General features: G+C 71.9%; 53 protein-coding genes, 1 tRNA gene and 1 other RNA gene (1 of these 55 only partly in view). 18 read left to right on the top strand and 37 right to left on the bottom strand.

The features are described 5' to 3' along the window. Positions 1-140 precede the first annotated feature (140 nt). Positions 141-446 carry a hypothetical protein gene (locus tag OG904_RS18810; protein WP_405492417.1) on the top strand — a complete coding sequence of 102 codons (306 nt, stop codon included), beginning with the start codon at positions 141-143 and terminating at the stop codon, positions 444-446. A gap of 113 nt (positions 447-559) precedes the next feature. On the opposite strand, the gene OG904_RS18805 is transcribed toward OG904_RS18810, so the two are convergent. After that, complete coding sequence (locus tag OG904_RS18805; RefSeq protein WP_405492415.1) at positions 560-1,330, bottom strand: RDD family protein; 771 nt, start codon at positions 1,328-1,330, stop codon at positions 560-562. Between the two features lie 91 nt (positions 1,331-1,421). Continuing rightward, positions 1,422-2,642 (bottom strand): RDD family protein, encoded by a 1,221-nt coding sequence (locus OG904_RS18800; protein ID WP_405492413.1) that lies wholly within the window; start codon positions 2,640-2,642, stop codon positions 1,422-1,424. 276 nt (positions 2,643-2,918) lie between these two features. Here OG904_RS18800 and OG904_RS18795 point away from each other — a divergent pair, with 276 nt between their 5' ends. Further along, positions 2,919-3,398, top strand: coding sequence for an SsgA family sporulation/cell division regulator (locus tag OG904_RS18795; RefSeq protein WP_405492411.1), 480 nt, complete (start codon positions 2,919-2,921; stop codon positions 3,396-3,398). A 1-nt stretch (position 3,399) separates the two neighbouring features. Here OG904_RS18795 and OG904_RS18790 read toward each other — a convergent pair whose 3' ends face one another. Continuing rightward, positions 3,400-4,794, bottom strand: coding sequence for an FAD-binding oxidoreductase (locus OG904_RS18790; RefSeq protein ID WP_405492409.1), 1,395 nt, complete (start codon positions 4,792-4,794; stop codon positions 3,400-3,402). Positions 4,795-4,890: 96 nt separating this feature from the next. On the opposite strand from OG904_RS18790, the gene OG904_RS18785 reads away from it, so the two are divergent. After that, positions 4,891-6,447, top strand: coding sequence for a tetratricopeptide repeat protein (locus tag OG904_RS18785; protein WP_405492407.1), 1,557 nt, complete (start codon positions 4,891-4,893; stop codon positions 6,445-6,447). Positions 6,448-6,543: 96 nt separating this feature from the next. Here OG904_RS18785 and hppD read toward each other — a convergent pair whose 3' ends face one another. Further along, complete coding sequence (gene hppD / locus OG904_RS18780; RefSeq protein ID WP_405492405.1) at positions 6,544-7,698, bottom strand: 4-hydroxyphenylpyruvate dioxygenase; 1,155 nt, start codon at positions 7,696-7,698, stop codon at positions 6,544-6,546. A 132-nt stretch (positions 7,699-7,830) separates the two neighbouring features. On the opposite strand from hppD, the gene OG904_RS18775 reads away from it, so the two are divergent. From OG904_RS18775 to OG904_RS18740, 8 genes are all read left to right on the top strand, one after another. Beyond that, entirely contained in the window at positions 7,831-8,301 is a 471-nt protein-coding gene (locus OG904_RS18775) for an Lrp/AsnC family transcriptional regulator (RefSeq protein ID WP_405492403.1), read from the top strand. Positions 8,302-8,321: 20 nt separating this feature from the next. Then, positions 8,322-8,969, top strand: coding sequence for an ABC transporter permease (locus tag OG904_RS18770; RefSeq protein WP_405492401.1), 648 nt, complete (start codon positions 8,322-8,324; stop codon positions 8,967-8,969). After that, complete coding sequence (locus tag OG904_RS18765) at positions 8,962-10,224, top strand: betaine/proline/choline family ABC transporter ATP-binding protein (protein ID WP_405492399.1); 1,263 nt, start codon at positions 8,962-8,964, stop codon at positions 10,222-10,224. Before OG904_RS18770 ends, OG904_RS18765 begins: the two co-directional genes overlap by 8 nt. Then, complete coding sequence (locus OG904_RS18760; protein WP_405492397.1) at positions 10,221-11,078, top strand: ABC transporter permease; 858 nt, start codon at positions 10,221-10,223, stop codon at positions 11,076-11,078. The genes OG904_RS18765 and OG904_RS18760 overlap by 4 nt, the downstream gene beginning before the upstream one ends. Beyond that, complete coding sequence (locus OG904_RS18755; protein ID WP_405492395.1) at positions 11,079-12,065, top strand: glycine betaine ABC transporter substrate-binding protein; 987 nt, start codon at positions 11,079-11,081, stop codon at positions 12,063-12,065. A gap of 78 nt (positions 12,066-12,143) precedes the next feature. Next, complete coding sequence (locus OG904_RS18750) at positions 12,144-12,830, top strand: helix-turn-helix domain-containing protein (protein ID WP_405492393.1); 687 nt, start codon at positions 12,144-12,146, stop codon at positions 12,828-12,830. Between the two features lie 114 nt (positions 12,831-12,944). After that, entirely contained in the window at positions 12,945-13,193 is a 249-nt protein-coding gene (locus tag OG904_RS18745; protein WP_405492391.1) for a hypothetical protein, read from the top strand. Next, entirely contained in the window at positions 13,190-14,500 is a 1,311-nt protein-coding gene (locus tag OG904_RS18740) for an MFS transporter (protein WP_405492389.1), read from the top strand. The genes OG904_RS18745 and OG904_RS18740 overlap by 4 nt, the downstream gene beginning before the upstream one ends. Here OG904_RS18740 and OG904_RS18735 read toward each other — a convergent pair. From OG904_RS18735 to OG904_RS18710, 6 genes are all read right to left on the bottom strand, one after another. Beyond that, complete coding sequence (locus tag OG904_RS18735; RefSeq protein WP_405492387.1) at positions 14,430-15,227, bottom strand: S16 family serine protease; 798 nt, start codon at positions 15,225-15,227, stop codon at positions 14,430-14,432. The genes OG904_RS18740 and OG904_RS18735 overlap by 71 nt on opposite strands. Before the next feature lie 102 nt (positions 15,228-15,329). Then, positions 15,330-15,971, bottom strand: a complete 642-nt coding sequence (locus OG904_RS18730) for an IclR family transcriptional regulator (protein ID WP_054222485.1) — start codon at positions 15,969-15,971, stop codon at positions 15,330-15,332. 393 nt (positions 15,972-16,364) lie between these two features. Next, entirely contained in the window at positions 16,365-18,149 is a 1,785-nt protein-coding gene (locus OG904_RS18725) for a DEAD/DEAH box helicase (RefSeq protein WP_405492385.1), read from the bottom strand. 173 nt (positions 18,150-18,322) lie between these two features. Further along, complete coding sequence (locus OG904_RS18720) at positions 18,323-18,694, bottom strand: type II toxin-antitoxin system death-on-curing family toxin (protein WP_405492383.1); 372 nt, start codon at positions 18,692-18,694, stop codon at positions 18,323-18,325. Continuing rightward, on the bottom strand, positions 18,691-18,888 hold the full coding sequence (locus tag OG904_RS18715) for a plasmid mobilization protein (RefSeq protein ID WP_030769667.1): 198 nt from the start codon (positions 18,886-18,888) through the stop codon (positions 18,691-18,693). Before OG904_RS18715 ends, OG904_RS18720 begins: the two co-directional genes overlap by 4 nt. Positions 18,889-18,920: 32 nt before the next feature. Then, complete coding sequence (locus OG904_RS18710; RefSeq protein ID WP_405492379.1) at positions 18,921-20,414, bottom strand: MFS transporter; 1,494 nt, start codon at positions 20,412-20,414, stop codon at positions 18,921-18,923. A 214-nt stretch (positions 20,415-20,628) separates the two neighbouring features. Here OG904_RS18710 and OG904_RS18705 point away from each other — a divergent pair. Beyond that, positions 20,629-20,700: transfer RNA gene (locus OG904_RS18705), tRNA-Cys, on the top strand. A gap of 84 nt (positions 20,701-20,784) precedes the next feature. Here OG904_RS18705 and OG904_RS18700 read toward each other — a convergent pair. The 13 genes from OG904_RS18700 to OG904_RS18640 all read right to left on the bottom strand — a co-directional run bounded on the left by OG904_RS18700 (position 20,785) and on the right by OG904_RS18640 (position 36,337). Beyond that, positions 20,785-20,976 (bottom strand): hypothetical protein, encoded by a 192-nt coding sequence (locus OG904_RS18700; RefSeq protein WP_405492377.1) that lies wholly within the window; start codon positions 20,974-20,976, stop codon positions 20,785-20,787. Positions 20,977-21,322: 346 nt separating this feature from the next. Then, positions 21,323-21,871 (bottom strand): hypothetical protein, encoded by a 549-nt coding sequence (locus OG904_RS18695; RefSeq protein WP_328298930.1) that lies wholly within the window; start codon positions 21,869-21,871, stop codon positions 21,323-21,325. Next, a complete protein-coding gene (locus OG904_RS18690) occupies positions 21,871-24,153 on the bottom strand; it encodes a hypothetical protein (RefSeq protein ID WP_405492375.1) in 2,283 nt (760 codons plus the stop codon). Before OG904_RS18690 ends, OG904_RS18695 begins: the two co-directional genes overlap by 1 nt. A gap of 12 nt (positions 24,154-24,165) precedes the next feature. Continuing rightward, positions 24,166-24,591, bottom strand: a complete 426-nt coding sequence (locus tag OG904_RS18685) for a hypothetical protein (RefSeq protein ID WP_328298932.1) — start codon at positions 24,589-24,591, stop codon at positions 24,166-24,168. A gap of 83 nt (positions 24,592-24,674) precedes the next feature. Beyond that, the gene (gene mycP / locus OG904_RS18680; RefSeq protein ID WP_405498110.1) at positions 24,675-25,757 is read right to left on the bottom strand and encodes a type VII secretion-associated serine protease mycosin; all 1,083 of its coding nucleotides are present in this window, start codon (positions 25,755-25,757) and stop codon (positions 24,675-24,677) included. Between the two features lie 132 nt (positions 25,758-25,889). Beyond that, positions 25,890-27,359, bottom strand: a complete 1,470-nt coding sequence (locus tag OG904_RS18675) for a hypothetical protein (RefSeq protein ID WP_405492373.1) — start codon at positions 27,357-27,359, stop codon at positions 25,890-25,892. Further along, complete coding sequence (locus OG904_RS18670; RefSeq protein ID WP_405492371.1) at positions 27,359-27,859, bottom strand: hypothetical protein; 501 nt, start codon at positions 27,857-27,859, stop codon at positions 27,359-27,361. The genes OG904_RS18675 and OG904_RS18670 overlap by 1 nt, the downstream gene beginning before the upstream one ends. Before the next feature lie 146 nt (positions 27,860-28,005). Further along, positions 28,006-30,279 carry a xanthine dehydrogenase family protein molybdopterin-binding subunit gene (locus OG904_RS18665; RefSeq protein ID WP_405498108.1) on the bottom strand — a complete coding sequence of 758 codons (2,274 nt, stop codon included), beginning with the start codon at positions 30,277-30,279 and terminating at the stop codon, positions 28,006-28,008. 56 nt (positions 30,280-30,335) lie between these two features. Next, a complete protein-coding gene (locus OG904_RS18660; protein ID WP_405492369.1) occupies positions 30,336-32,459 on the bottom strand; it encodes a (2Fe-2S)-binding protein in 2,124 nt (707 codons plus the stop codon). Then, complete coding sequence (locus OG904_RS18655) at positions 32,456-33,298, bottom strand: FAD binding domain-containing protein (protein WP_405492367.1); 843 nt, start codon at positions 33,296-33,298, stop codon at positions 32,456-32,458. Before OG904_RS18655 ends, OG904_RS18660 begins: the two co-directional genes overlap by 4 nt. 319 nt (positions 33,299-33,617) lie before the next feature. Continuing rightward, on the bottom strand, positions 33,618-35,267 hold the full coding sequence (locus OG904_RS18650; protein ID WP_405492365.1) for a beta-N-acetylhexosaminidase: 1,650 nt from the start codon (positions 35,265-35,267) through the stop codon (positions 33,618-33,620). A 150-nt stretch (positions 35,268-35,417) separates the two neighbouring features. Next, the gene (locus OG904_RS18645; protein WP_328298939.1) at positions 35,418-35,702 is read right to left on the bottom strand and encodes a DUF3039 domain-containing protein; all 285 of its coding nucleotides are present in this window, start codon (positions 35,700-35,702) and stop codon (positions 35,418-35,420) included. A 74-nt stretch (positions 35,703-35,776) separates the two neighbouring features. Continuing rightward, positions 35,777-36,337 (bottom strand): YqgE/AlgH family protein, encoded by a 561-nt coding sequence (locus OG904_RS18640; protein ID WP_405492363.1) that lies wholly within the window; start codon positions 36,335-36,337, stop codon positions 35,777-35,779. Positions 36,338-36,610: 273 nt separating this feature from the next. On the opposite strand from OG904_RS18640, the gene murA reads away from it, so the two are divergent. Then, complete coding sequence (murA, locus tag OG904_RS18635) at positions 36,611-37,954, top strand: UDP-N-acetylglucosamine 1-carboxyvinyltransferase (protein ID WP_405492361.1); 1,344 nt, start codon at positions 36,611-36,613, stop codon at positions 37,952-37,954. Between the two features lie 240 nt (positions 37,955-38,194). On the opposite strand, the gene OG904_RS18630 is transcribed toward murA, so the two are convergent. From OG904_RS18630 to OG904_RS18615, 4 genes are all read right to left on the bottom strand, one after another. Next, a complete protein-coding gene (locus OG904_RS18630; RefSeq protein WP_007264399.1) occupies positions 38,195-38,476 on the bottom strand; it encodes an HU family DNA-binding protein in 282 nt (93 codons plus the stop codon). Positions 38,477-38,795: 319 nt separating this feature from the next. Continuing rightward, positions 38,796-40,220, bottom strand: coding sequence for an NAD-dependent malic enzyme (locus OG904_RS18625; RefSeq protein WP_405492359.1), 1,425 nt, complete (start codon positions 40,218-40,220; stop codon positions 38,796-38,798). Positions 40,221-40,656: 436 nt separating this feature from the next. Next, positions 40,657-42,978, bottom strand: a complete 2,322-nt coding sequence (locus tag OG904_RS18620) for a HelD family protein (protein WP_405492357.1) — start codon at positions 42,976-42,978, stop codon at positions 40,657-40,659. A gap of 183 nt (positions 42,979-43,161) precedes the next feature. Further along, complete coding sequence (locus tag OG904_RS18615; protein WP_405498106.1) at positions 43,162-43,734, bottom strand: CGNR zinc finger domain-containing protein; 573 nt, start codon at positions 43,732-43,734, stop codon at positions 43,162-43,164. A 151-nt stretch (positions 43,735-43,885) separates the two neighbouring features. Here OG904_RS18615 and OG904_RS18610 point away from each other — a divergent pair, with 151 nt between their 5' ends. Continuing rightward, entirely contained in the window at positions 43,886-44,104 is a 219-nt protein-coding gene (locus tag OG904_RS18610; protein WP_405492355.1) for a type II toxin-antitoxin system VapB family antitoxin, read from the top strand. Between the two features lies 1 nt (position 44,105). Next, on the top strand, positions 44,106-44,522 hold the full coding sequence (locus OG904_RS18605; protein WP_405492353.1) for a PIN domain-containing protein: 417 nt from the start codon (positions 44,106-44,108) through the stop codon (positions 44,520-44,522). Between the two features lie 19 nt (positions 44,523-44,541). Here the strand turns inward: OG904_RS18605 and OG904_RS18600 are convergent, their stop codons facing one another. The 3 genes from OG904_RS18600 to OG904_RS18590 form a co-directional block, all read right to left on the bottom strand. Beyond that, the gene (locus tag OG904_RS18600; protein WP_405492351.1) at positions 44,542-45,684 is read right to left on the bottom strand and encodes a uroporphyrinogen-III synthase; all 1,143 of its coding nucleotides are present in this window, start codon (positions 45,682-45,684) and stop codon (positions 44,542-44,544) included. A gap of 189 nt (positions 45,685-45,873) precedes the next feature. Continuing rightward, the gene (locus OG904_RS18595; RefSeq protein WP_405492349.1) at positions 45,874-47,244 is read right to left on the bottom strand and encodes an MFS transporter; all 1,371 of its coding nucleotides are present in this window, start codon (positions 47,242-47,244) and stop codon (positions 45,874-45,876) included. 193 nt (positions 47,245-47,437) lie between these two features. Beyond that, entirely contained in the window at positions 47,438-48,406 is a 969-nt protein-coding gene (locus tag OG904_RS18590; RefSeq protein ID WP_405492347.1) for a LysR family transcriptional regulator, read from the bottom strand. Between the two features lie 87 nt (positions 48,407-48,493). Between OG904_RS18590 and OG904_RS18585 the strand changes: the two genes are divergently transcribed. Further along, the gene (locus OG904_RS18585) at positions 48,494-49,909 is read left to right on the top strand and encodes an MFS transporter (RefSeq protein WP_405492345.1); all 1,416 of its coding nucleotides are present in this window, start codon (positions 48,494-48,496) and stop codon (positions 49,907-49,909) included. 161 nt (positions 49,910-50,070) lie between these two features. Here the strand turns inward: OG904_RS18585 and OG904_RS18580 are convergent, their stop codons facing one another. The 6 genes from OG904_RS18580 to ftsE all read right to left on the bottom strand — a co-directional run bounded on the left by OG904_RS18580 (position 50,071) and on the right by ftsE (position 54,501). Beyond that, the gene (locus OG904_RS18580; RefSeq protein WP_405492343.1) at positions 50,071-50,415 is read right to left on the bottom strand and encodes a DUF6247 family protein; all 345 of its coding nucleotides are present in this window, start codon (positions 50,413-50,415) and stop codon (positions 50,071-50,073) included. 127 nt (positions 50,416-50,542) lie between these two features. Continuing rightward, positions 50,543-50,931, bottom strand: a transfer-messenger RNA (tmRNA) gene (ssrA, locus tag OG904_RS18575). A gap of 126 nt (positions 50,932-51,057) precedes the next feature. After that, complete coding sequence (gene smpB / locus OG904_RS18570; RefSeq protein ID WP_382757586.1) at positions 51,058-51,543, bottom strand: SsrA-binding protein SmpB; 486 nt, start codon at positions 51,541-51,543, stop codon at positions 51,058-51,060. A gap of 18 nt (positions 51,544-51,561) precedes the next feature. Continuing rightward, the gene (locus tag OG904_RS18565) at positions 51,562-52,803 is read right to left on the bottom strand and encodes a S41 family peptidase (protein ID WP_405492340.1); all 1,242 of its coding nucleotides are present in this window, start codon (positions 52,801-52,803) and stop codon (positions 51,562-51,564) included. A 67-nt stretch (positions 52,804-52,870) separates the two neighbouring features. Beyond that, entirely contained in the window at positions 52,871-53,794 is a 924-nt protein-coding gene (gene ftsX / locus OG904_RS18560) for a permease-like cell division protein FtsX (RefSeq protein WP_405492338.1), read from the bottom strand. A 17-nt stretch (positions 53,795-53,811) separates the two neighbouring features. Further along, on the bottom strand, positions 53,812-54,501 hold the full coding sequence (ftsE, locus tag OG904_RS18555; protein WP_214953925.1) for a cell division ATP-binding protein FtsE: 690 nt from the start codon (positions 54,499-54,501) through the stop codon (positions 53,812-53,814). A 224-nt stretch (positions 54,502-54,725) separates the two neighbouring features. On the opposite strand from ftsE, the gene OG904_RS18550 reads away from it, so the two are divergent. After that, positions 54,726-54,920 (top strand): hypothetical protein, encoded by a 195-nt coding sequence (locus OG904_RS18550; RefSeq protein ID WP_405492336.1) that lies wholly within the window; start codon positions 54,726-54,728, stop codon positions 54,918-54,920. A 120-nt stretch (positions 54,921-55,040) separates the two neighbouring features. On the opposite strand, the gene prfB is transcribed toward OG904_RS18550, so the two are convergent. Then, on the bottom strand, positions 55,041-56,150 hold the full coding sequence (gene prfB, locus OG904_RS18545) for a peptide chain release factor 2 (protein WP_405492334.1): 1,110 nt from the start codon (positions 56,148-56,150) through the stop codon (positions 55,041-55,043). Positions 56,151-56,465: 315 nt separating this feature from the next. Here prfB and OG904_RS18540 point away from each other — a divergent pair, with 315 nt between their 5' ends. After that, positions 56,466-57,256 carry the 5' portion of an isopenicillin N synthase family dioxygenase gene (locus OG904_RS18540; RefSeq protein ID WP_405492332.1) on the top strand. The gene runs 271 nt beyond the window's last position, so the window shows 791 of its 1,062 coding nt (coding positions 1-791); it begins with the start codon at positions 56,466-56,468; its stop codon lies off the right edge, out of view.

Genomic DNA, 57,256 nt, shown 5'->3' with positions numbered 1-57,256 from the left:
CCTGTGCTCCGCCGCTGAGCACCACATGGGTTAGGTCGCGCTTACCGACAGTTCCCCTCGGGCATCCACCGTCGTAGAGTCACTTGACGCCAGACCTGGTTGAGCAGACTCCCCCTCCCGCTTCGAGGACGGAAACCGCCATGCCGCGTCCGACTGCCGCACAGCTCGCCTACGGGTCCGCCACCGTCATCGTGTCGACGATCGCCATGCTGCTGCTCTCGCAGACGAGTACGGGTCTCGGCGTCGCGGTCATCTCCGCCGCCGCCCTCGCCCTCGGACTCCTCGTCGCGGTGACGGTCCCGATCCCGCGCCGGCGCGGCGGCCGGCACGCCGCGAACCGTACGAGGACCGCCTCGCCGGTGCCCGACACCCTGCCGCAGGACGTGACGGCGCCCCCGGTCGCCGCCGGGGCCCCGGCCCCGGTCGAACACCCCGTGCACCACTGACCCGTCCGTGACCCGTCCGATGACCCGTCCGACCGCCCGGGGCAGCGCGGCGCGGGCGGCCTCCCCCGTGGGGAGACCGCCCGCGCGCCTGGCCGTACGCCTGTGCGGTGCCGCTATGTGGTGGCCTGGACCACCACGGTCTTGGCGACCTTGTCGTGCAGGCCCTGTTTGTAGGGCTTGTCGATGAGCATCGAGACGATGAGCGCGATCGGCCACAGGCAGAAGCAGCAGATCAGCGTCGGCAGCCAGAGCACCGCCGAACGACTGAGGGCGGCGTTGGAGTTCGGGACGCCGCCGTGGTCGAGCATCGCGACGCGCAGGCCCATCCACTTCTTCCCGAAGGTCTGGCCGTTCTTCTTGACGAACCACCAGTCGTAGCCGACGTAGGCCACGATCGAGATCAGGGTCATGACCAGGCCGCTGCCGCTGTAGGACTTGGTGATGACCTCGGTGACGTCCTCGCCGTCGTTGGTCTTGACCGTGTACCGGTTGCGGTCGCCGACGGTCAGCTGGATGAGGAACAGCGGGACGGCGATGATCAGCAGGTCGATGACGCGGGCGACGAGGCGCTTGCCGAAGTCGGCGAGCGGAGGCATCCCGGCGAGCGGGTCGGGCATGCCGTAGCCGCCCCCACCGCCGTACGGGTCACCGCCACTGCCGTAGGAGGGAGGCGGGGGCGGGTAGCCGCCGCCACCGGGCGGGGGCGGGGGCGGGTAGCCGCCTCCCCCGCCGCCCGACGGGGGCGGAGGCGGGAATCCCCCTCCCGAGCCGGTGGGCGGCGGGCCGTACGGCGAACCACCCGACGGCGGCGTCGGCTCCTGGGGCTTCTTGAGGAACGGGTCGTCCTCGGGCGGCTGGCCCGGCGGCGGCTGGTCGGTGCTCATGGCCCGAGTCGAACCCGGCCCGGCCGGGCCCGCAACGGGGACGCGTCCGTTCGGGGGACGCACCTTGCGCGGGCGGTCCCGCGCGGCCTCGCTAGCGGGCCACGTACGTCCGTGCGGAGCGGTCGTGGAGGGTGCGGCGGCGCGGACGGTCCGCGAGGGCCCACAGGGCCCCCGGGAGGCCCAGGAGGGCGTACACGAGCCAGCGGCGCAGGGCCGCCCCGAAGCCGGGCGGGCGCAGCGTGGCGGTGGCCAGGACCCGCACGCCGAGCAGCTTCTTGCCGGGGGTGCGGCCCCAACGGGCCGTGGGCAGGGCCTCGTAGAGCACGCCGAAGAGCAGGACCGCGCCGAGAACGAGGCCCAGCAGGCCGGTGATGGTCCCGTCGAGCAGCCACACGGTGGTGGTCCGCCCGCTCACCCGGGCGGCGTCCACCTTCGCCTGGACGTGCGCGGTCGCCCCGGGTACGAGGGGCAGCGCGGTCCCGGTCGCGACGGCCGCGTACACGAGGGAGTCCAGCAGCCGGGCGACCGAGCGGCGCACGAGCCCGGCGGGGCGCACGGCCCGCTCCGCCATCCGCTCGAACACGGCCCGTTCGGTGGCCCGGCGGGGTGCGGCGGGCGTGGCGGGCGCGGGCGGTGCGGCGGCCGCGGGACGCTGTGCGGGAGGTTCCGCGGCCGGCCCGGGGCGCGCCGGGGCCGGTGCCTCGGCCGATGCCGTGGCCGGGGCCTGGGCCTGGGCCGCACGCTCCGGGGGCGCCGCACGCTCCGTGCGCTCCACCGGCCGCGCCTGAGAGCCAACCGACCCCGGGGCGGCGGGCCACAGCGGAGCGGGAGCCGGGGCCGGTGCCTGGGCGGCAGCGGCGGCAGCGGCCGCAGCGGCCGGGGAGCGGGCCGACAGGATGCCCACGCCCTCCGCGGCCGCGGAGCCGGACATCTGGGCGGGGACCGGCGTACGGGCCAGCGAGATCCCCGCCGGACGCGCGGCCGCGGCGGGCTCGCTGCCCCAGGAGATGCGGTGGTCGCGCGGCCCGCCGAAGCCGGACTGGTGGAGCGGATCGGCCTGCCACACGACGGGCTCGTCCCGCGGCCCGGCCCCGCCCGCGGGCGGGGGCCCGGGTTCCGGTTCGCGCAGCGCCTCGCTCACGCCGGTCTCGTCGAGGAACACCGGACCCGTCTCGTCCGCCGGGACCGCTGGGCGGCTCGTGCCGGGAACCCAGTTCAGGCCGTTCCAGAACCTGACGTACCCGGGGATGGACGGATCGGGGTAGTAGCCCTCGCGGGCCGCTTGCTCGCCGTCACCAGGGGAGGCCGTCAATGTCCCCAACTCCGATCGTGGCTTGAGGCTTGTGCAGGGGTGGACCATAGCCAAGAACCGCCCCCCGACAGGTCCGGTAACGGGAGAATCCAAGCGTTCGGGCGAACGCGGTCCCCTGCGCATGTTTCCGGTCAGCCGACAGGTTTCGGCCAATCCGCGGATTGGTCCGCGAAGTCGCGTCATACCCGGGCACTTCGGCGCTCTCTTCGGGCGTGGGGCGGATTCACGGCCCCGCGCACCGCCCGAACACGTACTCCGTAGCGAAGTGAGGCCGTCATGCACCACCCCGTCGTCGAGCGCGAGCTGGAACTGAAGCTGGTCCTGTCCCCCGAGCGCAGCGTCACCGTCCCCGCCCGGCTCCTGTACCTCACGGACGACCCGTACGCCGTGCACATCACCTTCCACACCGGATCCAGCGCCCCGGTCAACTGGACCTTCGCCCGCGAGCTGCTGGTCGAGGGGATCTTCCGCCCGTGCGGCCACGGCGACGTGCGGATCTGGCCCACGAAGATCGGCCAGAAGGCCGTCCTGTGCATGGCGCTCAGCTCCCCCGACGGCGACGCCCTGCTGGAGGCCCCCGCCGTGTCCGTGTCCGCCTGGCTGGAGCGCACCCTGCGGATCGTGCCTCCGGGCAGCGAGGCCGAGCTGCTCGGCATGGACGCGGCACTGGCCGAGCTCCTCACCCCGACGCCGGCCGACGAGCTGTGGATGCGCGACCCGTGGCCGTCGGACGAGTCGGCGGACGGGGAGCTGTGAGTCAGAACAGTTTGCCCGGGTTGAGCAGCCCCTCCGGGTCGAAGGCGTGCTTGACGGCCCGCTGCAGCTCCAGCCCCACCGGGCCGAGCTCGCGGGCGAGCCACTCCTTCTTCAGGACGCCGACCCCGTGCTCGCCCGTGATGGTCCCGCCCAGTTCGAGCCCGAGCGCCATGATCTCCTCGAAGGAGGCGCGGGCCCGCCGGGCCTCGTCCCCGTCGGCCGGGTCGAAGCAGACGATGGGGTGGGTGTTGCCGTCCCCGGCGTGCGCGCAGACCCCGATGAGCAGATCGTGGGCGCGCGCGATGGCCGCGGTCCCGTCCAGCATCTCGGCGAGCCGCGAGCGCGGTACGCACACGTCGTCGATCATCGTCGCGGGCCGCAGGGCCTCCAGCGCGGGCAGGGCCATCCGCCGCGCCTGGAGGAGCAGTTCGGACTCCGCCTCGTCCTCGGCCGGTACGACGGCGCTCGCCCCGGCGGCGGTGCACAGTTCCCCCACGGCGGCCAGGTCGTCCGGCGCGTGCGGGGTGTCGAAGGCGACGAGCAGCAGCGCCTCGGTGGTGTCGGGCAGCCCCATCTTGCCGAGCGCGTTGACGGCGCGGACGGTCGTACGGTCCATCAGCTCGAGCAGCGAGGGCGTCAGACCGGCCTCCATCACGGCGCAGACGGCTTCGCAGGCGGCCGCGGCCGAGGGGAACTCGGCGGCGAGCGCGAGCTGGCGCGGCGGGGCCGGACGGAGCGCGAGGACGGCCCGGACCACCACGCCGAGGCTGCCCTCGGAGCCGACGAACAGGCGGGTGAGGTCGTACCCCGCGACGCCCTTGGCGGTGTGCCGGCCGGTGCGCAGGAGCCTGCCGTCGGCGAGGACCACGTCGAGGCCGAGCACGTACTCGGCGGTGACCCCGTACTTGACGCAGCACAGACCTCCGGCGGCGGTGCCGATGTTCCCGCCGATGGTGCACTGTTCCCAGCTGGAGGGGTCCGGGGGATAGCACAGGCCCCGCTCGGCGACGGCGCGCGACAGGACGGCGTTGACGACGCCGGGTTCCACGACGGCGATCCGGTCGACGGTGTCGATGCTCAGGATCCGGTCCATCTTCACGAGGGACAGCACCACGCAGCCGTCGGAGGCGTTGGCCGCGCCCGAAAGGCCCGTGCGGGCGCCCTGCGGAACCACGGGGACGCGCAGGGCGTGGGTGGTGCGCAGGACGTGCCGGACCTGTTCCACGGTGCGGGGCAGGACCACGGCGGCCGGGGTGCCGGCCGCGCAGAAGCTCGCCATGTCGGTGGCGTAGGAGGCGGTCACCTGCGGGTCCGTCAGCAGGGCCTCGGGCGGGAGGCCTTCGAGGAGCATCGCGTGCAGCCGGGACGGGAGCGGGGCGGAGAGAACGTCATCCATGGGACCAGCGTGACAGCCGGGGCCATCGGTGTGAACACGCCCGCGACGCCCTTCGGACACCTCCGCGAACTCTTCATATTGACGCACAGTGACCCCATGGACCCTATGCGTGAGGCCCCCGTCTCCCAGGAAAGGCAGCAGCAGGCTGCCCCGCCCGTGACCTTCACCGGCCGCAAGACGCTCGTGGCGGCGGCGGCCATGGTGGTCCTGATCGCGGGGGCCCTGCTGATCCGGCCCGCGCGCGCGGGCGACGACGCGCGTCCGCCGGGACCGAGCGAGCGGGCCCGCGCCGCGGTCGGGATGGGCGCGCCCGCGGCGGCGGTGGACCTGTCGGCGCTGATCGCGGACCGGGAGAAGTGGGTCGCGGAGCACGCGGACGACGAGGCCTCGTGGGCGGTGCTGGGGTCGGCGTACCTGGAGCAGGCCCGGCGGACGGCCGATCCGGCCTGGCACCCGAAGGCCGAGAAGGCGCTGAAGCGCTCGCTGGAGATCCGCCCGGCCGAGAAGGGCAACTTCGACGCGATGACGGGCATGGGCACGCTGGCCAACGCCCGCCGGGACTTCGGGACCGGGAAGAAGTGGGGCGAACTCGTACGGGCGCAGGCGCCGAAGCGGTGGACGGCGTACCCGGTGCTCGTGGACGCGTACACCGGTCTCGGGGACTACAAGGCGGCGCAGAGCGCGATGGAACGCCTGGTGGACCTGCGGCCGGGGCTGGCAGCGTTCATGAAGGCCTCTCAGGTGTACCGGGACCGGGGCTGGCGCGAGGACGCGGCCATGTCCATGGAGCACGCGGGGGGCGCGGCGAAGGCCCCGGCGGAGAAGGCGTACGTGCTCTTCCGGCTCGGGGAGCTGGCCTGGGAGCGCGGGGACGAGACGGAGGCGCTGAGCCAGTACGAGGCCGCGCTGCGCACCGATCCGGCGCAGGCCGAGGCGCTGGGCGGACGGGCCCGGGTGCTGGCGGCGCTGGGCCGGAGCGGGGAGGCGGTACGGGACTACCGGCTGGCGCTGGGCCGGGCGGCGGTGCCGGGGCTGGCGCTGGAGCTGGGCGAGCTGCTGGAGTCGCTGGGCCGCCGGGAGGAGGCGCGGGCGGTGTACGAGGGCCTGGCCGGGCAGGTTGCCCGGAGCGGGGTGAACGAGGAGCTGGTCCTGGGCCGGTACGAGGCGGACCACGGCGACCCGGCGGCGGCGGTGCGGCGGCTCACGGTGGAGTGGGGCCGGCACAAGAACGTGCAGGTGGCGGACGCGCTGGGGTGGGCGCTGCACCGGGCGGGCGATGACACGGCGGCGCTGGAGTACGCGAAGAAGGCCACGGAGCAGGGGCTGCGGCTCGCGGAGTTCTCGTTCCACCGGGCGCTGATCGAGCGGGGCCTGGGCGACGAGGGCGGGGCGCGGCGGCACCTGGAGGAGGCGCTGCGGACGAACCCGCGGTTCTCGCCGGTGCGGGGGCCGCTGGCGAAGGAAGCCCTGGCGGCGATCGGCAAGCCGCCGGCGGGCGGCCCGGAGAACATGCAGCCGACCACGCCGTGGGTGGCCCCGGAGCTCCCGAAGGCGGCGAAACCGGCCGCGAAGCCGGCGGTGAAGCCCGCCGCGAAACCGGCCGCGAAGCCGAAGCCGGCCCCGCCGGGGAAGTCCAGCGCCGCCGGCGTCTGAGGCGCGGGGGTCCGGGGGCGGAGCCCCCGGCAGCGGTGCCGCACCCGGGTGCGGCACCGGCCCCCGGCGGGAGCCGAGGGGCCGGAGCTGCGCGACCTACAGGTTGCCCCGCTTCTCCTGCTCGCGCTCGATCGCCTCGAAGAGCGCCTTGAAGTTGCCCTTGCCGAAGCCCATCGAGCCGTGGCGCTCGATCATCTCGAAGAAGACGGTCGGGCGGTCCTGGACCGGCTTCGTGAAGATCTGCAGCAGGTAGCCGTCCTCGTCGCGGTCGACGAGGATCTTCAGCTCGCGCAGGATCTCGACCGGGACCCGGGTCTCGCCGGCCCACTCGCCGAGGGTGTCGTAGTAGGAGTCCGGGGTGTTCAGGAACTCCACGCCGGCCGCCCGCATCGCGCGGACCGTCGCCACGATGTCGTTGGTCGCCAGGGCGATGTGCTGCACGCCGGCGCCGCCGTAGAACTCCAGGTACTCGTCGATCTGCGACTTCTTCTTCGCGATCGCCGGCTCGTTGATCGGGAACTTCACCTTCAGGGTGCCGTCCGCGACGACCTTCGACATCAGCGCCGAGTACTCGGTCGCGATGTCGTCGCCGACGAACTCCTTCATGTTCGTGAAGCCCATGACCTTGTTGTAGAACGCCACCCACTCGTTCATCCGGCCGAGCTCGACGTTGCCCACGCAGTGGTCGATGGCCTGGAAGGTGCGCTTGGCCGGGGGCTCGACCATCGGGCCGACGGAGACGAAGCCGGGCAGGTAGGGGCCGGAGTAGTCGCCGCGCTCGACCAGGGTGTGCCGGGTCTGGCCGTAGGTGGCGATCGCCGCCAGCCGCACCGTGCCGTGCTCGTCCTTGAGCTCGTACGGCTCGTCCAGGCCGCGCGCGCCGTGCTCGACGGCGTACGCGTACGCCGCCGCCACGTCCGGGACCTCGATGGCGAGGTCGACGACGCCGTCGCCGTGGTCGGCGACGTGCTCGGCGAGGAAGCGGCCGCGGTCGGTGGACGCCTTGATGACCGAGGTGAGGACGAAGCGCGCGGCGCCGTTGGTCAGGACGTAGCTGGCCGTCTCGCGGGTGCCGTTCTCCGGTCCGGAGTAGGCGACGAGCTTCATGCCGAAGGCCGTGGAGTAGTAGTGCGCGGCCTGCTTGGCGTTGCCCACGGCGAAGACCACCGCGTCCATGCCCTTCACGGGGAAGGGGTCTGCCTTGGCGGCGGTGAGCGGGGCGGCGGCGAGCGGCTGGGTCTCCTCAGTCATGACCGCAGAGTCCCGCCGTTCCACAAGATGCGCAATAGTTTCGATTTTGTCTGTACAGACTGCCCAGTCACAGCCCACCATGGCTGGAATATCTGCACACTATGACCACCGACCGACCACCCCGGAGGTGCCATGGGAATCGACGAGCTCGACGGCCGGCTCATCGTCCTGCTCGCCCGCGAGCCCCGGATCGGGGTCCTGGAGGTCTCGCGCCGGCTCGGCGTGGCGCGCGGTACCGCGCAGGCCCGGCTGGACCGCCTTCAGTCGAACGGAGTCATCCGGGGGTTCGGTCCGCAGGTGGATCCGGCGGCCCTGGGGTACCCGGTGACGGCCTTCGCCACGCTGGAGATCAAACAGGGGCAAGGGGCCGACGTGCGGGCGCACTTGGACGGGGTGCCGGAGGTGCTGGAGCTGCACACGACGACCGGGCACGGGGACATGCTGTGCCGGCTCGTGGCCCGGTCCAACGCGGACCTCCAGCGGGTGATCGACCGGGTTGTCGGGTTTGATGGGATTGTTCGGGCTTCCACTGCGATTGTCATGGAGAATCCCGTACCTTTGCGGATCATCCCCCTGGTCGAACAGGCGGCCGAGGACGACTGACCGGGACGAGGTGACGCGGCGTGAGTTTCTGGAGCTACCTGTCCAACCGTCACCAGCAGCTCCTCACCGACGCCTTCCAGCACGCCAGCGCGGTCTTCCAGTGCATGGTGATCGCCACCGCGCTCGGCATCGCCATCGGCGTCCTCACCTACCGCAGCGGCTGGGCCGGGAACCTCGCCGTCACCTCCACCTCCACGGTGCTGACCATCCCCTCGCTGGCCATGATCGGCCTGCTGATCCCGCTGGTCGGCCTCGGCGTGGCACCGACCGTGATCGCCCTGACCCTGTACGGACTGCTGCCGATCGTCCGCAACTGCATCGTCGGGCTGCGCGGGGTGGATCCGGCCCTGGTCGACGCCGCCAAGGGCATCGGGATGTCGCGCGGCGCCCAGCTCCTGAAGGTGGAGCTGCCGCTCGCCTGGCCGCCGATCCTGACCGGCATCCGGGTCTCCACGCAGATGCTGATGGGCATCGCCGCCATCGCCGCCTACGCCTCCGGGCCGGGCCTCGGCAACGAGATCTTCCGGGGGATCGCCTCGCTCGGCAGCGCCAACGCCATCAACCAGGTCCTCGCGGGGACCCTCGGGGTCGTCATCCTCGCCCTGCTCTTCGACGCCGCGTACGTCCTGCTCGGCCGTCTCACCATCCCCAGGGGAATCCGTGTCTGAGCCGACGACGTCCGAGCCCTCCTCCACCTCCGGCGCCACCATCGAGCTGGAGAACCTCACCAAGCGCTACCCGGGCAACGCCAACCCCTCCGTGGACGAGGTGTCGATGGAGATCAAGGCCGGCGAGACGGTCGTCTTCGTGGGCCCCTCCGGCTGCGGGAAGTCCACCACCCTCAAGATGATCAACCGGCTGATCGAGCCCACCTCCGGCCGGATCCGCATCGGGGACGAGGACGTCACCGACATGGACCCGGTCAAACTGCGCCGCAAGATCGGGTACGCGATCCAGTCCTCCGGGCTCTTCCCGCACATGACGGTCGCCGAGAACATCGCCCTGGTCCCGAAGATGACCGGCTGGTCCAAGTCCCGTGTGAAGGACCGGGTGGAGGAGATGCTCGACCTCGTCGGACTGGACCCGCGCGAGTTCCACGACCGCTACCCGCGCCAGCTCTCCGGCGGCCAGCAGCAGCGCGTCGGCGTGGCCCGGGCGCTCGCCGCCGACCCGCCCGTGCTGCTGATGGACGAACCCTTCGGCGCCGTCGACCCCATCACCCGCGACCACCTCCAGGACGAGCTGATCCGGCTCCAGCACGAGCTGCACAAGACGATCGTCTTCGTCACCCACGACTTCGACGAGGCCATCAAGCTCGGCGACCGGATCGCGGTCCTGCGCGAGCGCTCGCACATCGCGCAGTTCGACACCCCCGAGGCCATCCTCACCAACCCCGCCGACGACTTCGTCTCCGGATTCGTCGGTGCGGGCGCGGCCCTCAAGCGGCTCAACCTGACCCGGGTGCGCGACGTGGAGATCGCCGACTTCCCGACCGTCTCCGTGGACGACCCGCTCCAGCAGATCTTCAACACCCTGCGCGCCGGCCAGGGCAACGAGCTGCTGATGCTGGACCGGCGCGGCCGCCCGTACAAATGGCTGCGCCGCGGCGACCTGATGCGCGCCAAGGGCTCGCTGGCCCGGGCCGGCCAGCTCGTGCACGACACGGTGACCCGGGACGCGACCCTGCACGACGCCCTGGAGGCCGTACTCACCGACAGCGGCGGCCGGGTCGCCGTCACCGGGCGGCGCGGCGAGTACATCGGCGTCGTGGACATGGAGACGCTGATGAACTCCGTGCACGAGATGCTGGAGGCCGACCGGCTGACGGCCGCCGAGCACGCGCACGACCTGGAGGAGCTGCGCCACCACCGCACCGAGCGGGACCTGGAGGGGCTGCGGGACGACGGGTCGGACGGATCATGAGCCCGCGCAACCCCGTCTCCCCGGAGCGCCCGCCGGGCGAGCACGAGGTCAAGGGGCACGTCTTCCGCGATACGGAGCCGGCGGAGGCCGCGGAGCCCGCGGCCCCGCCTCCCCGGCCCAAGCGGCGGCTGACCTGGACCCAGCTGGTGACCCTGCCGATCGTCCTGGCGCTGGTGCTGCTGGCCACGTACCTGTGGATCACCAACACCACCCTCGACACGATCGCCGAGAACTCCCTCACCGGCGGCAACGTCGAGCTCCGGCTGTGGCAGCACATCCAGCTCACCGCCGTCTCCACCTTCTGGGTGCTGATCATCGCGATCCCGCTCGGCATCGCCCTCACCCGGCGCGGCCTGAGCCGGGCGGCCCCGCTGGTCACCGCGATCGCCAACATCGGCCAGGCCACCCCGGCCATCGGGCTGCTGGCCCTGCTCGTCATCTGGCTCGGCATCGGCCCCTCGACGGCGATCATCGGCATGGTGGCGTACGCCGTCCTGCCCGTGCTGTCCAACACCGTCGCGGGACTGCGCCAGATCGACCCCCAGCTGGTGGAGGCCTCGCGCGGGATCGGCATGTCCTCCATGGGGACCCTGCTGAAGGTGGAGCTGCCGCTGGCCGTCCCGTTGATCCTGGCCGGTGTGCGGACGGCCCTCGTCCTCAACGTCGGCACGGCCACCCTGGCCACCTTCGGCGGCGGCGGGGGCCTGGGCGACCTGATCACCTCCGGGATCCAGACGCAGCGGATGCCGGTGCTGGTGCTGGGCTCGGTGCTGACCGTGTCGCTGGCGCTGTTCGTGGACTGGCTGGCCTCGCTCGCCGAGACGGTCATGACGCCGCGCGGGCTGGAGGCGTAGATGCGCGGGCTCGGCACACGGACGGCCGCCGCGGCCTGCGCGGCCCTGCTGCCGCTGCTGGCGCTCGCGGGCTGCGGGCTCAAGAGCGGGTCCCCGATGGCCGACGACGTCGTACCGGGCTCGGTCGGCCGGGGGCTGCCCCTCAAGGGCGCCTCGCTCACGGTCACCTCGAAGAACTTCAGCGAGAACATCGTGCTCGGCCAGATGATCGGCCTGATCTTCAAAGCGGCCGGCGCGGAGGTGCTGGACCGCACCAACCTGCCCGGCTCGATCAGCGCGCGCGAGGCGATCCGCCAGGGCGACGCCGACGCCATGTACGAGTACACGGGCACGGCCTGGATCACCTACCTGGGCAACGACAAGCCCATCGCGGACCCGTACGGGCAGTGGGAGGCGGTGCGGGACGCGGACGTGAAGAACGGCGTGGCCTGGCTGCCCCCGTCCACGCTCAACAACACGTACACGCTCGCCATCAGCAAGAAGAACAACGCCAGGTACGGGCTGAAGACCATGTCCGACGTGGCGGCGCTGGCGGCGAAGGACCCGTCGGCGGTGACGCTCTGCGTGGAGAACGAGTTCGCCTCGCGCGAGGACGGGCTGCCGGGGATGGAGAAGGCGTACGGGATGAAGATCCCGGCGGGCAACGTCAAGAAGATGGACGCCGGGATCATCTACACGCAGGTCTCCACGTCCGATTCCTGCCTGCTGGGCGAGGCCTTCACCACGGACGGCCGGATCAAGGCCATGGACCTGGACACCCTCGCCGACGACCGGCACTTCTTCCCCAACTACAACGCGGCGCCCGAGCTGCACGCCAAGACGCTGGCGAAGTACCCGGCGATCGCCGGCCTGCTGGACCCCCTGTCGAAGCGGCTGACGACGGAGACGGCGCAGCGGCTCAACGCGCTGGTGGACGTGGAGGGGCGGGATCCGCACGACGTGGCGAAGGAGTGGCTGGTGGCGGAGGGGTTCATCAAGGAGGGCTGACGTCCGGGGACGCGCATGCAAAGAAGTAGTTGCAAAGAAACCCTTGCACAGGGTTCTTTGCAACTCTACTGTTGGAACATGCCCGAGAAGAACGCCCATTCCCCGGAGCCGGTGGAGCCCGAGGGGCCGGTGGAGCCCAAAGAGTCGGGGCAGCCCGAGGAGTCGGCGCCGCCCGAGGGGCCGGTGGAGCCCCACAAGCCGGCCACGCCGAAGGTCCGCAAGCTCGACCCGCACTCCCTGCGCGGTCTGGCCCATCCGCTGCGCATCCGACTGCTGGGCGCCCTGGGCCGGCACGGGCCGGCCACCGCCTCGCAACTCGCGGAGCGGCTCGGGGAGTCGAGCGGGGCCACCAGCTACCACCTGCGCCAGCTCGCCGCGTACGGGTTCGTCGAGGACGCCCCCGAGCACGGCAAGGGCCGTGAGCGCTGGTGGAGGCCCTCCCAGGACGGCACCCAGTTCGACGAGGCGCTGATCTACGACACCGACCCGGCCACGCGCGGCGCCGCGGAGGTCTTCCTCGCGGAGATCGTGAAGATCCACGAACAGGAGCTGTCCACCTGGCTCGGTGAATCCCACACCTGGCCGATGGAATGGCGGCGGAGCTCCGAGCTCAGCGACTTCTCACTGAAGCTGACCGCCGAGCAGAGCCACGAGCTGGTCCTCAAGGTCCACGACCTGATCAACAGCTACCGCGATCTGCCGCCCTCGGAGGGCACGGAGATGGTCCGTTTCCACACGCACGCCTTCCCGGTCCGCACCAAGTAGCGCGACCCAGCAGCGCCACCCAGCAGGCCCACCCGGCAGCGCCACCGGACAGTGGCGCCGAACAGTGGTGCCGAACAGTGCCCTGCCCACCCCCTTTCGCAGAAGGAGCCTGCCGTGCACACCTTCAGCCATGCCGAAATCCATGCCGGGATACACGCCACCCGCACCGCCGAGGCCGCCGCCTGGCGCCGTGCGCGGACCGCCGCGCCCTTCTCCCGCGCGTCCCTCCCCCGCACCCCCCACCTGCGCGCCGCCGCCCTGCGCAACCGGCTCGGCGAGGCGCTGATCGGCGTCGGCATCCGCCTGATCCAGCCCGCCCACCTGCACAACCGCATCACCCGCCCGCACGGCGGCATCGCGTGAGCCGTCGCCCCTTCACCGCCGTACTGCTCGCCAACACCATCTCGATAGCGGGGAGTTCCCTCACCCTCGTCGGTGTCCCGTGGTTCGTGCTCCAGACCACGGGCAGCGCCGGCCGCGCCGGGATCGTCGCCTTCTGCGCCACCCTGCCCGTGGCCGTGGCCGCCCTCGTCGGCGGCCCGGTCATCGACCGGATCGGGCGCCGCCGGGTCTCGGCCGCCTCCGACCTGATCTGCGGGCTGGCCGTCGCCGCGATCCCGCTGCTGCACTACGCCGGGCTGCTGGAGTTCTGGATGCTGTGCGCCCTGATGGCCGTCGGCGGGCTCGTGCACACCCCCGGACTGGCCGCGCGCTACGTCCTGCTCCCCCACCTCGCCGACCACGCCGGCACCACCGTGGCCCGCGCCGCCAGCCTCTACGACGCCGTCTCGCGCGGAGCCCGCATGATCGGGGCCGCGCTGGCCGGCGTACTGATCGCCACGACCGGCGCCGAATCGGTACTGCTCCTCGACGCGGCCAGCTTCGGCGCCTCCGCGCTGCTGGTCACCGCGTTCCTGCGCGGGGTCCCGGCCGCCGAGCCGCAGCGCAGCGGCGGGAAGGTGTCGCTGGCCGGCTACCGGGCCGAACTCGCCGAGGGCTGGCGCTTCATGACCCGTACGCGGCTGCTGCTCGGCGTCACCGTGATGGTGATGATGACCAACGGCCTCGACCAGGGATGGTCCTCGGTGCTGCTGCCCGTGCACGGCCGCGAAGCCCTCGGCGGAGCCACCGCGCTGGGCCTGATGATCGCCCTCTTCGGCGGGTTCGCACTGCTGGGCGCCCTGCTCTACGGAGCCTGGGGCGAGCGGTTGCCCCGTAGGGCCGTCTTCGCGGCGGCCTTCCTGCTGTGCGGAGCCCCGCGTTATGTGGTCGCCGCCTTCACCGACACCCCGCTGCCGCTCGCGGTGACGATGGCGCTGTCCGGGCTGGGCGCGGGCATGCTCAACCCGATCCTGACCACGGTGACCCTGGAGAGGGTGCCCGACGCGCTGCGCAGCCGGGTCGCGGGCGTGACCCAGGCGGGCTGCGAGCTGACGATGCCGCTGGGCGGGCTGGCGGCCGGGCTGCTCGTCGACGGCTTCGGTGTGACGCGGGCGCTGCTGGTCTTCGGCGGGGTGTACTTCCTCGCCACGCTCTCCCCGCTGGTGTTCCCCGCCTGGCGGGCCATGGAGGCCCCGCGGACCGGCAGGACGGAGCCGCTCAGCAGGACGGAACCGCTCCGCCCTTCTGCAGGGCCCACAGCGCGTTCACCGCATCCGTCAGCGAGGTGACGGGGACCAGCCGCAGCCCTTCGGGGAGTTCGGACTTCGCGTCCGAGCACTCCGCCTGCGGTACGAGGAAGACGCTCGCGCCGTCGCGCCGTGCGGCCTGGGTCTTCAGTGCCACCCCGCCGACCGCACCGACCTCGCCGTCCCCGCTGATGGTGCCCGTACCGGCGATGGTGCGGCCGCCGGTGAGATCGCCTCCGGCGCCGTTCCCGTCGAGCTTGTCGACGATGCCGAGGGAGAAGAGCAGTCCGGCGCTCGGGCCACCGACGTCGGCGAGGTTCAGCTCGACCTTCACGTCCTTGGGGTCCTTGTGGAGGAAACCGAGCGCGGCCTCGGCGGCCGTCGACTGCGACTTGGTCATCTCCTCCAGGTTGTGCTCCTCGATCTCCTTGTCGCTCCCGCCCGAGGGGTAGACGGCCTCCCGGGGCATGACCGCCCGGGTGGTGTCGAACCAGTCGTCGGCCAGCTCGGGGAGGGTGACGGAGGTGGAGGGGCCGGTGGCCTGGATGGTGGTCATCCGCAGCTGGCCCGTGGTCTCACGGACGGGCGCCCCGGTGATGCTGATGACCTGCTTGCCGTCCCGGGAGCCGAGCACGTCGGCCGTCAGGCCCGGCTGCGCGATCACGAAGGGCAGCGGTGCGAGGGCCGCCACGGCGAACAGCGCGAGCACGGGCACGGCGCAGACGGCGAGGGCGGTGGGGCGCGGCAGACGTGTGAGGCGAGAGAGCACCGGCCCAATCTAGCGCGGCGGCCCGGCAACGGGTCGAGCCGCGCCCCCCGGCGGGCGGGGACGCGGCTCGGTGTCCTGATTGCTGACGTCCTGCTGCGGGACTCAGCGCAGGGCGTCGGCCACCTCACGGGCGGCGTCCACCACGCGCGGGCCGACCCGCTCGGGCACGGCGTCGGCCAGCATGACGACGCCCACGCTGCCCTCCAGTCCGGTGATGCCCACGAGGGGCGCGGCGGCCCCGCTGGCGCCCGCTTCCAGCTCCCCGTGGGTGAGCGTGTACCCGGGCTCGATGAGCGTGCCCTGGCGGGCGGCCAGGATGGCCCGGCCGGCGGCCCCGCGATCGAGGGGGTGACGGAAGCCGGGCCGGTAGGCGACGTGGTAGTCGGTCCAGGTCGGCTCCACGACCGCCACGGCGAGCGCCTCGGTCCCGTCCACGAGGGTCAGGTGCGCGGTGGCACCGATGTCCTCGGCGAGGGAGCGCAGCGCGGGCAGTGCCGCCTCGCGCACCAGCGGGTGGACCTGGCGGCCCAGCCGCAGGACGCCGAGCCCGACGCGCGCGCGGCCGCCGAGGTCGCGGCGGACCAGGGCGTGCTGTTCGAGGGTGGCCAGGAGGCGGTAGACCACGGTGCGGTTCACACCGAGGCGGTTGGAGAGCTCGGTGACGGTCAGACCGTGGTCGGTGTCGGCGAGCAGTTTGAGAACTCGGAGTCCTCGGTCGAGAGTCTGGGAGGTTTCCGCGGTCACGACGCCTCTCCCTCTTTCGGTGGGCGGCGGTGACTCTCTGGGGATAGCGACGCCGGTCCCTCGGCGACGCACGGAGAGGCCGCCGGTAGCGGCCATGGCACCGGCTGCGCTCCCGCGGCGGCGTTGCCACGGGGCGTTCGATGCGGGGACAGTAGCGAGCGGGTCCGCTCAGCGGAAGGGCTCGTCCACAATCCGGGCGCCTACAGCCGTTTTATGGCGATTGTGAACGCGAGTCGCCGTCAATTCGTGACCTTCCGGTCCCCGGCGTCGCCTCACGGTCCCCTACCGCCTCCCACGGCCCCACGACGCACAGGACGCCCCCGCCACGGGTCCCCGGACGGGCGGGGAGCGGGCGAACCTCCACCCGTCCCCCACCGCATATTCCGTAGGAAATCACCGCATGCGGGTGGCCCACTCCTGGACCTTCTTGATGCGCTCCCGCAGCTGTCCCGCCGTCGCCTCCGCGCTCGGCGGTCCGCCGCACACCCGGCGCAGCTCCGTGTGGATCACCCCGTGCGGCTTGCCGCTCTGGTGGACGTACGCGCCCACCATCGTGTTCAGCGACTTCCGCAGCTCCAGCAGTTCCTTGTGCGAGACCACCGGGCGCCGGTCGGCCGGCAGCTCCAGCAGGTCGGCCTCCGAGTCCGGCTTGCGCCTGCTGTGCGCGATCTGCCGCGACTGCCGCTTCTGGAGCAGCATCTGCACCTGGTCGGGCTCCAGCAGCCCGGGGATGCCGAGGTAGTCCTGCTCCTCTTCACTGCCCGGGTGGGCCTGCATGCCGAACTCGGCGCCGTCGTACAGGACCCGGTCGAAGACGGCGTCGGACTCCAGCGCCTCGAAGGACATCTGCTCCTCGTCGCCGGTGTCCTCGTCCTCCTGCTTGTTCGCCTCCTCCATCTCCTTCTCGGAGTCGGCGTACGGGTCCTCCTCGCCCTGCTTCTTCGGCTTGTCGAGCACGTGGTCGCGCTCGACCTCCATCTCGTTGGCGAAGCCCAGCAGGTAGGGGATGGTCGGCAGGAACACCGATGCCGTCTCGCCGCGCCTGCGCGAGCGCACGAAGCGCCCGACGGCCTGCGCGAAGAACAGCGGCGTGGAGATGGTGGTGGCGTACACGCCCACCGCGAGCCGCGGTACGTCGACGCCCTCGGACACCATGCGGACCGCGACCATCCAGCGGTCGTTGCTCGCGGCGAACTCGTCGATCCGCTTGGAGGCACCGGTGTCGTCGGAGAGCACCACGGTGGCCTTCGTCCCCGTGATCTCGCGGATCAGCTTGGCGTACGCGCGCGCGGAGTCCTGGTCGGCGGCGATGACCAGCCCACCCGCGTCCGGGATGCCCTTCCTGACCTCCGTCAGCCGCTGGTCGGCGGCGCGCAGCACGTTCGGCATCCAGTCGCCGCGCGCGTCGAGCGCCGTGCGCCAGGCCTGGGAAATGGCGTCCTTGGTCATCGGCTCGCCGAGGCGCGCGGCGATCTCGTCGCCCGCCTTGGTGCGCCAGCGCATGTTGCCGCTGTAGGAGAGGAAGATGACGGGCCGCACGACCCCGTCGCCGAGCGCGTTCCCGTAGCCGTAGGTGTAATCGGCGGAGGACCGCCGGATCCCGTCGTTCCCCTCCTCGTAGGCCACGAACGGAATCGGATTGGTGTCGGACCGGAAGGGCGTGCCGGTGAGCGCGAGCCGCCGGGTCGCCGGGTCGAAGGCCTCCAGGCAGGCCTCGCCCCAGGACTTCGAGTCACCGGCGTGGTGGATCTCGTCGAGGATGACCAGGGTCTTGCGCTGCTCGCACCGGTTGCGGTGCAGCATCGGCCGCACGCCCACGCCCGCGTACGTGACCGCGACCCCGTGGTAGTCCTTGCTGAGCGGGCCGGCGGAGTAGTCCGGGTCCAGCCTGATCCCTATCCGGGCGGCGGCTTCCGCCCACTGCTTCTTCAGGTGCTCGGTGGGTGCGACGACGGTCACCTGCTGCACCACGTGGTGGTGCAGCAGCCACGAGGCGAGGGTCAGCGCGAAGGTGGTCTTGCCGGCGCCGGGGGTGGCGACGGCGAGGAAGTCGCGCGGCTGGGTCTCCAGGTACCGGTCCAGCGCACCCTGCTGCCAAGCTCGCAGGGCGCTGGCGGTACCCCACGGCGCGCGGCCGGGGAAGGCGGGTGAGAGGTGGTGGGAGGCGGTAGTAGTCACGGTCTCCGGTTCGGGCTCTCGGCGGCGTACCCGGTACGGACAGCGGCGGTACGGGCCGCGGTACGGGCAGTCGTACGTAGGACAACCGGGCCACCTTACCGGCCCGGACCCGCCCCCCGCGGAGGGACAGGCCCGTGACCTCGGGGCGTGCGTCGAGCGTCACATTCCGCGGGTCAGCGGGCGAACTGCGGCAGCTGCGCGGCGATCTTGGGCACGTCCAGCACGCCCTGGCACACGTCCAGCACGAAACGCTCGGCCTCGTCGACGTCGAAACCGGCGTCCAGCGGATGTCCGTTCATGTGCAGGAAAACCCAGGTCGCATACCAGGCGATGCGCTTGTTGCCGTCCACAAGGCCGTGGTTGCGGGCGAGGGACTCCATCAAGGCCGCAGCCTTCTCCCAGATGTCGGGGTAGGCGTCCTGCCCGAACACGCTCGACTGCGGGCGGGCGAGCGCCGAGTCGAGCAGCCCGTAGTCGCGCACCTCGCTGGTCCCGAGCCGCTCCGCGAGGTTCAGCACCTCGGGCAGGGCCAGGTAATGGGTCACGCAAGCCTCCGGTTCAGCTCACCGCTGACCTTCAGGACGTGCTCGGCGGCCTCGTTGAACAGCCGTGAGTGTTCGTTTACGGCCCTGATCACCGCCTCATGCGCGAAGGACTGCATGCTGCGGCCCTCCGCCTCGGCGCGCTCGCGCAGGGCGTCCAGCTCTTCTTCGGTGAACCTGACATTCAGACCGGCCATAAGTCGATGGTACCGCGCGGTACCGTGCGGTGTCAGTCCCGCCGGGTCAGGCCTTGGCCGCCGGGTTCCCGTCCAGGCGGGTTCCCGTCCAGGCGGGTCGCCACCCAGGCCCCCACCAGCGCGACGCAGGCCATCGGCAGGAAGACCACCACGAAGGCGGCGGGGTGCGTGGCGGCGCTCGCGCCGCCCCCGCCCACGGAGTGCACCGCTCCCACCGCTCCCCCGCCCAGCGCGGCGAACGCCGCCCCACCGGCCGCCAGCAGCACCACATTGGCCAGGGCGTCCGAGATCTGCAGCGCGGCGGAGTTCTCCCCCGCCTCCTCCGGCGCCGACAGCTTCAGCAGCAGCACACTCGTGGAGCCGATCACCAGCCCCATCCCCAGACACCCCAGCGCCCACACCAGCGCCAGCGTCCACACCGGCACCCACGCCACGAGCACCGCCGGTGCCCCGGCGATCGCGGCCGCGACCATGATCATGCCCAGCACCATCAGCCGCCGGCGGTACGGCTCCACCCGCCCCTTCGACTGCACCCACGAGCCCGCCGCCCACGTCACCCCGCCCAGCGCGAGCGAGAACCCGGCGAGCGTCGGGCTCAGCCCCCGCTGGGTGACCAGCATCAGCGGGACGAAGCTCTCCGCCGCGATGAACGACCCCGCCGCCACACCCCGCAGCAGCACCACCGACGGCAGCCCGCGCCGCGCCCGGTAGGTCCCGCGCGGCAGCAGCCCCAGCACGGCGGGCACCAGCAGGGCCACTCCCGCCAGCCCCGGGAGCAGCGACAGCCACCGGAGGTCCTGGGCGGCGTACTGGAGCAGCCCGGCACCGGCCGAGATCCCGAGCGCCAGCCGGATCCGCCGCCGGTCGAACGCCACGGGCGGGGCCTCGGGGTCCACCGGCCCCGACGCGCTCCGCCGTATCGCCGGCAGGGCCACCGCGAGCGGTACGAAGACCAGCGCGGGTATCCCGAGGAAGACCCAGCGCCACCCGAGGTGCTCGGTCACCGTGCCGGAGGCCAGCGGTCCGACGATCGAGGGCACGACCCAGCTCGCGGCGAAGGCCGCCATGATCGCGGGCCGCAGCCGCTCCTCGTAGGCCCGGCTGACGACCACGTAGAGCGCGACGATGACCAGCCCGCCGCCGAAGCCCTGCACGGCCCGCCCGAGCACGAACATCCACATCGCCCCGGCGGTCCCGGAGCACACCAGCCCGGCGGCGAAGGCCCCGATCCCCACGGTCAGCGGCCGCAGCGGCCCCTGCCGGTCGGCCCACTGCCCGGAGAGCACCATCCCGAACAGGCTGGTCGTGAAGTAGGCGGAGAAGGCGAAGGCGTAGAGCCCGATCCCCTTCAGTTCCCGCGCGGCCACGGGCATCGCGGTCCCGACGGCGGTGGCCTCGAAGGCGATCAGGAAGACGACGGAGATGACCCCGATGCTGAGCGTCCGGTACGCCGGCCCGAGCACCCCGCCCTGGGGCCGGGGCGGGACGGGGACGGGTGCGGTGGCTCGCTGCGGGAGGACGCTCATCGCCCCAGAGTAAGGTGCGTGGCCCGGTATCGACCCTGTCATTCCGGCGTATCCCACCTCGTCCCCCAGCCCTAGGCCCACGGTCGGAACCACCCCGCCCGCCCACCCCACCGCCCCGGACTGTGAACGCGGCATGGCAGTCACGTTGCACCCCCCGCGCACCCCTTCCCGACCCACCCCCGCCCTCGTACGGTCATAGACATCACCACCACCCAGCCGTGTGCCCGAGTGGTTGAGGGACTCGCCTGCAAAGCGAGTTACGCCGGTTCGATTCCGGTCACGGCTTCTGACATCTGGACCAGGCAGGAAACGGCGGCTCCCGGACGGGTGCCGCCGTCCTGGTTCGCCCGTCTCACTTCGCGTCCGACTCTCAAGCGGCCCCGTTCCGTTCCTCTTCCAGCGCCCTGAGGGCATCGCCCCAGGTGGCGCCGCCGTTGCGCTTCCGTGCCACGAAGTACAAGCCCTCCTCATGCACCGCGCGAAGTTCCGCAACCACTCCGCGCAGCGGCATCGGGCGGCTCAAGACCTCCCGGCCGTGGGCCAGCGTCACCGGGAGTTCCACGTGGACATGGAAGGACGTGCACCACCGGCCCTCGTCATCGGCCAGGCACGCCTCGCGAATGTTGTGGGGCAGCCGGGCGCACCCGGAGCTTCAGGTGGGGTGCGTTCCTTCGGTACGTGGCCCAGGACGCAGCCATGTTGGCCACGACGCCAACGGCACTTCACGCGGCGACGAGGTGGGCGACTGCTGCGAGCGACATGAAGCCAAGACGCCCATCGGCCGCATACTCGGCAGTGGCAAGCATCAGCGCGGATGCATCAGCTCCTCGCAGGTGCGGTTCTGCCCTCACACGGCCCGGTCGCGGCGTACCGCCGGCTCCCACCGACCTTCGGCAGTCCACGGGGTGCTAGACGCCACACTGGGTCTGTTCCCTGGCCACTTCCAGGTACTTCTTCGTGAGCGTGGTGAACAGCGGGCGCCGGTCGGCTGACTTCATGTGCTCCACGGAGCCGCTGACCTCGAGCTCCAGCTCGAAGGAGTCCGCGGATCCCTTGCAGGTGAGGGTCGTGCGGGCACCCGTGTCCCACACCATCGCCTTGTCTCCGAGGGCTAGCGGTTCCGGTGCGGGCTTCGTGTCAGTGGGGGGCCAGAAGAAGCTGTCCCCCAGAGGCTGACGCGTGGCCGTGACCATTACCCGGACCTGGCCGTCCACTTCGATCGTGCATGTCGCCGCACGGCGCACCGCGTTCAGCCTGAGGTCGATCGGAGACTTCTCCTTCACCTCCTGGCCAGGTCCGATCAGCGGCTCCAGATCGGACCGGCTGAAGACTCCCCAGCACGAGCGGTCCGGCAGCTTCGAGGCCGCCGACTCCTTCTCGCTGGAACAGCCCGCCACCGCCAGCGCCACCAGCGTGGCAGTGACAGTGACCGCCAGAGTGCTGCGGGAGTAGCTCATCAGGAACCGCCGTTCGACGTCGCGACCTGACCACGGCCCACCGCATGGGCGTTCGCCGTCTCCGTGGATGCCACACCGGCAAGGGCGTCGATGCTTCGCTCGTTCATACCGGTGCCTTCCACAGCCTTGCGGACCGACTGGGCCGCGGATTCGCCGGCCTCCTTCTGCGCCTTCGCGTAGTCGATCACTGCCGCCTGATCGGCCTCGCCCTGCTTCTCCGCCTGGTCCTTCGTCGCCCTCTCGACCACGCCGTCCGTGATGTCCTCTTGGAGCCATTCCACGAAGTCTCCCGCCAGTGGCACCATTTCCAGGTACTTGCCACCCGCCGCGGTAATACCGCGGTTGATCCACTTAGCGTTGTCCTCTACGCCCTTGACGTACTCCTCCGCTTTGTGGCCGCTCTCAGCAAACGACCCCTCGGCCCTCGCCTCGGAAAGGATGCCCGCGATCTGACCACCGGGGTGTACGGCGCTCTTGATCGCCGCGTCCACATCCTCGTACTCGTTGCGGTGCACGACGACATCGTTGATGAGGGTGGTGGTGAACGCCCGCTGGGAATTGGTGATCGCGCCGTAGGCATCCGGGTCCTGGCCCACCACGCCGATGAAGGCCGCCATGCCGGCCTTGTCGAACTCGGCCATCTCGCCGTTCGCCTTGATCATCCGGCTGCCGTTCTCCGCCGACGCCTGAAGATCCGGCATGTACTCCGCCGCCATCTGCCCGAAGTGCCCGGAGAGACCCTTGAGCGGGGCCTGGCTCTCCCCCGGGTCGGCCACGACCAGTTCCGGCTTGTCGCCGATCTTCTCGACGACCCGTTCCATGACGGCCGCCATCTCCTTGGTGTGCTCGACCGGCGGGGAGTCCTCGTCACCCGGAATACGATGCGAGACCGCCGACACCAGGGCATCGCCCAGCGCCCGCTGACCCGGGTGCACCTCGCCCGTTTTCGTGGCGTCGAAGCCGTCCTCGTACGGCTTCTTGTCGAGCATGTAGTCGACCATGCCCTGGTCCTTGCCGTGCTGGCCCTTGACCGGCTTGTCGTCCTTGGTGACGATGCCGTCGCCGTTGCTGTCCTCGCGGACCGGCTCGTTGAAGAAGGCCGTCGCCGCGTCCGGGTTGTTGCCGAGGGCCTCCATGAGCCCCGTCAGCGGGTGGAAGCCCCGGCCACCGTCCTTGTCGTGGTTGAGGACCACGCCCAGGTCGTACGGGTTGTGGGAATCCCAGGCCCCCGGATCCTTGCGGTCCATGGCGACCATGTCCCGGCCGACCGAGGTCAGGAACTCGGTGTCGTACTTACCGTCGTGCAGCAGCGAGCCCAGCACCTGGTAGCCGTAGACCTTCGTCATCATCCCGACGTCGATCTCCTTGCGACCGGCCTTCATCAGCTGGGTCGTCCAGGCGGCGTCGAGGTGGTTCGGGACGTCCTTGTGTGTCGCCAGGCCGAGCATCGCGCCCATGTCGCTCTGGATGTTCGCGACCATGAGCGCGCGGTCCGCGCCGGCCGGGCCGAGGCTCGTGGCGTCCAGGGACATCTTCGCGTACGCCTGGAGCGTGCCCTCGGGGCCGACCGTCCGGTAGAAGCCCGTCGCGAACTCCGGGTCCTCGCGGTTGTCGTCGAGCAGGTCCTCCAGCTCCCGCAGCGCCTCAGGGTTGCGCGCCGTGCCGCCTTCGCCCGTGACCTTCTTCATCAGCTCGGCGGCGCGGGCGACCTGCTCCGCGTCCAAGGTCGTGTACTTCGCCACCGTGAAGTTGTTGTCGTCCGTGACGTTGGCCTGCAGCGCGCGGCCGAGGGAGTCGTCGGCGTCCTGGGCATCCTCGACGGCCCGGTTCACCCGCTCCTGCCACAGATCATGGTTCGTGCGGAGGGTCGCCTGGTAGTCCGGGTCGTGCTGGGCCGCGTAGCGGTCCTGAGGATCGGCGAGCGGGACGGCGGAGACACGCCCGCTCTCGTCGATCCGGAATCCGGCGGCCGGGGCGTCCGCGACCAGCTTCTTGAGCTGATCCTGGACGGCCTTGATGGTGGCGTGGCCGTCGGTGAGCAGCAGGTGGATGCCCTTGGCCTCCTGGGCCGCGTCGTCGAACTCCTTGGCCGTCTTGTCGATGAAGGAGCGGGCGACGCCGGCCGTGACGCCGTTCCACTGCGCCTTGTCCGACTTGGCCTTCATGCCGTTGCGCGCCGACTCCGCCAGCTCGTTCAGCTTCGCGACCGTCGCGGCCCAGTCCGTGATCGCGGTCTGGAGCTGGCCCAGGGGTGCGTTCATCACGTTCTCGTACGTCAGCACGTGTCCGCCGCCTTACTTGAGGAGCTGGTCGATCTTGGAGGAGGTGAAGTCGGCGTGCAGCTGCTGCTCCTCCTTGCTGTGCGAGGAGAGGGAGTAGTTCAGGCCGTTGGAGATGTTCGCGCAGGCGGCAACGAGGGTCTTGAGCTGGCTCTCCCAGCGGGTATTGACCTTGAGCAGGGCCGCACCGCTCGCGAAGTTCTCCCGCGTGAGCGCACCGGCCGCCTCGGCGGTGGAGGTGGCGGCGTGCTTGCCGTCCGCGGCGAGCCGGGTGTGGAGCTTGTACGCCTCGGAGCCGACCTCGCCGATGTGGTCCTGGTTGAGCTCCAGATCGGCGCCGCCGGCGCCCGGGCCGGGCTCGGCGGGGACGTGGTTGAGCCGCATGGTCACGTTGGCGGCGGCGGTGGTCCGGGCCGCGGACCATTCCTCGTCGAACGACATGGCGTGCGCTTCTCCCTCTCCTACTGGCTTCGGTGCCGTGGTGCGCCTCTAAGCGGCCCTACGGTCCTACGGTCCTCTGCGGATCAGCGGTTCCTGCGCCGGACGGCGACCGCGGTGACGGCTCCGCCGATGAGCACGCAGGCACCGAGCCCGAGGGCGAGCCAGGGCAGACTGCTGCCGCCGCTCTCCTCCTTGGCCTCGGCCTGGGGCGCGGGGCCGGCGGCGCCGCCGCCGGCCTGCGGCGTATTGCCGTCCGCGGAGGGCGCGGGTGAGCCCTTGGCGCCGGTCCCGCCGCCGGCTTCCGCGAGGTCGGGGAGCGGGTAGACGTCCGCGGGGCCGGGGTCACCGGGGGTGGCCACGGCGATGCGGGGGCGGACGATGCCGTACCCGACGAAGTCGCTGCGCGCGGTGCCGTCGGTGGGCTTGCCGGCGGTGTTCATGAGGACTCGGAGGACCTGGTTGTTGGTCCAGTCGGGGTGGGCGGACCAGACCAGTGCGGCGGAGGCGGAGGCGAGGGCGGTGGCGTCACTTGTGCCGTGGTTCTTGCACAGTTGGGTATCGCTGGCACAAGCCGTGACGATGTCGACCCCCGGAGCCACCAGGTCGACCTGGGGACCGTGCTGAGACTCCGCGGTAACTTTGCCCTCAGGGCCGACAGCACCGACCCCCACCACGCCTGGCGTTGCAGCCGGATACAAGACACTGTTACCCGCGTCACCCTCGTTGCCCACGGAAGCAAAGATCAACTTCCCCTTGGATAGGGCGTACTTAACGGCGTCGAGTCGCGCGGGGTCATCCTTGGACATTCCGAGCGAGATGTTGATGATCTTGGCATCCGAGTCCGCCGCGAATCGGATCGCCTCGGTCCAAGACGGGGCCGTCTCACGAGACTCATGTGGGACACGGATTGGAAGGATCTTGGCTCCTGGTGCAAGCCCGAACGACCCATCACCGCTGGGATGTTTACCTGTTGCTGCAATCAACGCAGCCATGGTGGTCCCATGCTTCTCATAGTCGGTACGTTCGTCGCCCTCGTTGTCCGTGGCGAGGTCCTTTCCGGGGAGGACCTGCCCCTCCAACTCGGGGATGCGGCCGACACCCGTGTCGATTACAGCGACAGTCACTCCCTTGCCCGTGCTGGTCTTCCAGATCTCATCGGCCTTCATCGAGTTGAGGTGCCACTGCTGGGACCGAACCGTCTCCGCATGGGCCGGGGTCGCAGCGACCCCGGCCAGCAGAAAACCCGCCAAGCCCGCGGTCGCCTTACGCATACGCATCCCGTGCAACGTCCGCTCCACTCAGTCAATCACCGGCGGCACGACATCACGGTCGCCCTGCCACGTCTCTTCGTCCTCAGCCAGGTAGTCAGGGCGCTCACCCTGTCGGCCGTTACCCCGTCGGCCCGGAGCATGCGCACCCGCGCCACCGCGACCCATTGGACCACCCGCCGGACCGGCGCCCTGTCCACCCCGAACCAGCCCGGACCCGCCCTGGGTAAACGGCTGCCCACCGGCGATTGAGCGGCCTCCCACACCCGACTGGCGCCCACCAACGACACCGCCCGGTTCGGTGGCGAGACGGCGACCGACCATGGAGCCGCCGGCGCCGCCATGCGCGCCGCCGCCTCCCATGCCCATCCCGCCGCCCATACCCATGCCACGACCAGCCGCCTGGGTGCCCTCACCGCCGATGACCGTGCCACGGGGAAGGCTCGCGCCCGGCCCACCGGGCGTCACGGGCCGACCGCCCGTGATTCCGCTGTCGCCCGGAGGTAGCCCGGCAATACCACCGCCGCCAGACTTCCCGCCGGGTCCGGGAATGGTCCAACCCGGACCAAACCCGCCAGGGCCGATACCGCCGATGGGCTTCGGTACGCCACCACCCGGCGGCAGCGTCACGGGCGGGACGAACCCGCCGGGGGTGACACCTGGACCGCTACCGCCCGGTCCGACCGGGCCCAGCCCTCCGGGCACTCCCGAGGTCGGGGGCAGGGTCGTACTCGGTGTGGGGCCCAAGGTGTCGAGACCGGTGCCCACATCGCGGTCCGGCGGTACAGGAACGGGGCCCGGCATTGAACCAGTCGGTGTGGGACCAATGCCGCCCACACCAGAACCGAAGTCCGGAGACGAAGGACCGGGTCCCGCCGTCGCTGGCACATACGACGATCCGCCCGCACCAGAAGTCCCCGTGGAACCGCTCGGAGAGCGCTCTAGTCGCTGCCCGCCATCCTTGACCTGAGGAACGAACCGCTCCGGAAACTTCGGAAACGTCGGAATCTCCGCCATCTCCATCCCGGTCGCCGACGCCTCGTACCCCTGCGCCAGCTTCGTCATCTGCTGGACGGCCTGCTGGTGGTCACCATTCAGCTTCGAGTTCGCCTGCTGGCCGATCTGCTGCGAGTCCGGGTCGTTGTGGAACTCCCGGGCCGCCTTGAGGTTCGCCGCCGCCCCCGTGTCGTAGGCGGGCATGTTGGCCTTGACCTCGATGACGACCTGGCTGGCCTGCGTCATCTGCTTGCCACCCGCAGCGCTGTATTCGCTCAGCCGCAGCGTCGCGTTGCCCGCGCGGTTGACCCAGTCCCGGAAGGCATTGGCCGACTCGCCGTCCCAGCCAGTGACCCGGTGGTCCTTGAGGCTTTCGCCGATCTCCTTGATGGTCGCCGCTGCGTCCGTCAGCTGAGCGCCGCGCGTCTTAAGGGTCTCGGCGTTCGCCGAGGCGATCATGGCCAACAGCTGCTGGTGCGTGTGGCCTTCGAAGTTCGTCGCCATCAGAAGCTCTCCCCCCCAGTGCCTGACGGCGCGCTTCCCTGTGAAGCCGAGCTGTGCGGGGGCGGCGGCGCCAACGGATCCCGGTCCGGGACGTAGTTCGCGTCAGCCTGCTTGCTGATCGCCAGCATCCGCCGCCTCGTGTCCTCGTCCACACCCGCGAAATCACGGCCGCTCGTCTGGATCGCGATGCTGAGACCCTCGATCTGGTCCGCCAGACCCTTGGACAGCGCCAACAGCTGCGTGTGGACGTTCGAGTACGCCGTGAACAGCCGCTTGGCCTCGTCGAAGCCCTCGCCGAGGGAGCTTTCCGGAATGGTGCCGTCCGCCAGCTTCTTGTCGCTTGCCGGGGACTCGTCCAGCTTGGCCAACAGACCGTCGACGCGCTTCTTGTAGTCCGACATCGATTCGTACTCGACCTGGAGCGCCCCCAGAGCGGCCTGCGAGATCACGCCCACGCCGAAGTCCCGCCCGAACACACCCGGCCCATAGTCCACTGCCACGTTGGCCTCCCCGACTCCCCGTCTTCCCCGTTCACACCGCGTTCGTACGCGTTCGCACACGCACGTCGCCAGTGTCCCCAGTCACTCTATCGAGAGAGTCCGACAGGCCCAAGTTCTGGGTTGCAGGTGCAATCAGGGTCACAAGGTCATGAGTTGGGCGCCGCCACCGCCGCCGATGGCCGGATAGGGAGCCTGTTGACCGGGCGGCCCGTGGCCGCGCGGACCGCCGAGGCCACCGCCGCCGGGGCCGTGACGACCGGGACCGCGCTCGCCGGCTTGGCGCCGAAGGGGGCCACCACGTCGCGTTCCTCGACGAGTTTGACGATGCGGACCGTCGGGGCGTCCAGCGACGTGGGCAGGGCGTAGCCCGTCAGGTCGGGGTGGCGGATCAGGCCGGCGGCCGTGCGGAGGTTCTCCGTCAGGGACGCGCCCACCCCCTGGATGACGCCCGCTTCGATACGGGCCTCCAGCTGCCGGGGGTTGAGGATGCGGCCCACGTCCTGGGCCACCGCGAGTTCCACGACGCGCACCGAGCCCAGCTCGATGTCCACGTCCACCACCGCGCGGATCGCGCAGAACGCGAGGCCGACGAAGGCGTCGCCCTGGCCGTCCCCGTCCAGCGGCTCCGTCGGGTGGGGGCGGCACTGGGCCGTCGCCCAGAGTTCCTTGCCCTCCATCGCCTCGGCGACCGTCGTGGAGAAGGCCCCGTCGTACGACGTGATCCGGCCATCCGCGATCTGGAGGAGCTCCGTGGACATCCCGAGCTTGTGGGCCATCGGCTGGAGGAGTTGGGTGCGGACCATTTTTGCCGCCCGTTCCACCGCCCCGCCCGAGACCCATGTGTGCCGGCCGTGCGCGGAAGGGCCCGCCGGCGGCTGGTCCGTGTCGACCGGGGCCGTGACGACCTCGTCCACGCCCAGGATCTCCTGGACGATCTGGCGGGCGAGCGTGGAGAAGCCCTGCCCGGTGTCGACGGCCGCGCAGATGACCGTCGCCGAACCACCGACGATCTTCACGGTGGCCGTGGACACCTCGTCGGTGCCCTCCGCGCCGAGCATGTGGACCATGCCGACCCCGTACCCGACCCCGCGCCGCACCGCGCCCGGTTCGCCCGCGCCCTCCAGGCCGCCCGGGAGCAGCCAGTCCTCCTCCGGGGTGTCCTTCGGGAGGGCGGGCAGTTCGTAGTCCCGTACCGCGCGCAGGAGTTCGGCGACGGGGGCGGGGCAGGTGACCGTCTGGCCCGTCGGGAGCAGGTCGCCGGTGGCCAGGACGTTGCGCAGGCGGAGTTCCGCGCCGTCGATGCCGAGGGCGGCGGCGAGCTTGTCCATCTGGCCCTCGTAGGCCGCGCAGACCTGCAGGGCGCCTTCGCCGCGCACGTGGCCCGACGGGGGGTTGTTGGTGCGCACCGCCCAGCCTTCGACGAAGGCGTGCGGGACGACGTACGGGCCGCAGGCGAAGGCCACCGCCGCGGCGAGGGACTCCGAGGAGGCGTCGGCGTAGGCGCCGCCGTCCATCAGGATCTGGGCCTCGACCTTGACCAGGCGGCCCTCCGCGTCCGCGTGGTGGCGGTAGCGCAGCAGCGTCGGGTGGCGGTGGGGGTGGCCGAGGAAGGACTCCTCGCGGGTGGCGGCCAGCTTGACGGGGCAGCCGGTGCGCAGGGCGAGGAGGCCGAGCGGGAGCTGGAACGCGGCGTCCTCGCGGTCCGACATCGCGCCGGGGACCCCGGTGACGACGACGCGCACCCGGTCGGGTTCGAGCCCGAAGCAGGCGGCGGCCAGGTCGCGGTCGGTGTGCGGGTCGGTGGAGGCGGTGTAGATCTCCACGCCGCCGTCGGGGCGCGGCACGGCCAGCCCGGCCTCGGCGCCGATGGGCGCGGGGTCCTGGCGGCCGATGCGGTAGAGGCCCTCGACGACGACCTCGCCGGTGGCTTCCGGATCGCCGTAGCGCAGCGGGATGTGCCGGATCAGGTTGCCGTCGGGGTGCAGGTCGGGGGCGCCGAAGGCCTGCTCGGGGTCGGTGACCGGGTCGAGGAGCTCGTACTCCACGGCGATCGCGGCGGCGGCGAGGCGCGCGGTGTCCGGGTGGTCGGCGGCGACGGCGGCGATGGGCTCGCCGTGGTGGCGGACCACGTCGTACGCGAACACGGGCCGGTCGGCGATGCGGCGGCCGTGCGTGGTGGCGCCGGGGACGTCGGCGTGGGTGACGACGGCCCGCACGCCGGGCATTTCGGCGGCGGCGGAGGTGTCGATGGAGAGGATCCGGGCGTGGGCGTGCGGGGAACGCAGCACGGCGGCCCACAGGAGGCCCTCGGCCCACAGGTCGGCGGCGTAGGGGAAGGTGCCCTCGGTCTTGGCGCGGGTGTCGGTGGCCGGGACGGACGCGCCGATGCCGCGCGGAACCGCCCGCTCCGACGGGTCCACGCCCTCGGCGGGCGCCGCCGTGACCGCTGCCGGGACCGTCGCCGCGTCGTGGGCGCTCACGCCGTGCCTCCCTGGTGGTTGCCGTGGTTGCCCTGGTGGTTGCCGTGGTTGCCCTGGTTGCCGTTGCCGTTGCCGTTGCCGTGCATCCCGTGACCGCCCTGCGTCCCGTGGTTCCCGTGGTTCCCGTGGTTCCCGTGGATGCCGCCCTCGCCGGGCGGGGCCTGGTGCGGGATCCGCGCCTCGGCCGAGGCCGTCGCGGCGGCTTCCGCGGCCGCGCCGCGCTCGGCCACGACCTCGCGCACGGCGTCGATGACGCCCGAGTACCCCGAGCAGCGGCAGAGGTTGCCGCAGAGGGCCTGGCGGGTCTCCAGCTCGCTGGGGGCGTGGTTGCCCTCCAGCAGGTCGTGGATGGTCATGGCCATGCCGGGCACGCAGAACCCGCACTGCACCGCACCCGACTTGCACAACGCCTGCTGCACGTCCGACAGTTCCCCGTCGGTCGCGAGACCTTCGACGGTCCGGACCTCACTGCCCGCCGCCGTGGCCGCCGGGACGAGGCAGGAGGCGACGAGCCGGCCGTCGACCTGCACGGCGCACGCGCCGCATTCGCCCTGCGAGCAGCCGTCCTTGGCGCCGGCGAGGCCGAGGCGCTCGCGCAGCACGTAGAGGAGGGACTCGCCGATCCACGCACCGGTGACGGGGCGGTCGGCGCCGTTGACGCGCAGGACGTAGGAGGCCGACGGGTGCTCGTGATGGGCGACGGCGGCGGCGTCCGCCTCGTCGGCGGTTTCCACCTCGTACGCCGGCCCCTCGTCCGGAGCCCCTTCGCCCGTCCCGGCCGGAGCCGTCTCCACAGCACTGTCGGCGTCGTCCGCACCCGGCACCGGCCCGGCCCCGGCTCCGCCGGAGGTCGGCACGGCTTCGCCACCGCCCTGCTCCGCCGCCACGGCCCCGGCTTCGCCACCGGCCACGCCTTCGTCACCGGCACCGGCCTCGGGCCCGCCACCGGCTTCGAGCTCGGCCGCACCCTCAGGCCCGGCCCCGGCTTCGGCCCCGGCTTCGGCCCCGGCCTCAACCCCGGCTTCGCCCTCACCCTCGGCCTCGCCCGCCGGATGCGGCCGCTCCCCCGTCACCGGGGCCTGCGCCGGCCCGTGGGCGGCTTCGATGTCGTGCGGAGCGGGATAACCCTGCTCGCCCTCCAGCGGGGTACCGACCCCCGGGCCGCCCAGCACGCGCGGTCCGCGCCCGGGGTTCACGCCGAAGGATCCGCCGCCCGCTCCGGAAGCCCCCGGCAGCGCGCCCGTGCCCAGCGGGTCCGGGAAGCCCGGCTCCGGGGCCCCGGAGCCCGGCCCGTCCGCCCCGGGCTGCTGCGCCGCGTACCCGCGCGCGCCCTCGAAGTCCGGATGGCTGGCCCACGGGGCCGCCGCCCCGCCCGGCAGCGTCGCGGGGGCCCGGCTCCAGTCGGCCGAGGCCGCGAGCTGCCCGAAGCTGCCCGTGTCGCCCGTGCCTCCGGGCGCCCACACGTCGCTGGCGGCCGCTTCGGGGAACCGCCACTCGGCGGTCTCCCCCGACTCGTGCGCGCCGCCCGGCCGCCCGGCCGGAGTCCCGGCGTCACGCTGCGCGAAGGACTCCGCGTAGGGCTCGGCGTAGGGCTGCGCGAACGGCTCGCCGAAGGACTCGCCGAAGGCCTCACCGAGCGCCTCGTCGAAGGGTTCCCCGACCGGATCGGCCACCGACTCCGCGAACGCCGCGGCCACCGAGGCCGGAAGCGGCACCGAGGCCGGGATCGGAGCCCGCACCGGAGCCTGCACACCCGAAGCACCCGAAGCACCCGAACCCGAGCCCAGACCCGAACCCGAGCCCGCACCCGCGCCCTCCGGAGCCGCCGCACCCGCCTCCGGCCACTGCACCGGCATCGTCCAGGTGCCCGTGGCGGACGGATCCGTGCTCGCCGTGCCCAGCGGCACGATCATCGGCGGCGGCACGTAGCCGTGCCCGGGCGCCGCGAGGGGCTCCCCGGTGCCGAGCGCGTCCAGCATGTCCTGCGGCAGTTTCACGAATGCCGTCGCCTCGGCGTCGTACTCGCCTCCGTGCGGCACCGGCTCCCAGCCCCATGCGGGACCAGCAGATCCCGTGTGACCCTCGGGACCCGTGTGACGCGTGTTCTCGTTCTCACTCATGAGCTCAGTGCCCTCCCCAGGGCCCTCCGTGCCAGCACGGCCACCGTCCGCCGCAAATGCAGTACTGCGGGGGCCACCGGTTCCCCCTGGTCGGGTACGCACGCGGCCGCGACGTACTCGCCGAAGGCCTCCAGCGCCTCGGGGGCCAGACTGCGGTCCCCGTCCCAGTCGATCAGCGAAGCCACCCACTGCTCGGCTTCCAGCGGCCGCAGCGGCATCGGGGCGACCGCGCCGATCGCGCAGCGCACGCCCCGCCGCGCGGGATCCAGTACGAGCCCCACGGAGGCCACCGCGCGACCCGGCCCGGTACGGCCCGTGGCCTTCAGGAACACCTGCGGCGCGTGCAGCAACGGCACCCGCACGAAGCCGATCAGCTCTCCGGGGCGGAGCATCTCCCGCCCGGCGAGCAGGTGCGAGACCGGGATCTCGCGGCGCGATCCGCCGGGTCCGACGATGACGAGCACGGCCTCCAGCGCGGCCAGCACGGGCAGCGCGTCACCCGTCGGTGCGGCGGTGGCGATGTTGCCGCCCAGGGTGCCGGCGTTGCGGATCTGCGGGGGGCCCGCGGCGCGCGCGGCGGCGGCCAGCGCGGGGATCAGGGCGGCGAAGTCCGGCCGTCCCATCCTGGCGTGCGTGAGACCGGCGCCGAGCAGCGCGTGGCCGTCCTGGTACTGCCAGCCGCGGATCTCGTTGATCCGGCCGAGGCCCACGAGGGCGGCGGGCCGCAGGAGTCCGGCGTTGACGGCGGCCATGAGGTCGGTGCCGCCCGCCACGGGGACCGCGGCGGGCATGGCCGCGAGCGCCGCCACGGCCTCGTCGAGCGAGGCCGGCAGCGTCACGGACTGCGCCGCGTGCCCCGCCCGCGGGTCATTTCGGGGCCCTTGGGACGAATCCCGTGTCTGCGGTGTGTGCGGTGCGTGCGTGGTCAACCCAGCTGCCCCTTCCCGATGTCCCGGTCCCGGCGCTCACGCCTGTGTCCGCCGTACGGTACGTCCTCACCGCCGGGACGTGGCAACTCTGGCACATCTTCGGGAGCACCGGACGCGAGGGTCCACCGCCCCGCGCCCCACCCCCGCTCCACCTCCCGCCCCACCCCCGCGCCGCACCCCGGGACCCTGCCGCGGCGGCCCCGCCGCGGCTCATTCGGACGGGGGGCCTTCACACGTTCGGGGGCGCTCCCTCGATCGGACGTCCGAGCACTCCGGGCCTGCGCTGCCACGGCAACGGGCCGCCGGGCGGCCGGTAGTCGACCCCGAGCACGTCCAGCCGCCGGTAGTGCTCCGTCATGCGCGCCTCGAAGTCCGCGTAGTCCCGTTCCTCCGGCGCGGGCAGCTTCGACCACACCACTTCGGCGAAGGCCACGAGGCGCGGGAACACCTGGTAGTCGACGCGACCGCGGTTCTCCATCACCTCGGTCCACGCGTTGGCCTGCGCGCCCAGCACGTGGGCGGCGGCCTCTTCGGACAACTTCGGCGGTACCGGCTCGAACCGGTACACGTCCTCCAATGTGCGGACGTACCCGATCGGCATCGGCTCGTCCCCGCCGCCCGCCTGACGGTGGTCCAGGTACACCTGCTGCTCGGGGCACATCACCACGTCGTGGCCCGCCTCGGCGGCGGCGACGCCGCCCGCGTACCCGCGCCAGGAGGACACGGCCGCGCCGGGGGCGAGGCCACCCTCGAGGATCTCGTCCCAGCCGATGAGCCGGCGGCCGCGCTCGGCGAGCCAGCCGTCGAAGTGCCGGACGAACCAGGACTGCAGACCGTCCTCGCCGTCGACCCCCAGCTCCGCGATCCGCTCCTGCGCCACCGCGGAGGCCCTCCACTGCGCCTTGGGGCACTCGTCGCCGCCGATGTGCACGAAGGGCGAGACCTCGGCGGGGAACAGCTCAAGGAGCTCCTCGAAGACGCCCTCGTAGAACCGCAGGACGGCCTCGGTGGGCGCGAGGACGTTCTCGTTGATGCCCCAGTCGTCCCACACCTCCAGCGCGGCCGTGTCCACCACGTCGGTGTTCCCGAGCTCCGGGTACGCGGCGATCGCGGCCTGCGAGTGCCCCGGTACGTCGATCTCGGGCACCACCCGCACGTGCCGCTCGGCGGCGTACGCGACGATCTCGCGGATGTCGTCCTGGGTGTAGAACCCGCCGTGCGGGGTCTCGTTCCACAGCGGCGAGGCCCGGTGCCCCCACCGGCTGCGGGCCCGCCAGGCGCCGACCTCGGTGAGCTTCGGGTAGCGCCGGATCTGCACGCGCCAGCCCTGGTCGTCCGTCAGGTGCAGGTGCAGCACGTTGAGCTTGTGGGCGGCGAGCAGGTCGATGTGGCGCAGCACGCCGTCCTTGGGCGTGAAGTGCCGGGCGACGTCGAGCATCATCCCGCGCCAGCCGAAGCGCGGGCCGTCCGCGACCTCCCCGTACGGCAGCCGCCACACCGCCCCCGGCAGCGGCGCCCGCCGGTAGGCGTCGGGTCCGAGCAGCTGGCGCAGCGTCTGGGCCGCGTAGAAGAGGCCCGGGCGGTCGGCTCCCCGGAGGAGTACGAGGCCGGGCGTGACGTGGAGTTCGTAGGACTCGGCGCCCGCGGTCCGTGCGGTCTCCGGGCGCAGCTCGAGCCGGATCACCGTGCGTCCGCCGCCGGAGTCCCCCGGCACCGGGGCCGGCAGCGCCCAGCCGGTGGCCGCGCCGAGCTCCCGGCGCAGCCAGCGGGCCGTGCCCAGGGCTCCGGGCCCGGCGTCGAGCAGCGGGGCCGTGAGCTCGCAGGTGCCGGCGTCGGGCGGGAATCGCGCGTACCGCGGCTGCGGGATCAACTCGGGCATGGCCTCGACTCCTCCACCGTTGCAGCATGTGCAACGTACGTTTCACATGGCGCTTACGCGGCGACCCTAACCCGCCCTCCGGGCAAGGCAAAGGCCCCCGGGCGCACATCCGCGCACCGGGGGCCTTGGTCCTGCTCGGGGAGGGCCGGACTACTGGTCCTTGCCGCCCTTGTCCTTGTCCCCGCCGGGGCCCATGGACTCGTAGATCTCCTTGCACATGGGGCAGACCGGGTACTTCTTCGGGTCCCGGCCCGGCACCCAGACCTTGCCGCAGAGCGCGACGACGGGGGTGCCCCCGAGCGCGCTCTCCATGATCTTGTCCTTCTGGACGTAGTGGGCGAAGCGCTCGTGGTCGCCGTCACCGTGGGACACCTGCGGCGTCGGCTCTACGAGGGTCCCCGTACCAGTCCCGCGATCGGGTTCAAGAGTGCTCATGAATGCCAGGGTACCGATCCTCGCGCGCGAGGGTTCAGCGGCGGGGTCGGCCCGGCACCCGCCGGCACCCGGGGTCAGTTCAGCGAGGGGTCGTCCGGGTACGTGGCCACCATGGCCAGCTCGCTGCGCTGGCGCCGCAGCACGGCGCGCCACAGCCGTTCCGGATCCGGGAAGGAGACGTCCCCCGGCTCGGAATCGACGACGTACCAGGCGCCCACGCCCAGTTCCTCCTCCAGCTGCCCCGGACCCCAGCCCGAGTACCCGGCGAAGATGCGCAGACCGCCCAGGGCCGCCGCGAGGAGTTCCGGCGGGGCCTCCAGGTCCACCAGGCCGATCGCCCCGAACACCCGGCGCCACCCCAGCGGCCCCTCCTCGCCCGGGATCACCGCCAGCCCCAGCGCGGAGTCCAGCGCCACCGGGCCGCCCTGGAACACCACTCCCGGGGTTCCGGCCAGCGGGGCCCAGGGCAGCAGGACGTCGCCGACTCCCACCGGGGTGGGCCGGTTGAGGACCACGCCGAGCGAGCCCTGCTCGTCGTGGTCGAGCAGCAGCACCACCGCGCGGTCGAAATTCGGGTCCGCTAGGGCTGGGGTGGCCACGAGCAGCCGCCCTGTGAGGGAGGACACCTCGGTCATGGCCACATGATCCCGCACATTGGCCCGTGAGGGGGAGTGGACGTCACATTCGGACCGTACGCAGCTCAGGGCGCACTGCGGCAGCGGGGAGGGCGCACGGCCTCCCGGCCGGACCGCGGGCGGAAGGAGACGCTCCGCCACCTGGCGGGCACCCAGGGTGTTGTACCGAATTCATGACAGTCCTACGGCCCCGTCAGCCATACGAACAGGGGGGTCGTGCCCCTTACCCTTTTCACTGGCCCCCTGCCCACCCCTCTCCGGAACGCGAGATTCATGACCGGCATCAGTGACGATGTACTGCTTGTCCACGGCGGAACCCCGCTCGAGGGCGAGATCCGTGTCCGCGGCGCGAAGAACCTCGTACCCAAGGCCATGGTCGCGGCCCTGCTCGGCAGTGAGCCGAGCCGGCTGCGCAACGTCCCCGACATCCGTGACGTCCGGGTCGTGCGCGGGCTGCTCCAGCTGCACGGGGTGACCGTCCGCCCCGGCGACGAACCGGGCGAGCTCGTCCTCGACCCCACGTACGTCGAGAGCGCCAACGTGGCCGACATCGACGCCCACGCGGGCTCTTCGCGCATCCCGATCCTGTTCTGCGGCCCCCTGCTGCACCGCCTCGGCCACGCGTTCATCCCGGGCCTCGGCGGCTGCGACATCGGCGGCCGGCCGATCGACTTCCACTTCGACGTGCTGCGCCAGTTCGGCGCGACCATCGAGAAGCGCGAGGGCGGTCAGTACCTGGAGGCCCCGCAGCGGCTGCGCGGCTGCAAGATCCGCCTGCCCTACCCGTCGGTCGGCTCGACCGAGCAGGTGCTGCTGACGGCCGTCCTGGCCGAGGGCGTCACCGAGCTCAGCAACGCCGCCGTCGAGCCGGAGATCGAGGACCTCATCTGCGTACTGCAGAAGATGGGCGCGATCATCTCCGTCGACACCGACCGGACCATCCGGATCACCGGCGTGGACCGGCTGAGCGGCTACAACCACAAGGCGCTCCCGGACCGGCTCGAGGCCGCCTCCTGGGCGTCCGCGGCGCTGGCGACCGGCGGCAACATCTACGTGCGCGGCGCGCAGCAGCGTTCGATGATGACCTTCCTGAACACCTTCCGCCGGGTCGGCGGGGCGTTCGAGATCGACGACGACGGCATCCGCTTCTGGCACCCGGGCGGTCCGCTCAACGCCATCGCGCTGGAGACGGACGTCCACCCCGGCTTCCAGACCGACTGGCAGCAGCCGCTGGTCGTGGCGCTGACCCAGGCCACCGGCCTCTCGATCGTCCACGAGACGGTCTACGAGTCCCGCCTCGGCTTCACCTCCGCGCTCAACCAGATGGGCGCACACATCCAGCTCTACCGCGAGTGCCTGGGCGGCAGCGCCTGCCGCTTCGGCCAGCGCAACTTCCTGCACTCGGCCGTCGTCTCGGGGCCCACCAAGCTCCAGGGCGCCGACCTGGTCATCCCCGACCTGCGCGGCGGTTTCTCGTACCTGATCGCGGCGCTCGCCGCCGAGGGCACCTCGCGGGTCCACGGCATCGACCTGATCAACCGCGGCTACGAGAACTTCATGGACAAGCTCGTGGAGCTGGGCGCCAAGGTCGAGCTGCCGGGCGGCGACCTCGTCTGACCCGGGTCCGCCGGTCCCGGCCGCCGGTCCCGGCCGCCGGTCTCCGGTAGATCGGCACAGACCGACCCAGAACGCCCCCAGGGGCCCCGTACAGGGCCTCTGGGGGCGTTCTGGCTCCCGGGGGCCACCAGGGGTCCCGCAAGCGCCGAGAGGCGGCCACCCGGTGCCGGGTGGCCGCCTCTCGCGTACTACGTACTACTGCCGTCCCAAGGGTCTGTGCGGCCCTCGGCACAAGGGCGACTACTTGCCCTTGGCGGCTTCCTTGAGCTTGGAGCCCGCGGAGACCTTCACGCTGTAGCCGGCCGGGATCTGGATGGGGTCGCCGGTCTGCGGGTTGCGCGCGGTGCGAGCGGCACGGTGGGTGCGCTCGAAGGTCAGGAAGCCGGGGATGGTGACCTTCTCGTCGCCCTTGGCGACAATCTCGCCGACGGTCTCGGCGAGCGCGGCCAGAACGGCGTCGGCGTCCTTGCGGGTCACCTCGGCGCGCTCGGACAGAGCGGCCACCAGCTCACTGCGGTTCATGTTGTACTCCCGTGTTCAACGTGCCTTAGAGGCGTGAGATCGAAGCCGATGCTGCCAGGGCCCTAGGACAGTCCCCGGACCCGGGTCTGACGTCAGACCCTCTCGCCCGGTTACGCATCCTGCCCCCACCAGCGGCGGGAAAGCCAATCCGGCACCCGCCGGGGTCACACGAAAAGCGCCACAGTCACGCCGCGGTGACGCTCCGTCCGCACCAGAAGGGGTCCGGACGGAGTCCGCGGGCGCGGACCGCGTGCCACGCGGGCATCCCCGCAACCCTAGAGGCGCCCGTGTGACCTCGCATCCCGCGACGCGCCGGGGATCAGACGGAGGTGGGCGCCGTCACAGCGGCCGAGGCCGCCTTGCGGACGGCACCGGCGACCGCACCGGCGACCTTGTCGTTGAAGACCGACGGGATGATGTAGTTCGCGTTCAGCTCGTCCTCGCCGACCACGTCGGCCAGGGCGCTCGCGGCGGCCAGCATCATCTCGGTGTTCACGGTCCGCGACTGGGCGTCCAGCAGGCCGCGGAAGACACCCGGGAAGACCAGCACGTTGTTGATCTGGTTCGGGAAGTCGGAGCGGCCGGTGGCCACGACGGCGGCGGTCTGGCGGGCGATCGCCGGGTCCACCTCGGGGTCCGGGTTCGCGAGCGCGAACACGATCGCGCCGTCCGCCATGGCGGCCACGTCCTCGCCGCTGAGGACGTTCGGGGCCGAGACGCCGATGAAGACGTCGGCGCCGACCACGGCCTCCTTCAGGGTGCCCGTGTAGCCCTCGGGGTTGGTGTTGTCGGCGATCCAGCGCAGCGGCGAGTCCGCGGCCGCGTCGACGAGGTCGGGGCGGTCGCAGTGCACGACACCGTGGATGTCGGCGCTGACGGCGTTCTTGACGCCCGCCGCGAGGAGCAGCTTGAGGATGGCCGTACCGGCCGCACCGGCGCCCGACATGACCACCTTGACGTCGCCAACGGCCTTGCCCACCACGCGCAGCGCGTTGGTGAGGGCGGCGAGGACCACGATCGCGGTGCCGTGCTGGTCGTCGTGGAAGACGGGGATGTCCAGGGCCTCGCGCAGCCGGGCCTCGATCTCGAAGCAGCGCGGCGCGGAGATGTCCTCGAGGTTGATGCCGGCGAAGCCCGGGGCGATCGCCTTGACGATCGCGACGATTTCGTCGGAGTCCTGGGTGTCCAGGCAGATCGGCCACGCGTCGATGCCCGCGAAGCGCTTGAAGAGGGCCGCCTTGCCCTCCATGACGGGCAGTGCGGCCATCGGGCCGATGTTGCCGAGGCCCAGTACGGCGCTGCCGTCCGTCACGACTGCGACGGAGTTGCGCTTGATGGTGAGGCGGCGGGCGTCCTCGGGGTTCTCGGCGATCGCCATGCACACCCGGGCCACGCCCGGGGTGTAGATCATCGAGAGGTCGTCGCGGTTGCGGATGGGGTGCTTCGACTGCATCTCGATCTTGCCGCCGAGGTGCATCAGGAAGGTGCGGTCGGAGACCTTTCCGAGGCTGACGCCCTCGATCCCCCGCAGCTTCTCGACGATCTCGTCGGCGTGCGCCGTGGAGGTCGCGGCGATCGTGACGTCGATACGGAGCTTCTCGTGACCGGATGCGGTCACGTCGAGGCCGGTGACCGAGCCACCGGAGGACTCCACGGCGGTGGTGAGCTGGGAGACCGCGGTTCCGCTCGCGGGCACTTCCAGGCGGACCGTCATCGAGTACGAGACGCTGGGCGCCGTTGCCATGGCCGTGTTCCTCTTCTGTCCCTGGTTCTTCTGTACACACAGGGTCCAGCGCAGTACCGGCCGAGAACATGGCAGGTATGGCAGGACCTGTTGTCCGATCGTCCCACCTACCAGCCGGTACAAGGTAACCAGCTACAAATTTCGGAAAGACACTTCCACCATACGAGATAGACGGGGTCTTCGGAATGGGTGGCCCATACAAAAAGGTCCGCGCCCTCCACTGGGTGGAGGGCGCGGACCTGGTGATTCATACGTCTATGACACCGACCCGCCATGCTCGCCTCGCGGCAAGTGGTCGCTCTAGGCGACGAAGGTTGGGCCCGGGGGCTTGGATCGAGTCGGTGCCGTACCCAGGCTAACAAAGGTTCGCCCGAAGTGATCCCCCTCCCGGATACCGGTTGTGCGGACCACGCCCCTGGCCGCCGCCCATCCGGCCCTACGGCCTCAGCAGCGTCGCGACGCCCTCCGCGTCCGGGGCGTCCCGGCCGGTCGAGATCACCGTCAGCTGCTGCGTCGCACGGGTCAGGGCCACGTAGAGCACCCGCAGACCCGCCGCGGACTCGTCCGCGATCTCGGCCGGGGAGACCACCACCGTGGCGTCGTACTCCAGCCCCTTGGCCTCCAGGCTGCCGAGCGCGACCGCCCGCTCCCCCAGGTCCGCCAGCCAGCCCGCGGCCTCCGCGCGCCGGTCCATGGCCACGACCACGCCCACCGTGCCGTCCACCTGACCCAGCAGCCGCCGGGTCTCCTCCCGGACGCTCTCGCGCAGATCGCCGGCCGCCGCCGTGAAGCGCGGCTCCAGACCCGTGGAGCGCACCGCCGTCGGCGGCTCCATGCCCGGGGCCGCCAGCTTCAGCACCCGGGACGCGACCTCCGCGACCTCGGCCGGGTTGCGGTAGTTCACCGTCAGGGTGAACCGGCGCCGCGGCCGCGAGCCCAGCGCCTCGTCCCGCGCGGCTGCCGCCTCCTCCGGATCGGTCCACGAGGACTGCGCCGGGTCACCGACCACCGTCCAGGTGCCCATCCGGCCCCGGCGACCGACCATCCGCCACTGCATCGGCGTCAGGTCCTGCGCCTCGTCGACGATGACGTGCGCGTACTCGGTGCGCTCCGCCGCGAGCCGCTCGGCCCGCTCCCACTGGGTCTCCTCGCGGGTCGGCATCAGCTCCTCCAGCCCGCTCAGCTGGTCCAGCGGGTCCATCTCCCGCTTCCGCTTGGGCCGTGCGGGCGCGCCGAGCAGCTGGTGGAGCTCGTCGAGCAGCGCCACGTCGTGCACCGACAGGGGGCCCTTGCCGTCCGGGCCCACCCGGCGCAGGGAGCGCGCCAGCTGCCGGGTCTCGCGCGGGTTCAGGTCCCGGCGCGACCAGCGGCCCAGGCGCCGCTCGTCGGCCATGGAGGCCAGTACGGCGCGCGGGGTCAGCTCGGGCCACCAGGCGTTCAGGAACTCGATGAACACGTCCTCCGTCGAGATGTCCTCGTCGAAGGCCGAGCGGAGCTCCGCGGCGAGCTCCGGGTCGCTGTGCCGGCCGGCCCCGCCGGACTTGGAGTACAGCGCGTCCAGCAGGAGCTTGCGGGCGCGCGGGCGCAGCAGGTTGACCGGGGTGGTGCCCGACAGGACGTTCTGCCGGATCCGGTCGAGGTCGGCCGCCTCCAGCTCCTGGCGGCGCCCGAAGGCCACCACGCGCAGCCGGTCGGGCGCGGGGGTCCCGCCGGGACCGCCGAACTCCAGGGCCCCGCGCACGGCCTTGCGCAGCACCTTCAGCATCCGGGACGAGCCCTTGATCCTGGCCGTGCCCGGGTCGTCGTACGTGGTCGCCTCGGCGCCGTCGACCAGCGAGCCGAGCGCCCGGATGGCGACCTGGCCCTCCTCGCCGAGGGAGGGCAGGACGCCCTCGGTGTAGGCGACCAGCAGCGGGGTCGGGGAGACGATGAGGATGCCGCCGGAGTAGCGCCGCCGGTCCTGGTAGAGCAGGTAGGCGGCGCGGTGCAGGGCCACGGCGGTCTTGCCGGTGCCCGGTCCGCCGGCCACCTCGGCGACCGAGGCGGCGGGCGCCCGGATGACGAGGTCCTGCTCGGCCTGGATGGAGGAGACGATGTCGCGCATCGAGTGCGTACGGGCCCGCCCGAGGGCGGCCATCAGCGCGCCGTCGCCGATCGCGGGCAGCTCCTTCCCGTCGAGGAAGGCGGTGACCTCGGGACGCATCAGGTCGTCCTCGACGCCGAGCACCTTGCGGCCCTTGGAGCGGATCACGCGCCGGCGCACGACGCGGCCGGGGTCCTTGGGCGTGGAGCGGTAGAACGGCGCGGCCGCCGGGGCGCGCCAGTCGATGACGAGCGGCGCGTAGTCGGAGTCGAGGACTCCGATGCGGCCGATGTGGAGCGTCTCGGCGATGTCGGCCGTGAGGTCGGCGCGGATCGCGTCGTCGGCGGGATCGACGGAGGTGAAGGCGCCGTCCGGGCCGCGTTCCCCGTCCTTGCCGAGGACCAGGTCGACGCGGCCGAACAGGAAGTCCTCGAACTCGTTGTTGAGACGGTTGAGGTGGATCCCCGCGCGGAAGACCTGGGCGTCCCGCTCGGCGAGCGCGCCGGGCGTGCCGACCTGGCCACGCTTGGCGGCGTCGTTCATCAGGAACTCCGCCTCGTGGATCTTCTCCTCAAGGCGTCGGTACACATGATCGAGATGCGTCTGCTCGGCCGCGATCTCCCGATCGCGGACGGAATCCGCCGTGCTGTCGACAGCGGCATTCTGCGCGGCCACCAAGGCCCCTTTCGGTCGTGCATGGGCAGCCGTCAACCGTACGCGAACGGACCCCCGCGCGCACGCCCGTTCCGGGACGGCTCGCGGATCAGGACGAAGATCACGCCCGGCGGGCGACGCCGTGGGCTCCCGCGGCGGGCGCGCGTGGCGGGCGCACGGTGGGCGCGCGGCGGGCGCGCGGCTCTAACCTGGCCGCGACCCGAGCACGCGCCGCCGGTGACGGGCCACGCGTTCGCGGTTCCCGCAGAGCTCGCTGGAGCACCAGCGGCGCCGGTGCCCGCGCGAGGTGTCGAGGTAGACCCGGTCGCAGCCGTCCCCCTCGCAGGCCCGCAGCAGCGCCCGGTCGCCGGGATCGGTGAGCAGTTCGACGGCGTCCCGGGCCACAGCGGCGAGCAGCCCGGCGCATTCGACACCGCCGCACAACTCCCGTACGAGGTGCCCTTCTTGATCCTGTACGGCACACAGTCCCGGGGGTGGACCGGCGGCCGCCGCGTTGACCCGGGCCAGCGGGGCCTGCGGCGGCTCGGCTCCGGCGAGCTCGGCCCGTACGAGGCTCTCGACGTCGGCGCGCAGCGCCCTGAAGGCCTGCACCCAGTCGGCGCCCACGCGGGCGAGCGGCGTCCGGTCGGGCACCAGCCCGGCTCCGGCGAGCCACAGCCGCAGCTCGTCCCCGTCGCGGATCCCCTCGGCGGTGTTCCCGTGGGACCCGAAGGTGGCCACCAGGTCCAGACAGACCCGCCCGGAGTCGAACCACATGCCCGTCACCGCCTCACTCTTGGGGCGCACCCCCAGAGTGCCCGTGCCGGAGCCCCACCGGAACCCCGCAGACACCGCTTTCCCAGGCCGGATGTATGGAACATCCGCTAACTTTGTATGAAGCCTATGTTCCATCCCTTGGGAGGGGCCCATGTCAGCCACCCAGATCGATCTCGACGACGAGGCCCTTGCCGAGGCCATGCAGCTGTCGGGCGCCCGGACGAAGAAGGAGACGGTGAACCTCGCGCTGCGCGAGTACGTCGAGCGCCGCCGTCGCACCGAGGCCCGGATCCGCCACTTCCAGGAGGCCCAGGAGTGGGACGAAGAGAGCTTCTGGCGTCAGCACTCCGCGGAGAAGGGCATCGCCTGACGTGCTCCGCTACCTGATCGACTCGACCGCCGTCTGGCGCCTGCAGCGCGACCGGAATCTCAATGAGGCATGGGCACACGAGATCGACGAGGGCAACGTCGGCTCCTGCCGCCCCCAGCGCACGGAGTTCCGCAGGCCCGCCCGGAATCTCGACGAGTACGAGGCCATGACGGACATGCTGGCCGACCTGCATCCGGAGGTCCCCGTCCCCAAGAACGCCTGGCAGTGGATCGAGACCGCGCAGTACCGCCTGGCCCAGCGCGGCCGCCACCAGAGCCTGTCCGTCGTGGACTGGCTCATCTGCGCCACGGCGGCCCATCACGGGCTGGTCGTCCTCCACGACGACAAGGACTTCGCCGCCGCGGCGGGCCTGCTCCCGGAGGTGCGGGAGCACAACGTGCACCGGGTGCCCCGCTGACCCGGACCGCTCAGTCCGCTCAGTCCGCGCAGGCGCCCGCGTCCAGCGACAGCCGGTAGCCGCGCTTGACGACGGTCTGGATCAGGTTCGGCGCGCCCAGGGCCACGCGCAGGCGGGCCATCGCCGTTTCCACCGCGTGCTCGTCGCGGCCCGCGCCCGGCAGGGTGCGCAGGAGTTCGGAGCGGGCCACCACCCAGCCCGGGCGGCGGGACAGGGCCCGCAGCAGGGCCATGCCGGCCGGCGGGACCGGGCGCAGCTCGGCGTCGACCAGGACCGCGTGGCCGCGCAGCTCCAGGCGGTGTCCGGCCACCGGGAGCACCCGGGCCCGGCCCGGGAGCTCCTGGCACAGGAGCTGGACGAGGGGGCCGAGCCGGAAGCGTTCGGGCTGCACCGTGGCCACCCCCTCCGCCTGCAGCGGCAGGGCCGTCACCGGTCCCACGCACGCGGAGAGCACCGACCCGCCGGTCAGCGCCCCGACCACGGATTCCCGTACGCCCCGCTCCCCCGCCCGCGACAGCAGTGAGGCCGCCGCCGGCGCGGAGGTGAAGCTCACCGCGTCGACCCCGCCGGCGGCCACCGCGTCGATCAGCCGGTCCAGCGGCCCGAGGTCCTCCGGCGCCATCCACCGGTACACCGGTACGCCGACCACCTCGGCCCCGCCCGCCCGCAGCGCCTCGATGAACCCGGGCAGCGGCTCCCCGTGCAGCTGGAGGGCGATGCGCCGGCCGGCCACCCCGGCCGTCAGCAGCCGGTCCAGCACCTCGGCGAGCGATTCCGACCCCGGGGACCAGGTCTCCACGAGCCCGGCGGCCCGGATCGCGCCCTTGACCTTGGGTCCGCGCGCCAGCAGTTCCGTCTCCCGCAGCCGCCCGAGCAGTTCCTCGCCGAGCCCCCACCCGTCCGCGGCCTCGATCCAGCCGCGGAAGCCGATGGCGGTGGTGGCCACCACCACGTCGGGCGCGCAGGCGATCAGCTCCTTGGTCGCGGACAGCAGTTCGGTGTCGTCGGCGAGCGGCACGATCCGCAGGGCGGGCGCGTGCAGCACGGTGGCCCCGCGACGGCGCAGCAGGGCGATGAGTTCATCGGCCCGCCGGGCCGCGGTGACCCCGACGGTGAATCCGGCGAGCGGGCCGGCCGGCGGACCGGTGTGGGTGTCGTGCATGGTGACCTGCCTCGCGCAGTGGTCGGGTCCGGCGTCGGTCCGGGACCGGGTCCGGCACCGGGACCGGGACCGGGATCGCTCTCGCACTCACTGGCTCAACGGAAGTGCGCGTGGACCGAGCCTGCCCTGGGGGCGTATCAGGCTCGGTTCACGCGTATTTCGGTGCCGTTAACCGGCGTCCGGCCCCCGTTACACCGAGGTGAGCTGCGGTTTCACCGCCACCCCGGCCACCGGGGCCGTCACCCGGGCGGGCCGGCGAAGGTATACCGCCCACGTGACGCCGCACGCCAGCGCGTAGAAGCCGAGGAAGGTCACGAAGGCCCCCGTGCCCGAGCCGGAGCTGAGGAAGGCCCCCCGGAAGACCAGGTTGATGCCGAGTCCGCCGAGCGCGCCGACCGCGCCGATGAGTCCCATGGAGGCCCCGGACAGCCGCCGCCCGTAGGCGGCCGCCTCCTCCCCGCTCATGCCGCGGGCCAGCGCCTTCGCCTGGAAGATCCCGGGGATCATCTTGTAGGTGGAGCCGTTGCCGAGCCCGCTGAGGACGAACAGCGCCACGAAACCGACCAGGAACACCGGCAGGGACTCCCGTACCGAGGCCAGGATCACCACCCCGGTCGCCGCCGCCATGGCCACGAACGTGCCCAGCGTGATCCGCGCCCCGCCGAAGCGGTCCGCGAGGGCCCCGCCGACCGGCCGGATCAGCGAGCCGAGCAGCGGCCCGATGAAGGTGAGCGAGGCCGCCTGGAGCGGGGTGCGGCCGAACTGCGTCTGCAGCACCAGCCCGAAGGCGAAGCTGTAGCCGATGAAGGAGCCGAAGGTGCCGACGTAGAGGAACGCCATGATCCAGGTGTGGGCGTCGCGGGCCGCTTCGCGCACGGCCCCGGTGTCGTTGCGCACCGGCGCCAGGTTGTCCATCCGCAGCGCGGCGAGGGCCGCGGCGATCACGATCAGCGGGATGTAGGCGCCGAGCAGCAGCCGGGGGTGGCCGGCCCCCGCCGTGCCGATGACCAGCAGGGCGGCGAGCTGGACGACGGGGACGCCGATGTTGCCGCCGCCCGCGTTGAGGCCGAGCGCCCAGCCCTTCTTGCGCAGCGGGAAGAAGGCGTTGATGTTCGTCATGGAGGAGGCGAAGTTCCCGCCGCCGACCCCGGTCAGCGCGGCCACCAGCAGGAAGGTGCCGTACGAGGTCCCGGGCTCCATCACCAGCCAGGCGACGACGGTCGGCGCGAGCAGCAGCAGGGCGCTGAAGACGGTCCAGTTGCGGCCGCCGAAGCGGGCCACGGCGAAGGTGTAGGGGACGCGGACGAGGGCGCCCACGCAGGTGGCGGTGGCGATGAGGAAGAACTTCCCGGCGGGGTCGATCCCGTACTTCGGGCCCATGAAGAGCACCATCACCGACCACAGGGACCAGATCGAGAACCCGATGTGCTCGGAGAGCACGGAGTAGACCAGATTGCGGCGGGCGGTCTTCTCCCCCGTCTCCCTCCAGAAGGTCTCGTCCTCGGGGTCCCACCGCTCGATCCAGCGGCCCCCCTTGCGCGGTGCGGTCGTACTGGTCATCACACGCCTCCACAGCTGCTGCGATCACGTCGCGCCCGTCGCGTTGCGCACGCTCGTCGTCGCGTTGCCACGCTCGTCGTCGTCGCGTTGCCCACGCTCGTCGCGTTCGTCGCGACCGGTCCGTGGTGAAGACCGTAGGAACGGCTCGTTTCGGCCCCGGTCCCCGCCGGATGACCGCCGGGAAACCTTGCACTCACCCGGCGGCGGGGCCGGGTGTGAGCGCGGGCAGCCAGCTGTCCGGAGGCACTTCCAGCCAGCCGCGTTCGGCGGCGAGGCCCGTGGCGGCGGCGAGCAGCGCGTCGAGCCCGGGGTGGACCAGTCCCTCGCGCCACACCATGGCGAGCGGCGACAGCGGCACCGGGGCGGTCAGCGGGCGTTTGACGCAGCCGGGCAGATCGGTGAAGTCCACGGTGGCCAGGACCGGGTTCCCGGTCCTGGCCATGACCCGGCGGAACTCGTCCTTGCCCACCGCCACCGGCGCGGGCGGCGCGGGCGTGATCCCCCGCCCGGCGAACAGCTCGCGCGCCAGCCCCGTCCACTCCAGGGTCCGCGGGTTCCCGGCCCCGGCGTACACGGTCTCCCCGGCGAGCGCGGCCAGCGGTACGTGTTCCCGCGCGGCCAGCGCGTGCCCGTCGGGCAGCACCACGGCGAGCGGCTCGTACCGTACGGGCATCCGCGCGAGCCGGGCCCGCAGCGCCGGGTCGAGGCCGTCGGCGTACCCGAAGGAGACGTCGAGGCGGCCGGCGGCGATCTCGGCGGCGGCATGGGTGAGCCCGGACTCGAAGCGGGCCATCAGCTCGCAGTCGGGGGCCAGTTCCCGGGCCCGGTCCAGGACAGTGCGGGCGGTGCCGGGTCCGTCGGTGTTGAGGTCGACGAGCAGCGGCCGGGGGGCCGCCCCGACGGCGAACGCGGCGGCCAGCTCCTCGTGCGCCCGCAGGACGCCCCGGGCCAGGGGCAGCAGCCGCTCCCCGTCGGCGGTCAGCTCTACGGCGCGGGTGGTGCGGGCGAACAGGGCGGCGCCCAGCTCCTGTTCGAGTCGGCGCACGTCCCGGCTCAGGGCCTGCTGGGCCACGTACAGCCGGGCGGCGGCGCGGGTGAAGTGCAGTTCCTCGGCCACGGCGAGGAAGGCGCGCAGCAGGCGGGGGTCCACGTCTCGGGGCATCACCCGCGGAGACTAACAACAGGAAGCGGTGAATCCGCCGCGAACAGGTGTTGGACCCCCGGCACCCCCCGCCGGGAGCCTTGCCCCATGCCCACCGACGCCGCTCCCGCGCCTGCGCCTGCGCCTGCTCCCGCCGCTCCCGCGCCTGCTCCCGCTCCCGCCGCGCCCGCCGCCACCCCCGCGCCCGTGCCCGACCGGCCGTCCGGGCCGCTGATGGCCGTCACCGGCAGCACGCTGGTCCTCGCGGCCGCCCCGGCGCGGCCGCAGGGCCTGCCGAGCGCCACCCGTTCGGGCCGTGCAGCCCGTGCAGCCCTTACAGCCCGTGCAGCCCGTACGGCCCGGCCTGCCGGCCCCTACCGCCGGCTCTTCGCCCTCCCCGGCACCCGCGGCTTCACCACCGGGAACCTCATCGCCCGGCTCCCCATGGGCATGTTCGGAATCAGCGCCGTCATGATGATCGCCGGTCAGCGCGGCTCGTACGCCCTCGCCGGCGCGGTCGTGGCGGCCGGCCTGGCCGCCACAGCCCTCGTGGCGCCCCTCACGGCCCGGCTGGTGGACCGGCACGGGCAGGCCCGGGTCGCCGTACCCGCCACCCTGATCGCGGTCCTCGGCTCGCTCTCCCTCGTGGCGTGCGTCCGCGGCGAGGCCCCCGCGTGGACCCTCTTCGCCTCCTACGCCGCCACCGCCTCCACCCCCAACATCGGCGGCATGTCCCGGGCCCGCTGGACGCACCTGCTGAAGGGCGAACCCGCCGCGCACCACACCGCGATGTCCTTCGAGCAGGCCGCCGACGAGCTGGCGTACATGCTCGGGCCGGTGGTCGCCGCCTTCCTGTGCACCGCCGCCTTCCCGGAGGCGGGCACCCTGGCCGGGGCCGTACTGCTCCTGACCGGGATGCTGGTCTTCACCGCCCACCGGGCGACGGAGCCCCCACCGGCGGCCGGGGTCCGGGGGCCCTCCCCGCTCCGCGCCCTGGGCGGGCTCCTGCCGCTCTTCTTCGTCCTCGGCACGATGTTCGGCTCGCTGGAGATCACCTCCGTCGCCCACCTCGGCGCCCACGGCCTCGGCGCGCTCTCGGGCCCGGTCCTCGCCCTCCAGGCGGCGGGCTCCTGCGCGGCCGGCCTGCTCTACGGAACGCTGCGCCCGCGCGGACTGCCCGTCTGCCTGGCCGCCCTGGCCTGCGCCATGGCACTGCCCTGGGCGGCGGCGGCCACGGGCGCGGTCCCCGCCCTCGCCGCGGCCCTGCTGCTGGCCGGCATGGCCACGGCCCCGGTGATGGTCACCGCGATGTCCCGGATCCACGCCGTGACCCCGCCGGGCCGCCTCAACGAGGGGATGACCCTCGCCGTCACCGCCATCTTCGCGGGCATCGCGGCCGGCTCCGCGAGCGCCGGCGCCGCCGTCGACCACCTGGGCACCACCGCCCCGTACGCCCTCCCGGCCGCGGCGGCCCTGCTGGCCCTCCTCCTGGGCACCTCGACACCGGCCACCCGCACCAACTGACACCCCACCAGATCACACCCCGGCCGGCGCTACCCGTACGGCGTCATGCCCCAGGGCCGCGAGTTCTGTTGCCAGCCTCTCGACCTCCGCGACCACACCAGGGGGCAAGCCCATGGTGTGGTGAGTGGGATCTTCGGTGTTGTAGTCCCAGCGCCAGTCGGTCACAGGCCCGCCTCGGCCTCCGCCGCCCGGAGGATCTGCTGGATCTCCGCGAGCGCATCCGAGGGGTCGTCCTGCCCGGCGTCGATCAGCAGCTCCAGGGCGCGGAGGCGGGCCGCACGGGCTGGGTGGCGGGCGACGGCCACGTTGATGGCCCAGATGTGGATGAAGGCGCGCAGGGGGGCGAGGCTCTGGGTCTGCTGCGCGTTCGTCGCGGCCTCCGCGAGGTGTTCGTCGAAGGCGTGGACGCGCGAGGGAACGATCCGCGTGATGGCATTCCGTATCGCGGCAACAGTGAGCTCCGGCATGGGGATCAACGGCCCGCCGGCGGGAATCGGCGCGCTCACGTGTCCTCCCGGGGCCTGCGGGCCACTCGAGCCCTCACCGTACCGCCCGCGGACCGGAGCACGCCGGGGGCGGCATGACAAAGGCCCCGCAGCCTGATGGCCGCGGGGCCTTTACCCAACATGGGGGTTGTGGAGATGGCGGGAATCGAACCCGCGTCCAACGGTGCAGAAGTAGGGCTTCTCCGAGCGCATTCCGCTGCGCTTTTCTCGGCCCCGGAGATCACACGGACAAGTCTCCGACGGGCTCAGTCACTGTTTGATTTCCCTCTATCCCCCGTGACCGGAGTTAGAGGTTTAGATCCCTAATTGACGCCAGGATCCGGACCGGGACCACTTCCGGGCTGACGCTCCTCACAGAGGCTTCAGCTCACTGTTATTAGGCAGCGAGGGTGAAGCGGGAGTTATCGCTCTTGGAGTTGGCGATTATTGTTTGCGACATATGGTTAACGAGATCATTGCCGCTTCCTCGGCTCGCTTCCCCTACATCGACATCCGCTGTCGAAACCGATCATCCCCATGTTTCACGCTATTGAGTTATGTACTGCTGTTGCACTGCTGCTGTGTACCGCTCAACCAGCGCCACCCGCGAACGTGTGGTGCTGACGCCATCCTACGCGACGTGGACCACACTCTGCCAGGAGATTAAAGCTGGCCGCGTTCCTTCCGCTTCACGGCCGAGATCACCCGGTTCGTCTCGCGCGTGTCCTGCTTCTCCCGCAGGGCCTGCCGCTTGTCGTACTCCTTCTTGCCCTTCGCCAGCGCGATCTCGATCTTCGCCCGGCCGTCCTTGAAGTACAGGGAGAGCGGCACGATCGTGTTGCCCGTCTCCCCGGTCTTCGACTCCAGCTTGTCGATCTCCTCGCGGTGCAGGAGGAGCTTGCGCTTGCGCCGGGCGCTGTGGTTGGTCCACGTGCCCTGGCTGTACTCCGGCACGTGGACGTTGTACAGCCAGGCCTCGCCGCTCTCCACCGAGACGAAGCCGTCCACCAGCGAGGCCCGGCCCTGACGCAGGGACTTGACCTCGGTACCCGTGAGCACGAGACCGCACTCGTAGGTGTCGATGATCGTGTAGTCGTGCCGCGCCTTCTTGTTCTGGGCGATCAGCTTGCGCCCTGTTTCCTTAGCCATAGTGCGGTCATTTTCGCACTACGGACCCACCCCGATGCCACTCAATACCGTGCGGGCCCGTTCCTCGACCCCGTCCGCCGCCGCCAGGTCCGGGGTGATGCCCCCGCCGTCCAGGCTGCGGCCCGCCGGGGTGCGGTACGTGCCGACCGTCAGCTCCGCCACCGATCCGTCCGGGAGCTCCGTCGGCATCTGCACCGAGCCCTTGCCGAAGGTGCGGGTGCCCACCGCCACCGCGCGGCCGCGGTCCTGGAGGGCGCCGGTCACCAGCTCGGCCGCACTCATGGTGCCGCCGTCGATCAGTGCCACCAGCGGCCTGGCCGTGTCGCCGCCCGGAGCGGCGTAGAGGGCGCGCTGGGCGCCCCGTACGTCGTACGTCGCCACCAGCCCGCCGTCCAGGAACGCGGAGGCGGCCGTGACCGCCTCGGCGACCAGACCGCCCGTGTTGCCGCGCAGGTCGAGCATGACCCCGCCGCCGGGCGGGGCCGCGCGGACCGCTGAGCGGACCCGCTCGCCGGAGCCCTTGGTGAAGGAGGCGACCTTGATGACCGTGATGCCGCCGGGCAGTTCCCGTACGGTCACGGGATCGCTGCGCAGCTCCTCGCGCCGCACCGTCTCGGTGAGATCGGTGCCGCCGCGGGTCAGGTTCAGCACCACGGGGGTGCCGGCCGCGCCGCGCAGCAGGGCCACCACCTCGGTGACCCGCAGCCCGGTCACGCCCTGTCCGTCGATGCTCAGCAGCCGGTCCCCGGCGCGCAGCCCGGCCCGGGCGGCGGGGCCGCCGGGCTGGACCCGGTCGATCTCGATGCGGCCGTCGCGCAGCCGCCCGGCCCACAGGCCCACGCCGGTCCAGTGACCGTCCAGGTCGTCGGCGAACGCCTCGTACTCGCTGTGGTCGTAGACCGTGCCCCAGCGGTCCCCGCTGCGGCTGACGACCTCCTGGGCCGCCGATTTGGCGGACTTGCCCTCGGCCACGGCCTCGGCGGCCGCACGGGCCACCGCCTCCCGGTCGGCCGTGCCCGCTTCGCGGGGCGCCCTCGCGTACGGTCCGGGCGCGGAGGGCCCCTTACGCGCCAGGAGGGCGGAGGCGCCGGCGGATCCGGCGGGTCCGGCGGAGCCTGCGGATCCGGCACCGCCGGGGTCCCAGCTGCCGGTGCACGCTCCGGCGCCGACGGCCGCGAGGAAGACCAACGTCAAGACGGCCCCGCGACTGAGGTCGCGGGGCCGGAGACAGGAGGCGGGGATACGCGGCAGGCGCAGCATGGCGCCGAGTCTAGGACAAGCCCCGCCGCGGTACGGATGGTTGGCCGTACCGCTCACGGGGCGCTTGTCACACCTTCAGGTACTTGCGCAACGCGATGAAGGCGGCCAGCGAGGGCATCAGCACACCGATGACCAGCACCAGCGGCAGCTTGGTCAGGACCGAGTCCCAGCCGATGAAGTTGATCAGCTCCATCTTGTCGCGCAGTGCGGCGCCGTGGTCGATCACGAAGTACTGGCCGGCGCCCAGCATGCCGCAGGCGAGCAGGGCCCCGATGAGGCCGGCGAAGGCGGCCTCCATGATGAACGGCACCTGGATGTAGAAGCTGGACGCGCCCACCAGCCGCATGATGCCGGTCTCGCGCCGCCGGCTGAAGGCGGAGACGCGCACCGTGTTGACGATCAGCAGCAGTGCCACGATCAGCATGATCAGCATGATGCCGAGGGCGGCCCAGTTGAGGTAGCCGAGGAGCCGGAAGAGGTTGTCCAGCACGGTGCGCTGGTCCTCGACCGACTGGACGCCGTCACGCCCGGAGAAGGAGGTCGTGATGACCTTGTACTTCTCCGGCTGCTTGAGCTTCACCCGGAAGGACTCGGGCATCTGGTCCGGGGTGATGGAGGCGGCCAGGGCGGTGTGCCCGAACTGCTCCTTGTAGTGCTTGAAGGCCTCGTCGGAGGACTCGTACGAGACGCTCTCGACGAGGTCCATGCCCTTGAGTTCCTTCTCCAGGGCCTGCTTCTGCTCCGGCGTCACCGCCCCCTTGGAGCAGGACGCGCCGTTGGTGGCCTCGGCGTCGCTCTTGTTGCACAGGTAGATCGAGACATTGACCTTGTCGTACCAGTAGCCCTTCATCTTGCTCACCTGGTCGCGCATGAGCAGGGAGCCGCCGAACAGGGCCAGCGACAGGGATACGGAAATGATGACCGCGAAGGTCATGGTCAGATTGCGGCGGAGACCGACCCCGATCTCCGACATGACGAACTGGGCGCGCATCGCGTCTCAGGGGCCTTTCAGTGCTGGTAGCCGTAGACGCCGCGCGACTGGTCGCGGACGAGACGGCCCTGCTCGAGTTCGATGACGCGCTTGCGCATCTGGTCGACGATCTGCTGGTCGTGGGTCGCCATGATCACGGTGGTGCCGGTCCGGTTGATCCGGTCCAGCAGCTTCATGATCCCGACGGAGGTCTGGGGGTCCAGGTTGCCGGTCGGTTCGTCCGCGATCAGCAGCGCCGGCCGGTTGACGAAGGCACGGGCGATGGCCACGCGCTGCTGCTCGCCACCGGAGAGCTCGCCGGGCATCCGGTCCTCCTTGCCGCCGAGGCCGACGAGCTCGAGGACCTGGGGAACGGCCTTCTTGATCTCGCCGCGGGGCCTGCCGATGACCTCCTGGGCGAAGGCCACGTTGTCGGCCACGGACTTGTTGGGCAGGAGCCGGAAGTCCTGGAAGACGGTCCCCAGCTGGCGCCGCATGTGCGGAACCTTCCAGTTGGAGAGTCTGGCGAGGTCCTTGCCCAGCACGTGCACCTGGCCGTGGCTCGCCCGCTCCTCACGCAGGATGAGCCGCATGAAGGTGGACTTGCCGGAGCCGGAGGAGCCGACCAGGAAGACGAACTCGCCCTTCGCGATGTCCAGGGAGACATCTCTGAGTGCGGGACGGCTCTGCTTCGGGTAGGACTTGGAGACGTTGTCGAATCGGATCACGGGTGCACCACGGTCGCCGGGAGTAGGTGTGCGTGACCATACGCGAACAGGCGCGAGGTGTGGGCCCGGCGTCCGGAGTTGCCCCGATATATCCCCTGGTCCGGAGGTGCCCGACCGCGTTTGCCCGGACGGGCCGCGCCGAATGCCGCCGGAGCTGGCACAGTGGTAGGGGAACCGACCGGTTCCCGCTGCCGTTGTAACCGAGGGGACGAAAGGAGGAGCGCATGACATATGACCGGCTCGTGTGCGCGAACTGCGCCGCACCCGTCAGCCAGGGCCGCTGCCCTGTGTGCCGGGCGAACCGACAGCGCCTCCAGCAGGAGGGCCCCTTTTCCGGCGGCCTGAATCCGGTGGCGCTCATCGCGCTGCTGGTGATCCTGGTGGCCGCACTGGCCCTGGTGGCTCAGCAGACGGCGTAGCTCCTCAGCCGCCACGTCCCGATCAGACGCACAGCGCGAGGGCCCGGACACCGATCGGTGTCCGGGCCCTCGTTGCTGGTCAAGCGCTCCTGAAGCGCCGCCGGAGCGCTGCCGGAGTCCTTACGCGGTCTGCTCCTGCTGCTTGCGCCAGCGGATCCCGGCCTCCAGGAAGCCGTCGATCTCGCCGTCGAGCACCGCCTGCGGGTTGCCGACCTCGAACTCCGTCCGGAGGTCCTTGACCATCTGGTACGGGTGCAGGACGTAGGAGCGCATCTGGTTGCCCCAGGAGCTTCCGCCGTCCTTGAGGGCGTCCATCTTGTCCTTCTCCTCCTGGCGTCGCCGCTCGAGCAGCTTGGCCTGGAGGACGTTCATCGCGCTGGCCTTGTTCTGGATCTGCGAGCGCTCGTTCTGGCAGGAGACCACGATGCCGGTCGGCAGGTGCGTGATGCGCACCGCCGAGTCGGTGGTGTTGACGCCCTGCCCGCCGGGACCGGAGGCGCGGTACACGTCGACGCGCAGCTCGGCCTCGTCGATCTCCACGTGGTCGCTGGTCTCGACGACCGGGAGCACCTCGACGCCCGCGAAGGAGGTCTGGCGCCGGCCCTGGTTGTCGAAGGGCGAGATCCGGACCAGGCGGTGGGTGCCCTGCTCGACGGAGAGGGTGCCGTAGGCGTACGGGGCCTTGACCACGAAGGTGGTCGACTTGATGCCGGCCTCTTCCGCGTACGAGGTCTCGTAGATCTCGGTCGGGTAGCCGTGGCGCTCGGCCCAGCGCAGGTACATGCGCTGCAGGCGCTCGGCGAAGTCGGAGGCGTCCACGCCACCGGCCTCGGCGCGGATGTTGACCAGCGCCTCGCGCTCGGCGTACTCGCCGGAGAGCAGGGTGCGGACCTCCATCTCGTCCAGCGCCTTGCGTACGGAGACCAGCTCGGTCTCCGCCTCCGCGAGGGTGTCCGCGTCGTCCATCTCCTGGGCGAGCTCGAACAGCACCGAGAGGTCGTCGATGCGCCCGCGCAGGTTCTCGGTCTTGCGGACCTCCGCCTGGAGGTGCGAAAGCTTGCTCGTGATCTTCTGAGCGGCATCCGGGTCGTCCCACAGGGACGGCGCGGCGGCCTGCTCCTCGAGCACGGCGATATCTGCCCTCAGCTTGTCGAGGTCCAGGACGGCCTCGATCGACCCCATGGTCGAGGAGAGGGACTTCAGCTCTTCGGAAACATCGACGACTGCCACGGGTCCAGCGTAGCCGGTCCCCGGGGGCCGATCTCCGGCCAGGCCGGATCACCCGTTCTAATGACGGCCCGTACGGGCGTACGCTCACGATATGACCGTCTTCCTCGTCAAGCGCCGCCATGTGGACCACATGCGTGTCACCACGACGAGCTGTCTGCCGCCGGACCTGCCCCAAGCCTGATCCACCCCGATCCGACTTGGTCCTGTACGCGGCCTCGCGGTCCCGGCGCCAACCCTGCCGGCGGCCCCATCCCCCGGCCGCGGCCCCCGCCATCCCTGGGGACAGGACCCCGTGACATCCGAAACGGAGTCGTCATGCCGTCCGCGCACCCTTCTTCCACCACCTCCTCCCCTGCTTCCGCTCCTTCCGCTCATTCCGCTTCCGCGCACTCCCTTCCGGTCCTGGACCTGTCCCACGCCGATGATCCGGCGCTGCGCGACTCCTTCCGCGAGGAACTGCACGCGGCCGCCCGGGACAGCGGTTTCCTGCACCTCACCGGGCACGGTGTCACCGCCGCCGAGACCGCCCGCATCCTGGAGCTGACCAAGGCCTTCTTCGCGCTCCCGGAGGCCGACCGGCTGGCCGTGAGCAATCTGAACTCCCCCCACTTCCGGGGCTACACCCTCATCGGGCACGAGCTGACCGGCGGCGCCTCCGACTGGCGCGACCAGCTGGACGTGGGCGCGGAGCGGCCGGCGCCGAAGGTGGGCCCGGACGACCCGGCGTACCTGTGGCTGGAGGGCCCCAACCAGTGGCCGGCTTCCCTCCCGGAGCTGCGCACCGCGGTCCTGGAGTGGCAGTCCCGGCTGGCGGCGGTGGCCCACCGCCTGCTGCAGGAGCTGCTCGCCTCGATCGGCGCCCCGGCAGACTTCTTCGACGCGGCCTTCGCGGACCGGCCCCACCTGCACACGAAGCTGATCCGCTACCCCGGATCCGCGCCGACCGGCACCGACCAGGGGGTCGGGGCCCACAAGGACTACGGCTTCCTGACCCTGCTCCTCCAGGACTCGGTCGGCGGGCTCCAGGTGGTCCGCGACGGGGCCTACCTGGACGTGCCGCCGATGCCGGGCGCGTTCGTGGTCAACCTGGGCGAGCTGCTGGAGAT

It is taken from the genome of Streptomyces sp. NBC_00096 (genome assembly GCF_045041305.1).
Taxonomy (GTDB): domain Bacteria; phylum Actinomycetota; class Actinomycetes; order Streptomycetales; family Streptomycetaceae; genus Streptomyces.
This window is presented reverse-complemented; position numbering and strand designations above follow the sequence as displayed.

Coding starts and splice junctions, on each gene's coding strand:
- OG904_RS18810 (WP_405492417.1), top strand. CDS start 141: ATGCCGCGTCCGACTGCCGCACAGCTCGCCTACGGGTCCGCCACCGTC.
- OG904_RS18805 (WP_405492415.1), bottom strand. CDS start 1,330: ATGAGCACCGACCAGCCGCCGCCGGGCCAGCCGCCCGAGGACGACCCG.
- OG904_RS18795 (WP_405492411.1), top strand. CDS start 2,919: ATGCACCACCCCGTCGTCGAGCGCGAGCTGGAACTGAAGCTGGTCCTG.
- OG904_RS18790 (WP_405492409.1), bottom strand. CDS start 4,794: ATGGATGACGTTCTCTCCGCCCCGCTCCCGTCCCGGCTGCACGCGATG.
- OG904_RS18785 (WP_405492407.1), top strand. CDS start 4,891: ATGGACCCTATGCGTGAGGCCCCCGTCTCCCAGGAAAGGCAGCAGCAG.
- hppD (WP_405492405.1), bottom strand. CDS start 7,698: ATGACTGAGGAGACCCAGCCGCTCGCCGCCGCCCCGCTCACCGCCGCC.
- OG904_RS18775 (WP_405492403.1), top strand. CDS start 7,831: ATGGGAATCGACGAGCTCGACGGCCGGCTCATCGTCCTGCTCGCCCGC.
- OG904_RS18760 (WP_405492397.1), top strand. CDS start 10,221: ATGAGCCCGCGCAACCCCGTCTCCCCGGAGCGCCCGCCGGGCGAGCAC.
- OG904_RS18755 (WP_405492395.1), top strand. CDS start 11,079: ATGCGCGGGCTCGGCACACGGACGGCCGCCGCGGCCTGCGCGGCCCTG.
- OG904_RS18750 (WP_405492393.1), top strand. CDS start 12,144: ATGCCCGAGAAGAACGCCCATTCCCCGGAGCCGGTGGAGCCCGAGGGG.
- OG904_RS18715 (WP_030769667.1), bottom strand. CDS start 18,888: ATGGCCGGTCTGAATGTCAGGTTCACCGAAGAAGAGCTGGACGCCCTG.
- OG904_RS18710 (WP_405492379.1), bottom strand. CDS start 20,414: ATGAGCGTCCTCCCGCAGCGAGCCACCGCACCCGTCCCCGTCCCGCCC.
- OG904_RS18695 (WP_328298930.1), bottom strand. CDS start 21,871: ATGAGCTACTCCCGCAGCACTCTGGCGGTCACTGTCACTGCCACGCTG.
- OG904_RS18685 (WP_328298932.1), bottom strand. CDS start 24,591: ATGTCGTTCGACGAGGAATGGTCCGCGGCCCGGACCACCGCCGCCGCC.
- mycP (WP_405498110.1), bottom strand. CDS start 25,757: ATGAAGGCCGATGAGATCTGGAAGACCAGCACGGGCAAGGGAGTGACT.
- OG904_RS18675 (WP_405492373.1), bottom strand. CDS start 27,359: ATGGCGACGAACTTCGAAGGCCACACGCACCAGCAGCTGTTGGCCATG.
- OG904_RS18660 (WP_405492369.1), bottom strand. CDS start 32,459: ATGAGTGAGAACGAGAACACGCGTCACACGGGTCCCGAGGGTCACACG.
- OG904_RS18650 (WP_405492365.1), bottom strand. CDS start 35,267: ATGCCCGAGTTGATCCCGCAGCCGCGGTACGCGCGATTCCCGCCCGAC.
- OG904_RS18645 (WP_328298939.1), bottom strand. CDS start 35,702: ATGAGCACTCTTGAACCCGATCGCGGGACTGGTACGGGGACCCTCGTA.
- OG904_RS18640 (WP_405492363.1), bottom strand. CDS start 36,337: ATGACCGAGGTGTCCTCCCTCACAGGGCGGCTGCTCGTGGCCACCCCA.
- murA (WP_405492361.1), top strand. CDS start 36,611: ATGACCGGCATCAGTGACGATGTACTGCTTGTCCACGGCGGAACCCCG.
- OG904_RS18630 (WP_007264399.1), bottom strand. CDS start 38,476: ATGAACCGCAGTGAGCTGGTGGCCGCTCTGTCCGAGCGCGCCGAGGTG.
- OG904_RS18625 (WP_405492359.1), bottom strand. CDS start 40,220: ATGGCAACGGCGCCCAGCGTCTCGTACTCGATGACGGTCCGCCTGGAA.
- OG904_RS18615 (WP_405498106.1), bottom strand. CDS start 43,734: ATGTGGTTCGACTCCGGGCGGGTCTGTCTGGACCTGGTGGCCACCTTC.
- OG904_RS18610 (WP_405492355.1), top strand. CDS start 43,886: ATGTCAGCCACCCAGATCGATCTCGACGACGAGGCCCTTGCCGAGGCC.
- OG904_RS18600 (WP_405492351.1), bottom strand. CDS start 45,684: ATGCACGACACCCACACCGGTCCGCCGGCCGGCCCGCTCGCCGGATTC.
- OG904_RS18595 (WP_405492349.1), bottom strand. CDS start 47,244: ATGACCAGTACGACCGCACCGCGCAAGGGGGGCCGCTGGATCGAGCGG.
- OG904_RS18590 (WP_405492347.1), bottom strand. CDS start 48,406: ATGCCCCGAGACGTGGACCCCCGCCTGCTGCGCGCCTTCCTCGCCGTG.
- OG904_RS18585 (WP_405492345.1), top strand. CDS start 48,494: ATGCCCACCGACGCCGCTCCCGCGCCTGCGCCTGCGCCTGCTCCCGCC.
- smpB (WP_382757586.1), bottom strand. CDS start 51,543: ATGGCTAAGGAAACAGGGCGCAAGCTGATCGCCCAGAACAAGAAGGCG.
- OG904_RS18565 (WP_405492340.1), bottom strand. CDS start 52,803: ATGCTGCGCCTGCCGCGTATCCCCGCCTCCTGTCTCCGGCCCCGCGAC.
- ftsX (WP_405492338.1), bottom strand. CDS start 53,794: ATGCGCGCCCAGTTCGTCATGTCGGAGATCGGGGTCGGTCTCCGCCGC.
- OG904_RS18550 (WP_405492336.1), top strand. CDS start 54,726: ATGACATATGACCGGCTCGTGTGCGCGAACTGCGCCGCACCCGTCAGC.